Genomic DNA, 57671 nt, shown 5'->3' with positions numbered 1-57671 from the left:
TACCGCCAGAAGGACAATCGCATCCCGGTACGGAGCGGTTCCAGTGGTGAGGAACGGTTCTGAACCGACCTCCAGCGCCCCAAGCACAAAGCCGCCCAGCACGGCTCCCCGCAAAGAGCCCAGCCCACCGATGATCGCAGCGATGAAGGCCTTCAGGACCGGAGTAAAGCCCATGAGCGGATCTACCGAGCCACGCTGCGAAATCCACAATACCGCGGCAATACCGGCAAGAAGGCCCGATATCGCGAAGGACGTCGCAATGACTGTGTTTGCCCGCAGACCAAGCAAGCTGACCATGACGAAGTCTTCGGATGCGGCGCGCATCGCGACGCCCAAGGTGGTTTTGCGCAAGAAAATGTCGAGCCCGATTAGCGCTAGTGCCGTCAGGACGATGGATGTCAGCGGAACCATCCCGATTTGAAAGCCTCCGAAAGTAAGAGTTCCTGACATCCATTCCGGCAGAGCGACCGCTCTTCCGCGAGCGGAAACTCCGTTTTGAAAAAGAACCTTGCAAATGGTGCTTACGCCAAAGCTCGTGATCATGAGCGTCGTCACGGATGCGGACCGCATAGGACGGAAGGCTATTCGATCCATCAGCACCGCAGAGAGCGCCGCCCCCAAACAAGCCACTAGAAGAACGACAGGCAGCGGCAAGCCAAACGAAAGCGATAGCACGATGAGGTACCCTGCAATCGTCATGAGTTCGCCATGTGCGAAATTGATGAGCCCAACGATCGAAAAGACAATCGCCAGCCCGAGCGCCAGGAGAGCGTATATTCCACCCAGGCTAAGAATATTAACCAGGTACTGGACGAATTCCATAACGACCTCCTAGATTGCCAGATACGCTTGCCGGACAAGGTCAGAGTTGGCGAGTTCAAATGCCGTACCACTTAGGGCAATACGGCCATTGGCTACCACGTAGCCCCGATCGGCCACCGACAGCGCCAACTCCACATTTTGTTCAACAAGCAGAATGGTAAGCCCTTCCTTGCGCAGGTCATCGATCAACTCATAGACCTTGTCGATCGTCTGGGGCGCTAGGCCTAACGAAGGTTCGTCGAGCAGCAGAAGGTTGGGCTGACTCATTAAAGATCGGGCGATCGCCAGCATCTGCTGTTCACCGCCTGACAGGCTCCCAGCCTTTTGATCGATGCGCTCGGCAAGGATGGGAAAGCGGGAGAGCATGCTATCGCGGCGAGCCCGAAGCTCCTCACCTTTCGCGAACGCCGCTCCTCCCAGATGCAGGTTTTCGCCTACTGTAAGATGAGCGAAAACGCGGCGGCCTTCCGGCGTTAGCGCTATTCCCTTTCGGCTGATGACGTCAGCGGGCAGGCCGGTGAGTGGCTGACCTTCGAGCAAAACCTGGCCCTCGGCAGGTGGGATAGAGCCGGCGATGCCGGCAAGAATCGAACTCTTGCCGGCGCCATTAGCGCCAATGAGCGTGACAATTTCTCCATTTCCAACGTTTAGATCGACGCCATGGACAGCCTGGACGGCGCCGTAGCGTATTTTCATTCCCTCGACACGAAGCATTGGCGTTCCTACCAGCTTAAGGATTGGGGATTTCATCCTTAGTCGGTCGATACAGCTTCACAAAGGTCGGCTTCCCGCCTTCGATGCGGATCATTGCAACGTCCCGCAGAGCAACACGCTCAGTCCCAGCATACGTCACTTTGCCGAGAACGGTCTGCACATCTTCCAGGCTAGCCAACGCGTCTCTGATCTTTGCCGGCTCGAGCGATCCCGCTTTCCGGGCTGCGGCGTCGAGCAATTGTGCCCATTCGTATCCCGCGGCCTCGTATGAGGTTTCCGCGTCATGTCCGGTCTCCTCCTTGAAGTGCTTGTTGAACGCTTCCATGCCGCTGCCTGGGGTTGGAAACCCGGCTGAGGACTGGACGACGCCATCGACCACCGAACCGAGCCCATACACCGTCGGAGTGCCGATGGCATCCGATTCGATGACCGGAACCTTAACACCAGCACCGCGCAATTGTTTGATGAAGGCTGGGAAATCCGGCTCATACGCCGTCGTCATGATGACGTCAGGCTGCGGTGTTAAGCCCTTGATTTGAGAAACCACAGCAGAAAAATCTGGCTGCCCCATCGAGTAGGATGCTTCACCGACAACGCTGCCACCCTTTTTCTTAAACGTTTCGCCAAAATAGTCCGGGAATTTGGACGTATAGGCGGAGTCTGGCGACTTCAGAAGAAATGCCGTCTTATAGCCGGTCTCCGCGGCGTAGCTGGCCAGCGCAGCCGATTGAACCGTGTCGGACGGGTACGAAATAAACATATAGTCGCCGACAGCAGGTGTCAGGCTGGGCGAACCCGCCAGGTTAAGCATCGGAATGCCCGCTGCCTGTCCGATCTGGCCCGCTGCGATGGAAGGGTCCGCATCGCCCGGGGTAATGAGAAACTGAACTCCGTCATCGATCAATTTCTGGGCTGCGTTCACGGTAGCTGCGGTGTCCGAGCGGGTATCGATGACTTTGAGGGTGACTGTCGCCATGCCCCCGATACCGCCCTTGGCATTCAAATCCTTGATGCCCAACTTGAAGCCGGCCAGACCAGGTTGATCATAAGGTGCCAGGGCTCCAGTCAGGGCCATTGCAGCACCGATCTTGTATTCAGCCGCCGACGAGTATCCCACGGTTGACGAGAGCGCGATCGCGGCGACACCAGCGAGCGCAGTTGCATATCTTAGCTTTTTCATTTTTGAGTTCCCATGTGAGGTTTGAGAATGCTTCGTTTTCCGAAGTCTTATTTACTTGTTCTGGCTGAAACTCCTTCTTCCTTCTGTAACCATTCAATATCCATCATACGAGTAAATCTACGAGTAAATCAGAGATACGATCTCTAGGACGCGTTGGCCCCAACGACCTGCGCCACAGAGCCTGGTTCGACCTGAGCTTTTTTCTCGCCCATCCTTTTGCTTCCGAGATAGGCCGAGATCACGGCAGGGTCAGTTCTGACGGCATCCGCCGTGCCCACGGCGATGCGCTTGCCCCTGTCGATAACGACAATGGTGTCACTCAGCGACATTATAAGGTGCAGGTCGTGCTCAACCACGAGAATGCCGACGCCTGTGTCCTTACGCAGTGCGGCCAACCTGCCCATCAGCTCTTTCGTCTCCGCCGGATTCATCCCCGCCGCAGGCTCGTCAAGAAGGAGGAACCGGGGACCTGTCGCAAGCGCGCGGCCGATTTCCACGAGACGCCTTTGTCCGTACGGAAGGCTGCCGGCAAGCCGGTCCCCTAATGTTTCCAGCCCAAAACGCGCCAGGGCGTCATTGGTGCGCCACACAGCTAGAGCCGTGTCGGCCGCACATGCCTCAGCGGCAACAAGAACATTCTCCCGAACGGTCATGTCAGCAAACACACGAAGGTTTTGGAACGTTCGCGCCAAACCTGCGCGGGCAATCAAGTGAGGCTGCTTATTTTCGATCAGGTCCGAGCCAAGCGCCACATGACCTGCACTGGGTCGTAGCTGGCCAGTCAACAGATTGATCAAGGTGCTCTTGCCGGCGCCATTCGGACCGATCAACCCGGTGATAAGGCCGGCTTCCGCTTTAAAAGACACTCCGTCGACGGCCCTCACACCGCCGAAATGACGAGACAGCTGATTTGCCTCCAGGGCGTGTGCACCCTTTGGTGCCTGAAAATCCTGCGCTCCTGGAATGAGCTTGCTAGCTCGCCCCTCCAAAGGGTCCCATGAGTTTGCAAGCTCGAGTTCCCGGCCACCAACCAGACCAGTCGGCCTGAAAAACAGAACGAGGATCATGGCCAGGGAGGCACCAACGAGGGGCAGTCCGTACAAGGCCGGGACAGCGAATCCCAGGATATTACCCCCGCCCTCTAGCGCCCTCAAAAGCTCCGTGACTCCGGTGATTACGATCACGCCCACCAGAGCACCCGAAACGGACCCAAGCCCGCCGACGATCAGCATCGAAATCAGCAGAAAACACGACTCAAAGTAGAAATCCTTGGGGCCGAAGGCACCTAAAAACTGAGCCATCAACGCCCCGGCAATCGACAGAATCGTGCCGCTCAACAACCATGCCTTGAGTCGTGCCTGGCGAACGTCAACGCCCACTGCCGCCGCTGCTACTTCATCTTCTCGCGTGGCTCGGACCGCGCGCCCGGTCCTTGTATCCCTGAATGTTCGGGCAACCGCGATCGACAGCGCCGCCACGCATAGAGCAACCACAAGGGTGGTATTGCGCGGCACGCCGTAGAATGTTTGGCTTCCGCGCGTGATATCCTTTGTCGCTACCAGAACCGTGTAGACGATAATCTGCAATGCCAGAGTGGCGATGGATGCTGCCGAACCAGACAGGCGCCGCATAACGAGGCCGCTCACTCCCGCCAAAATCAACCCGGCGACGGCAGCTACAATCAACGACGGCCAGACCGAGAGACCATATCCCGCCATCCAGGCCGGGAGGTGAGGAAGTGCGGTCCGCTGAATAGCAGGGCTCATCGTGAGGATGCCTGCAGTGTAGGCACCTATCCCCATGAAGGCTGCAGGACCGAATGACACGATACCTGTATTGCCGGAAAAAACCTGCAGCCCAACGCAGGCAGTGACCACGATCGACATCGATGTCGCGATGCGGGTCCCATTCGCACCAAACAAAACACCAGCCAAGATCCCTGCCGCTACTAGGATCGCGGCCAGAGCCAGCGAATCCATCGACACAGCCTTGATGCGGGAATTGACCATTCCGTCTGCTCCTCTGCGGAATTGCGACTATTGGACAGCTCAACCGTCATGTCAATATCATTACATCATCCTGTCATATGAAAAATTGTGCAGAAGGCGCTACAGCCGTCTGGTTGCGGGTCTAAAGATTGCGGATCGCTATACCAGGGGTTGGAGAATTTGATGTCCCGGGTGTTCAACTCAGCCGAGCTTAGCAATGCCATCGATGCAGATCGGCGCGCGCTGCCAGCAGTTCTGTCTGCCCATCACTCATCCTGAGATTGCCGACCGTCTACTTTTTTTGCATCAGAGCTTACCTTTGAAGAGATATTGACACGTCCCCAGCCCGCGGCTACCCTCGTGTAAGCTTTGAGTATCATGCCGGTTGGATCCCTTCCTCCCGCCCACAATTTGCATTTCGGAACGAGCCTTCAGCAATCGGCTAGTTCCGCCACGCCCGCTCATCATTCATGAACAGTAAAGGTATTCCGATGCGGTCTTCTGTTCCAACTTACGAAAATCGCGTGCTCAGCGCTTATGAGGGAGAAATCTTGGGGGAAGAATTTTTTAGCGTTCTTGCCCAGAAGGCTGACAGCGATCAATCTCGTATAAAATTGCGCAATTTGGCCGCCATTGAGCGGCTCGTTGGAGAGGCGCTGTTGCCGGTCATTACGCGTTACAAACTTCAACCAAACAGCAAAGTATCGCTTGCCGAGAAGGGACGCGATGAAACTGTTGAGTACGCCGAGCTTGGATGGACTGAGTTTGCGGTAAAGCTCAAGAGGCTATTGGAGCCATTTGTTCGTGACTTTGAGGCTCTGCTTGCAGAGTCGCCGGTTGAAGACCGGCCCTATATCCAGTTACTCCTTGACCACGAAATCGCGCTTTTCGCGTTCGCCCAGGCGGAAAGTGAATACTCAAGCGATGGTCAGATTTATCTGGACAACTTTCTGCAACGGCATAAAGCTCTTTTGCGCGATGGAAACTAAGAAAATCTGTCTTCATACCAGCTCCTGCTGTATCTGAACATCACCGAGTTCGCCGGCGGCGGCTTGGTCTGAGTCACGCCGCCTTGATCGGTTCTCCCTGGAGTTGGCCAGTGGCATGTCTCCGCTCCGCTGTCCGCGGTTGCTGACGGTACACAAGCCAAGTTTCGAATAAGCCGAACCCGTTTGATCTGGGACCAGGATCCTCTGGAACGAACCAAAGCCTTCGCGTTACATCTCCTGCATCGCCCTGCGATGCCTTAAGGGCTCACCCCTTCCAGACAGCTTGGGGGATCTGGTCGACTTGGTGATGGATTGGCGAGCGGCGTGACCCTGCAGGTTGGCTCAAGGCGATAGCCGCAATCCAAGCGTAGCGGGCGCGGCGCCGACTTTGGTGGCTCGCCATCGTGCATTATTGGGACAGCCCCCTAACATATTTTCACAATGAGAACTTTTGTAATATTCTCTTCAGCAATGCCAGTTGGAGGACACGATGAACGTTAGAGACATGCTGCTACACGGGGCCATTTCGTTGACACCATCAGAGGAGCGGATCGTTCAGGTGCTCCTCACCGACTATCCTGCAGCCGGGCTAGGCACTGCTACGAGCCTCGCAAAGCGCGCCGGCGTCAGTGACCCTACCGTCGTTCGCCTTGCCATGAAGCTCGGTTTCGAAGGGTTCCCTGCCCTCCAACGGCGGCTACTTGCAGATGTTGAAGCAAGATTGCATTCGCCCTTGCTTATGATGGAAGCCAAACGGCCCGACATGGGGACGGATGGGGAACAAGGAGCTGCGATCGCCTACATGCATTCGGTGGCCAGCAACCTCAACAAAGCGCTGACATCGACGCCGCTGGCGTCATATCAACGCGCCGCTCGCCTGGTAATGGATACAAAGGGCAAGGTCGTCCTGCTCGGCGGGCGCTACAGCCGTTTTATCGCAGGCATGCTGGCAGCGTACTTGTTGCAATTTCGGCCAGACATCATGCATATCGACGCCCTATCGGCGCAAAAGACGGACGTGTTAGTCGACTTGGGAAAGCGCGATCTCTTGATCGTGTTCGACTATCGCCGATATCAGCTGGACGTTGTTGCGTTCGCTCAATTGGCTGCGGCCCGCCGCGTTCGCATTCTTCTGTTTACCGACCCTTGGTTATCGCCCATTTCCGAGTTTTCGGAACTAACGCTGACCTGCCCAATTGAGGTTAATTCGCCCTACGATACGATGGCGTCATCCGTGGCGCAGATCGAAGCCGTTATCGCTCAGATCCTTGCTTCCATGGAGAAGCGGACGCGCGAACGTATCGAGGAATTGGAGGAGATCCGCCTCCAGGCGAGTGCATCACTGGATAACGCACGTCTTCTCGAAGAAGAAAAGCCCGCTCTGGCATCCACGGCGAGCAAGTAGACCCACCATGGATGCAGATGCGTTGAGGACGTTACGAGAAGCGATGCAGCGAGAACTTCCTGAGTAGTTCTTGCCGTTGACCCAACGCCCATTTTGCGACGACTTCGCCCATGGCAGGCCCCAGCTTGAAGCCATGCCCGCTCGAGCCGGTGATCACGAAAGTTCCTTTTGCACCGGGAATCTCGTCGACGATAGGAAGGTGGTCAGGGCTCATATCGTACTGACAGGCATAGCCGGGACGGATGCCCAATTCGGCAATCTCAGGAGAACGGGACATGATATGTTCAATCGCCCAGACCGATTCCTCTTGCGTGATCGTTCGGTCCAATTGGCCCGCGATATCGAGGCGATAGTTCATGCGAGAGTGCGCTTCTTTAAGCTCATCGTTCTCGACGCCTGTGCCACCGCCACCCCAGGTGCCGACCAAAATTGTATTTTCGCCTTCGGGTCGAGCATAGCAGTTCGTGGTTTCATCGACCCAGCAATGCGGAAGTAGCTTCCTTGCGACACCAGGCGCATCCATCACTGCCATGAAGTGACGTTCGATAAATGTCGGCAGGTCAACTCCAAGCTTAGCCACGAGCGCTTTAGACCAGACACCAGTCGCAAGAATTATGCGACCGGTAGAGATGACGGTCCCATCACTTAGCGTCGCTCCAGTCGTGTTTCCATTTGTTACTTGAATTTCAGTTACCGAGCGGCCGCCCATAAACTTAACGCCATTCGCGCGAGCTCGATTGACCAATTCGTTAGTTGCGCCGTAAGGGTCGCAGTGTCCCGATTCGTCTTCCCATGCGGCAAAAGTGATCCCCTCCATATTGAAGTGGGGGAGAATTGCTTGCGCCTGTTCTCCGGTTAGCCCCTCGATTCGGCTTCCTTCATCGTCGCGGATCCGCTTAACAATCTCGCGATTTGCGGGTTCGTGCTGAGGGCCACAAACCCACAGGCAGCCAGACTGATGAAAAGCGCCGGGGAGGTCCTTTAGGATCTCGATCCCGCGTTTTGCGAGCAAAGATAGCTCGCGATCACCATAGAACGCGTGGCACACGGCGGACGACGAACCGGTCGGCCCGGAAGCCGGATGGTCGGCCTCGACTTGGGTAACGTTCAGATTCTGGTTCGACAGATAATAGGCTGCCCCCGCACCCGCAATTCCCGCTCCCGCAACGAGTACGTCACAGCTGTATCTTTCGCTCATTTGATGCTCCGTGTTACAAGAAACAGCCCAACCGGCTATCCTTATCGATGCAGCCACTTCCGGTACGGCGAGTCGTGGAGGGCCAGGACGACGATTGCACCGGCTCGCGGTCAACTTCCTCCGAGCACGCCCGCTGCACAAGGTTCGCCCTCCCGCCCTTGGCCAAGCCTCCCGCTTATAGGCTGACTGAGCAGCGAAATTAATGTGGAATTTTTTTCCTGTCTACAGCTAATTGCAATCTTTGAAGAAATTCTTTCAGTCTGCAGCGCTCAACCTTCTCGCCCACCTTCGACCTTCCGGCACGCTCAAGAAACCAAGCCTCACCCGATCTATCGCGAACCTGAGGCCATGGTTGAACCCAATGTCAAGCCGGAAGAACTTTTTTCATGACGCCGAATGGACGCGTCATTGACAAATAATTTTCAGCAACTCATGCTTCAGGAGATAGCATGTTCGTAGCACGCGGTAGGGACGCCCGGATCGAGACATGCTGCCAGCATACGAAATCGAGTGGGGTCCCGTCCCGGAAACGGTGCCAATGTCGCCTGTCGGCCGACAAAGATAGCCAATTATAAAGTTTGGAGGATAACATGGAAAAAAGAACGGCGTATCATTCAATATACGAGAATCTCGGGGCCCCCATGATCGACTTTGGAGGTTGGAAGGTCGCCTCACACATAACTTCTACTAACGAAGAATACATGATGATCCGAAACAGTGTCGGCTTTGCTGAGTATGACTTCCAGAGCTGTTTTGGGGTGTGCGGACCGGAAGCGTTTCAATTCATACAGAAAATTATCGTAAACGACTTGGGAAAGATCACCCCGGGCGGCGCTCTTTACTCAAGTATACTGGATGACAACGCTAGTCTAATCGACGACGTTATCGTTTTTTGGATTAGCGATGATCGGTTTATCATACACGGTGGAATTACTCGCGACGCCTCGCGCAAGTGGATCATGGAAAAGTCCGATGGTCGAAAGGCCTGGGTTACTGAATTGTCGAACACGTTCCTTTCCCTACAGGGTCCAAATTCAATCCATGTGCTTCAACAGGCAGTGGACATTGCAGATCTTGAGCACAACCGCTTGATACAGGTTGATTTCGAGGGCGTTCCAACCACGATTGCACGGGTGGGTTTTTCCGGTGAACTGGGTTACGAGGTCCATTTCGGGCCTGAGTATGCTCACGGCATGTGGGAAAAATTCACTGCCTATTGCGCGAAGTACGGTGGTGGCCCGGCCGGACTGATGGCCGCCTTCCCGATCGCGGTTGATAAAGGCTTTCTGTTCGGTGCCGACTTTTATGCGGGTGGTTCCCCTCTTGAATACGGCCTTGGATGGTCCGTAGCTTTTGACAAGGGCTTCTTCCATGGCAGAGATGAGATGTTGCGCCGCAAGCAGGCAGGACTCCGGACCAAACTCGTAGGAATTGAGGCCGACGTAAAGGAGCCTCAGATAGCGGGAGGTTTGAAACTGACCAGCGGCTCCAAGAAGAACGCAGGTGAAACGACGATCGGCTGGGTCAGCCCACTGCTCGATCGCAATATTGGGCGAGCATGGGTCAATAGCGAATTCGCCGAGCCTGGCACGGAGTTAGAGGTTCAATCCAACGGCGGTCCCAAGAAGGTGAAAGTCACCGCCAGCTACCGATTCTTCGATCCCAAAGGCGAGCGCGTCAGGGTAAATCCCCGCGAGATGCTCAACGTCTGATCGAGCACAGATAGGCAGCTCGCCGCCGTCCGAGCGTGGGGCCGGGCAAAGCAACGATGCTTGCCGGCCCCAGCGGCGCTCTTGCCCTGTGGGCCTCTCGCGAGAATCGCACCCAGCGGCACCCCTACCGTAATCGGCGTCCATAGCCAGCCCATCCCGAGATCGAGGTCGAGTCATTCGACCAGAGTCTTCGGTCGACTCGCCCTCGTAGGTAAGCCGGTTTTGTGCCCGCTATTCGCCGGCCTGATTCAAAGCTGTGGAACGGACCGAGCGCTTGCCTTTCTTGCTCGATCTGGGTTGCCGATCGATTAAGAATCTGACATGTTGACGCACTTCAAGATGATTTGTAATTTCCTCTTCATGAGGTTGAGGGGGAACTGATTGATGCAGTTTCGAGATATGCTGCTTCAAGGCGGCGTTTCGCTCACCCCGTCGGAGGAGCGCATTGTTCAGGTGCTGCTCACGGATTATCCGACGGCCGGCCTGGGCACTGCAACAAGCCTGGCGAAGCGTGCCGGGGTCAGCGACCCCACTGTGGTTCGTCTGGCCATAAAGCTCGGCTTTGAGGGTTTTCCCGACTTTCAGCAGCGGTTGCTTGCCGACATCGAAGCGCGATTGCATTCCCCACTGCTTATGATGGGAGCGAAGCGGCCAGAGTTGGGCACCGACAGCGAACAAGGTGCGGCTATAGCCTACATGCATTCGGTTGCCGGGAGCCTCGACAAGGCGTTGACGACCACTCCGCTGGCTACATATGAGCGCGCAGCCCGACTTGTCATGGATTCCAAAGGTAAGGTGGTTCTGCTCGGAGGACGCTACAGTCGGCACGTCGCCGGAATGTTGGCGAGCTACTTATCGCAGTTTCGAGCCAACGTTGCCTACATTGAGACCCTGTCCGCCCAGCAGCTGGATCTGTTGGTCGACTTAGGAAAGAGAGACGTTCTGATCGTCTTTGACTACCGCCGCTACCAACGCGACGTCGTCGCATTTGCCCAACAAGCCGCCGCCCGCCACGTTCGCATTCTTCTGTTTACCGATCCATGGGCGTCGCCGATCTCCGATGTCGCAGAAGTTACCCTTTCCTGCCCGATCGAAGTCAGTTCGCCCTATGACACAATGGCACCGGCGGTGGCGCAGATCGAAGCCCTCGTCGCCCAGATTTTTGCAGCCACCGGTGAGCGGACACGCCGCCGGATTGAGGAACTCGAACAAATCCGTCACGAGAGCAATGTGACACCTAATGAGGCCCGCGCGCACAAAAATCAGAGCAACGGGGCTTCTCGTCAAAAACTCCAATAACCGGCCCGACGAGCATCTTCTTAGCTTTTCTTGAGCTATGACTCCCTTACTGGTTCTCTCTGATGCGAGACCGAAGTCCTCAACGAGTCCCATTTCTTTATCCGCTGGCTTGCCTGGGGCCAGTTCGCCTCTGCGACCCGGGTTAGGAGCGCCTCGACCAACGCGAACGCCGCAACGTTGCTGTCAAATGCAGTCTCGTTCTCAATGTGCAGCGCTATCACTTCTGATGCATATTTCGAGATTGGTGACATCCATCGATCCGTTATCAGGATGATCTTCAGCCCACTGTGTTTTGAAGCTCTTTCGGCGAACTGTTCAAGGGAACGTTGGTACCTTCGAAAATCGACAAGGACTAATACGTCCCTTTGCCGCATGCGCAGTATATACTCAGGCCACCAGTCGTCCTCAGACGATACCTGGTGAACACCAGCGCGGATCTGTTTCAAATGCCTAGACAAATACTGCGCGACGAGATCGCTGATGCGACCGCCCAATGTGAATATATCCGATTTGGGGTCGGAAAGAAGTGACCCCACTCTTTCAAACTGGGCGGCCGTGATCGCTCCGGCGGATGCCTTTAGCAACTCTGTAGATTTTTGGATGAAATTCTCGAAAAACTCGTCCGTTATTCCACCTGTTGTTGTTCGCAAATCGAGCGGAGACTTCTGTCCTTGCCTCAGCTCCTTGATAAGCTGTTGTTGGAATTCCTGCAGGCCCTGATAGCCGAGTTTACTCACGAAGCGCGAGATTGAGGGAGCAGAGACGTTTGAGGAGGTGGCAATGACCTGGATTGGCTCAAGCCCGGCAAACGGATAATTCGACAGAATTAGCGCAGACAGGCGCCGCTCCGTGGCGGTCAAAGAATCTGCTGCTTTCCTTATCTGCTCCCTTACGGTTTCGCCGGCAATTGTGCTATCGGTCATAATCTCTCCAAAGCCGGCCACCCCGCAAACCCTTAAGCACTGCTGTTTTTAGTATGCGGGAGTGACACCTAGCTAGCAAGCTCAAGCGCTCCGCCACGACAATGAGGTGCGGCTAACCAGCACTGGGCGTTAGCCCCCTGGGGCGTGTTCCACGCCTTGTATTTCGGCAATGAGCTCTCGGGTCGTGACCTGACGACAATACCCCTGAATCGCCCGTAGCGAACTATCATGGCGCTCCTGGGTATAAGTCAGGCATGCATCTGTAACCTGTGTGACGAGGTAGCCCAGGTCACAGGCATCCCTGATCGCGCCCTCAACACACTGGTCCGTAACCAACCCTGCGAGCACGAGCTGTTTAACACCGAGATTGCGCAGGATGTAATCGATATTCGTGGAAATGAAGACGGAAGATGACGTCTTGGGCAGAACTATCTCATCACCCTGAACAGCTATCTGATCGATTACCTTGCCGTCCCATGACCCCTTCGGGACATGGAATCCAGTTATCTTGTAGTCGAGAGATCGGTCTCGACCATCAGATGTTAAGCTTTCGATCGTTGTGTACATTACTTCAATACGAGACTTCCTGAAGGCGGCTTGCAAAGCCTGCATGTTCGGAATGACCCGAGTCTCAAGCTCGCTGAAAAACCAGCCGTACTTTGCTGCAAAATCGGCTTTCGGAAGCCCCGCAAATTCGGCTCCATCACGGTGAGCACTGAAGTTTTGGACATCGATAAAAAGTAAGGCGGATTGCTCCGGCACCAAGGGCACATTGCGAGTAAGGCTCATTTCAGTTCCCATTCAAATAGTCTTCGATAGATGATGTGACGATATCGGCCCAGCGCTTCTGACCTTCGGCCGTCCGGAGATGATCATTTCGGATCTCAATCAGGCTGTTGTTCAAGCCACGTGTCTCGCAATGCCGCGGCACAAACCAATCAGTCGAGTCGTTGACCTGATAGGGCTCATTCATACCCACGCTCAAAAGCGGATACCTGCGTGTAACAGAGTCTCTCAGTCGCGCTGACGTGTCCGTGTCAAGACGGTACAGGAAACCAATATCCCACGGGCGCCACACGTTGTTCATGCGAGGGGTGAAACTGTGAACCGATATCGCCACTGTGTGTCGACCCTCATCCAGACGTCGACTAATCTCTGCGTGAAAAGGCTCGAAGATCTCGGCCACGCGAGCGGTGCGGTCGGCAATGTCGACTTCCTGATTGCCGGGTATTCTGATCCCATCGCTTATTGCAGGAATAGCGTCGAATGCCTCCGGCGGCCTATTGCAGTCTATGACCAGGCGACTATACGGCTGAAAGACAGCAACTGCATCTAGCCGCCGCGCCAAAAGCCGTGCCACTTCGGCTGCCCCGATATCCCAGCCGACATGATCGTGGAGCACCTCGAGAGAAACGCCCAGATTTCCGAGCGCAGCGGGGATCGCCTGGCCCGCATGCTCACACACCAAGAGCACAGAACTTGAACCGTCGGGATTTATGACCTCAAACGGAGCCGGATCGCCCTGCCCCAGCAAGCCTAGCGTATCATAACCCTGCTTCATGCTATTATCTGTCCTTCGAGAGATCGACGGGCTTGGTGACGCCTGAGCCACCAAGGCATTGAGATTTCAAATGACCCCTGGGGGCCAACTCTCTGAGGAATCCCCCGCCGCACGCTCCCACCGTTCGCTGCAAATGAGGACGAGATTTCATTTTCAATGTCAACTCAGAATTTGTGATTGACAAAAAAATTTCATTCAGGTTTTCTGCGCTGAAGGCAAAATGGTCGTTTCGAGACAGGCTATTGCAGTGGTGAGGTTGCATATGGCTGCGGAGCACTGGCGTAAGCTATGGATTGTCTCGACCAACTTGAACCTCACGATCTCATCCTGCTGGGCCTAACGTTTTGAAGGACGCCAATGATTTCGAACCCGCTCGTCTTCGCAGCTACGTCCGATATCGCTGGGAGAACACGTGGTAAAGCGTTTCCAGTTTCGGAACTGGATAAGCGCCTGAAGCGTGGAATCGGCTGGACGCCGACGAATGTGATGATTACCTGTTTCGACGCGATCGCTCCAAGCCCCTTTGGCTCGCTCGGCGATCTGCTTTTGATCCCTGATCCTGAGGCGCGCGTTGAGGTCGACTTCACAGACGGCGGCCTGGTTGAGCGCTTCATGTTGGGGGACATCACCGATCTCGACGGCCGCCCATGGGATTGTTGCACTCGCTCGATTCTCAAAGCGGCACTTGAGCGGCTCCGATTCTGCGGAGGTATCCAACTCGTGAGCGCTTTCGAGCATGAATTCCAGATGCTCGACGCCGGCGAGGTTCTTCCCGACGCCTATAGCCTGCGCGGGTTTACTCGGCGGCGCCAGTTCGGTGAGACTTTAATGTCGGCTCTCGCTCAGGCCGGCCTGACGCCCGATACCTTCATGAAGGAATTTGGGCCAGATCAGTACGAGGTTACCAATGGCCCTGCTCAAGGTCATCGCTCTGCCGATCATGCGGTAATTCTTCGGGAGTTGACTCGAATGGTGGCGCAACGCTGCGGTGAGCAGGTGACGTTCGCACCCATTTTAGACCCCGCCAGCGTCGGTAACGGCGTTCACATCCATATGAGCTTCCTGGATGAGAATGGGTCCCCGGCAACGTACGACGAGAACGACCCGTTCGGCATGTCACAAATTACCGGGTCCTTCATTGCCGGCGTACTCAAATATCTCGACTCCATCGTTGCGCTGACCGCGCCGTCTGACATTTCCTATCTGCGATTGACGCCAAACCGCTGGAGCGCGGCATATAACAATCTTGGCTTCCGCGATCGCGAGGCTTCAGTCCGAATTTGTCCCACTACCTCCGCAGATCCCGAGAAGATCGCCAGGCAATATAACTTTGAGTACCGTGCGGCCGATGCCGCCGCCTCACCCCATCTGGCCCTGGCATCGATTCTCCATGCAGGTGCCCAGGGCATCGAAGACGGTCTCCCCGCACCTCAGGTAACTCAGGAGAACTTGTCGGTGCTGTCCGAGGCCCAGCTGTCTGATCGCGGCTACAAGCGGCTACCACAATCCCTGGAAGAGGCTTTGCAGCGTTTTGAGCAGAACGACGTTGCAACGCGTTGGTTTCCGACCGGCTTTGCCTCGATATATACCGCGCACAAGCGTGCCGAAATCGCGCATCTGGGGGATCGTGCCGTCAAAGAGCGCTGTTCCGCTTATTCAAAAGTGTACTGATAACAAGACGGCACTTCGCGAGAGGCGTAGACATGCTGAAGATGAAGGCAGCAGAACGTCTGTTCAGTCTGTATCTAGAGCCTGGATTTTCACTGCAGGCTTTTTCTTCTGCAGTCGAGGCCTTACGGCTTGCCAATGAAGTGCTCGAATCGGAGAGTTACGCTTGGCGAGTTGTGTCTGACGACGGACACCCTGTGAGATCGAGTTGTGGACCTACGATCTCGGTTGATACGTCGCTCAAGGAGGAACGCAGCCTCCTTGGCAAATCGGGCTGGTCCCCCTCAGTCGCCGTAATTTGCGGAGGTAGCCACCCTCTTACCGCAAATCGGGCCCTGCATGGCTGGTTGCGAGAATGCCGGGCCAGGAAACTATGTCTGGTCGGGATCGCGAGCGGGGTCTTCAGCATCGCCCAGACGGGTCTGGCGGATGGACGAAGATGTGCAGTGCACTGGGAACAATTCCCCTCGTTCGTTGAACAATTTCCAAGTGTCACTGCTGTTCAAGCTGCTTATGAGATCGACGGAGATACGTACTCCTGCTCGGGTGGAGATGCTGCTTTCGACATGTTCGTCCAGTTTGTCAAAGAAGATTATGAACCCCTTATTGCCAACCGGGTGTGCGAAAAGGCGACCGCTATGAGGGTCCGTCAACCTGGAGATCGTCAGAGACTACCTCTGCATGCAGGCGCGGCCATTCACCATGACGGTCTGTTGAAGATCATTGAGCAGATGGAGAGGCATCTCGACGAGCCGGTAGCGCTCGAAGACATGGCTGCCTCCAGCTGCTTGTCTCGGCGCCAAGTCGAGCGCATTTTTTCGAAACAAATAGGACGTTCGCCTGCGCGATATTATTTTGAGATGAGACTTGAGCGCGCGCACTTGTTGATCTTGAACTCGCAACTTCCAATCGTCGAGATCGCGATGGCTTGTGGTTTCATCTCGGCCTCGCACTTTTCGAGGGCATATCGCGAGAATTATGGCCTTGCTCCACGTGAGGCTCGCTCGGAAGCCATAGAACGCCGACGGAGCGGGCACGAAACGTTCGCCGCGGCCGCTCCCGCACTATCGCCATCGGCGAGGTCATCAATCGGGGAAATGGTGCATCCAAAGTGATTCACGTTCCGGAAACTCCCCCGGAGGCTGCAGCTAGTGTCCGACAGCGGCTGGTTTCCAGCCTCGACCTGGTCGAGTTGAACCCGTTCCTCGACGAGCGCGGCCTTACCGCGACCCTGATGGTCGACCTCACCGCCAGCCTGATGGGCCGCCGCATCATGGACCGCCCGACCCGCAGCCATTCAGGAAGCATTTGATCATGACCCACCCTTCCCGCCTTGCCATCGTCCCCTTCGTCAGCGTCGACCGTATGATGAAGCTGGTGCTCGCCATCGGCGTCGAGCGGTTCCTCACCGAACTCGCCGCCTATATCGAAGAGGATTTCCGCCGCTGGGAGCTGTTCGACAAGACGCCGCGCATCGCCTCACACAGCCATGACGGCGTCATCGAGCTGATGCCGACCAGCGACGGCCGTCTTTACGGCTTCAAATATGTCAACGGCCATCCGAAGAACATGCGCGAAGGCCGCCAGACGGTCACCGCCTTCGGCGTGCTCGCCGATGTCGGCTCCGGCTATCCGATGCTCCTGACCGAAATGACGATCCTGACGGCGCTACGCACGGCGGCCACCTCCGCCGTCGCGGCCAAATATCTGGCGCCGAAGGGCTCGCGCGCCATGGCCATCATCGGCAACGGCGCCCAGTCGGAATTCCAGGCCATCGCCTTCAAGGCGCTTCTCGGCATCGACCGGCTGCGGCTCTACGACATCGACCGCTCGGCCTCGGAGAAATGCGCGCGCAACCTTGCCAGCAAGGGTTTCGACATCACCATCTGCGCGACCGGGCAAGATGCGGTGGAAGCCGTCGACATCATCACCACCGCGACCGCCGACCAGCAATGCGCCACCATCCTAACCGACAACATGGTCGGTTCCGGCGTTCACATCAACGCGGTCGGCGGCGACTGCCCCGGCAAGACCGAGCTGCATCGCGACATCCTTCTGCGCTCCGACATCTTCGTCGAGTTTCCACCGCAGACGCGTATCGAAGGCGAGATCCAGCAGCTCGCCTCCGACCACCCGGTGACGGAGCTGTGGCAGGTGATGACCGGCAAGGCGCTAGGCCGCAAGGCACCCGAACAGATCACACTGTTCGATTCCGTCGGCTTCGCCACCGAGGATTTTTCCGCCTTGCGCTATGTCCGCGACCAGCTCCAGGCCACCGGCCTCTATGAGGAGCTCGACCTGCTCGCCGACCCCGACGAACCGCGCGACCTGTTCGGCATGCTGCTCAGGGCCGCCATGCATCCGGGGGCTTGAGGGAACCCGCCCAAAGCATCTGGTCTTACTGTCCCCGGCCAGTCGGCAGGACACCTTCAATCAAGCATTCTCTATCAAACAATCCACAAGGCGTTGTTGGTCAATACTGGGTCGCGCTAATTGTTTATAACCTCGGGCTTGAAGCGGATCTAAAGCAAGGTCTGCACTTTGATCGCCCCTCTCAAACTACAAACTTGTGGCAGACTGGCCTCACGACCCGATCGCGGTAGTAGGAAAAAGTGGACGGTGATGACTGCTGCGAAACTCGACGCGATCGACCTCAAAATCGTAGACGCCATACAGCGCGACGGGCGTATCACCAAGCTGGCGCTGGCCGACAAGGTCGGCCTGTCGCCGACCCCTTGCTGGATGCGGCTGCGCAAGCTGGAAAAGGCCGGTATCATTTCGGGCTATCACGCCAGGATCGCCATGCGTTTGATCGCCCCGATTGCCACCGTGCTGATGGAGGTGAGCCTGGCGAGCCACCGGCAGGCCGATTTCGACCGCTTCGAGCGAACCATCCGCGACTTATCCGAGATCGTCGCCTGCTGGTCGGTGGGCGGCGGCGTCGACTATGTGCTCAAGGTGATGGCGCACGATATCGACGCCTATCAGCGGCTGGTCGACGCCTTGCTCGAGCGCGAGATCGGCATCGACCGCTACTTCACCTACATCGTCACCAAGACGGTGAAGGACGAGACCGTTTTGCCGCTGGCCGACCTGTTGCCGCCGCAATTGTAAGGGGACCCTTGCAGAATCCTCTTTCCCGGGGGCGCGCAATAAAGAGACTGTCTCTGCGGCTGCCATCCAAACAGGCTCTCCGTCTGCCTATTGCGAATAGTTCCCGTATCAGTTCGATCCGGAGCCTCGACTATGTCCGCGCACCTGGGCCGCCCGCACCGCCATGAGGAGCTCGACCGCCTCGCCGCCGACCGTCGATTGCTGCGCGAGCTTGCCTATGTCGACGGCCATTCGACGGCGAACGAGGCTGCCGAAAGCTTCGAGGTCACCGATCCGGCGACCGGCGTCACGGTTGCCTTCGTCGCCGCGCTCGACGCCGGTCCGACGACGAAAGCGATTGAACGAGGCGGCTTCGCGCGCCTTTCCGGCCTGGCGAGCCCTGCTGCCGCAGGAGCGCTCCAGGATATTGCGAAAATGGTTCGAGCTGGTCCTCGCCGCCAAGGACGATCTGGCGCTGCTGATGACGCTGGAACAGGGCAGGCCGCTAAAGGAATCGCTTGGCGAGATCGACTACGCCGCTTCCTTTGTCGAATGGTACGGAGGACGCAAAGCGCCTCAACGCCGAGAGCGTCACCAGCCATCTGCCTGGCGCCGAGATGATTGTGCGGCGCGAGACGCTCGGCGTCGTCGGCGTCGTCACGCCGTGGAATTTTCCTGCCGCGATGCTCACCCGCAAGGCCGCCGCAGCGCTTGTCGCCGGCTGCACCATCGTCGCGCACCCGTCGTCGGAGAATGCTGTCGGCGGTGGCGCTGGCCGAGCTTGGCGAGTGCGCTGGCCTGCCCGCGGGCGTCTTCAACGTCGTCACTGGCATGCCCGCGCCATGTCGACGAATGTGCGAGGACCCCGCGTTCGCGCCATGAGCTTCACCGGCTCGACCGAAATCGGCCGGCTGGTCGCCGCGCAGAGCGCGCGGATGATGAAGCGGCTGGTGATGGAGCTCGGCTGCCACGCGCCGCTGATCGTGTTCGACGATGCCGATGTCGACAAAGCGGTGAGCATCGCCATCGATGCCAAGTTCGCCATCTCCGGCCAGGACTGCCTTGCCGCCAACCGCATCTATGTCCAGCAGCCGATCTACGATCGCTTCTGCGCCGCCTTCGCCCGGCGCACCCAGGCGCTACGGACCGGCAATGGGCTTGCCGACGCAACCGACATCGGCCCGCTGATGCATGAGCGCGCCGTCAGCAAGGTCGAGGAGCAGGTCGCAGAGGCGCTGGCTCGCGGTGCGCGCTGCCTGGCGAGCAATCCGCCATACGGCCGGGCCGCTGTTCTACCAGCCGACGCTACTTGTGGAGGTGCCCGACGAGGCACTGATCATGCGCGAAGAGACTTTTGGCCCGGTCGGGGCAGTGACGCCGATCTCGTTCGGTGGCGTCAAGCAGTCCGGCATCGGCCGCGAGGGCTCGCGCCACGGGCTCGAAGCCTTCACAGACCTCAAATACCCTTGTCTCGAACTGGGCTTCCTCAAGGACTAGAAAACATGCTCGCCCAGTCAAACGAACTCGCCGCCTGGGATCACGACCTCGTGACGATCCAGCCGCAGGTCGTTGAGTTACTCGTTAAAGGCATTTGGGCGCTACGCCCTAGGGATCTACCGCACGCGGCTTCGATTGCGCCTGGCAGTATAGCCCCTGCTCTACTGAGCATCGGCTCGAGGCGTGAGGTGCACGCCGGCGATGGTGCATCGCACGGAACCGCCAGCCCGCTCTATCGTAGGAATTGCTAGCGGCAGCAGCCGCACGCTCTCGCCGATGACGTCAATCTGTTCCTTCGTCAATGCCACGAGTGCGGTCGTCGACAGGGCCAAGATACGCCCGTTCCCGCCCAAGAGCTCAATCGCGTTGCCTGCAAACTTCTCAATCTGTGCGTTGGTCAGCCCGATCACCCGACGGCCGGCGCGTTCGAAACGATTGACGATTTCGCGCCGCCTCCCCGAGTCAGTGATCATCTCGAGGCCGATCATGGCGAAATCGGTCGCGACGCACATCAGCACGTTCGTATGATAGATGTCGAACCCACTGGGGTCCTTTGCAGAGAACAGCAGCGGCTCAAAACTGAACTGGGCACAGAACCTTTCAAGTGCGATTGGATCGGTGCGCTCAGATTTTACCGCATAGGCGACCCGATCGATGTGATCGAGTGCCATCGAACCGGTACCTTCCAAGAAAAGCCCGTCCGGCTCAAGGCCAGAATAGTCGATCACCTCCTGCACCCTGTATCGGCTCTTCAGCATGTTAATAATATCGGTCCGGCGCTCACGCCGGCGGCTTAAGGCCTTCATCGGATAGATCGCCACGTAACCCCCTGCATCGAAGCAGCGCAGCGGCGCGGGTGATCTCCGCATAGGCGAGCGGCGACAGATCACCAGCATCAACATTCGATATTTGAAAGCGATTGTCGGCCGCAGTCTCAGCATTGACCCTGAAATGATGCGGGCGGACCATGACCACCGCAGAAGGGGCCTGAACCGAAAACGCAGGGCGCACTACCATGGGCAAAGACTCCGATCGGGTTAGCGAATGCGTTGGAGGATGCCCCAGGGACCGCGCGGGTCATTTGGATGAGCGATCATGTTGAGGCGGAAATCGCCGAGATAGCGATGGTCTTGTTGTCCTTGGCGGCTCGATAGCAAAGTGCCTTTGGTCAGATTGGATCGCGCACCAGGGGGCAAGTCATGCAGTGTGCGCCGCCACGGCCACGGCTGAGTTCTGCGCCCTCGACGGTTATCACTTCCACGCCGGCGCGCCTCCAACAACGTATTTGTGTATACGTTGCGTTCGTAGGCAATCACGACGCCCGGCTCGACGGCGATCACATTATTAGCGGCATCCATTGCTCCCGCTCGGCCGCGAAGCTGTCACCGCCGGTCTCGACAGTGCGAAGAGCCTTCAATTCCAGCGCCTCGGCCACGACCGATGAAAAGGGCCTAGTCTCCTTGGTGACATCGAGCACACCCTGAGCATTGTTGGGTCGTAACGAAAACGTCTCGAGTAGCTCAACGACCTGCGGGTAGATCGTCACGAGGTCGCGGTTACAGAAGGTGAAGATCGTGTCAAGATGTATTGAGTGGCGATTCCGCGGCATCAGCGTTGCGATGACGCGGGGGTCACATCCGTCGTCGTGAACAAGCGGCGCGCCAGTGCCTCGACTGCCTGGGGTGTGGTTCGCTCACCCATTCCAATCAGCACGACACCTCCGCCGACCGGCATCACATCACCACCCTCGAGACTTGACGCGGGATCTGCTCCATCGGGCACCAAGTAGGTGAAGCTGGCCTCCCGAAACCGCGGATGGAACCGGTAGACCGCCTCGACATTCGCAGCTTCTGGCTGTCTTGCGGGCCAATACATTGTGTTGACTGAGACACCACCATAGATCCAACAGGAGCTATCACGTGTGAAAACCTGGTTCGGCAATGGCGGGAGGACGAAATCCTCCGGCTCCAACGTTTGCCCCTTCAGGCTGCGCGGTTCGAACGGCAGTTCCGTAGCCAAAATCCCGCTGACCAGACAGTTCGCGAGTTGATCTGGGGAAATTTCGCCGAGCCAGCCTCTCAATTCATCGACCATGTCTTGTCCGGCAGCGGAAGCATTGACCCGACGGTCGAGAAGCCAACGGCGCGCTTCCGGCAATGCCATCGTTGCAGAAAGCAGTTCGTCGAAGGAATGAACCAACACGCCACGATCACGTAGGGCCTCCACGAACATGTCGTGCTCCTTTCCGGCGCGTTCCATCCAAGGCACGTCGTCAAAAAGAAGGCCCTTGCAGTTCCGCGGCGTGAGGCGGTGGAGGCTAAGGCCTGGCCGGTGCACCAGTACTTCTCGCAGCCGGGCAACCTCGGAATGCACACCCAAGCTCCTCATGGGAGTTGCGTCGCCCTCAGAGTGGATGTGGGCGCAGGCCCTGTCTCGTTGACCGCAAGGCAATCGCGCCAGGTGGGCGGTCATGGGATCGGCCGGAACGAAGGCGCTCCCCCCGCTCGCGTCCCCGCCCAAAGTTGCAAGAAGGATGCATCGGGGATTGAGGACATCCCACATTGGGACGTAAGCAAAACGCACATGGTCCGGCGTCGCCGACGAGCCGCAGAATAAAGACCCGCAGGCATCGGATTTAGCAGTCGCCTGCAACTGTGGAAGCATTTCGTGGCGGCGAGGCCCTCAGGCCAATCATCGGTACAGACATCGAACGGGCCCTCCTCTTGGCCAAACGTCACCGTCTAAACAGCAAGAGCGATGCCAAGCGAAAAAGCGATGGAATTTCAATATTTCCGCCTGTCCGTTACGCCCAAAATTTTGTCAGGCTTTTGACAATCCAATTGAGTTGCCAGAGGCACGATGTCTTCGCACAGAGGTGTCATCCGCCAGAATTTGATGCGGACGTTCCGCTCCGCCGCCCGTGGGGCGACCAGGGCTTGCTCGGCGGCTGTCGGCGCGGGCAGTCGGAAGCGTAGCTCGCCGTTGCCCGACTGGATCGGCTCCCATGTGCGCATGTTCCGCAACCTGACCAGCAACTCGCCAAGTCTAAGTTTGCGACAAAACCTTCAAACTCATTTAACAGAACCTTTACGGCCGGAAATCACTGACAATGGTACTTTCGCCACCAAGTCTGAGGTTAGTTACGGCCAAAACTGATTACCGTTTACGCTCGGACCGTCGCACAGCACGCAGCAGGGGGTCACAAGAGCCAATGGCAAGACGAGCGCTTATCTTGGTTGAAGGCCATGCGATGGATACCGGGCTGCTGTACGTCCAAGCGGCCCAGCGTCTTGGCCTTCATCCAATTGTCGTATCGGCTGAATCAACTCAGTGCGATTATCTCGCGACTGAAGGGATTGAGGCGATCCGCGTCGATACAAAAGATCTGGGGGCGCTGATCCGCGAATGTTCCCGGTTAAGTACGACCTATGACATTGCTGGCATTACGAGCGCCGAGGAGTCTTTGTATGCGACAGTTGGGAAGCTTTGTCGGTATTTCGATCTGTCAGGACCGAATCCCGCATCGATTGAACAATGCTGCGACAAGTTCGCTCAGCGTCAACTCCTCGCGCGCGCTGGCGTTTCTGTGCCTGCTTATCGCTTAGCAGAGAATGCGAGGGACGTGGAAACCGCTGCCCTAAATATCGGCCTGCCGGTGATTCTTAAGCCAGCCGTCGGCACTTGCAGCATTGGTGTTCGATTGTGCCGCGACGACGATGAGTTGGCCGAACATATGACCTATTTGTTGGGTGGCGACCACATATGGCATTCCTCGCCGAGGATGCTGGTCGAGGAATTCGCAATAGGCCCCCAATATACCGCTCACATAATGGGAAATGAGGTCATTGGAAGTACCGCCGCTGACTTCGGCCCGCCACCGCATTTTTTCTATCGTGAGTTTGCGTTTCCGGCCTTGCTGACTGACGACGAGCATGAGCGTATCGTTGACGTTTCGCTGAGATGTTTGCGAGCTCTCGGACTTGGCTGGGGGCCAACGAATATTGAACTCCGTTGGACGGAACGTGGCCCGGTCGTTATTGAAGTCAATCCGCGTCTTGCTGGCGCGCCGGATCCTCAACTGGTCCAACTGGCTTACGGTGTCGATCTCGTCACCGAGCATGTCAAGCTTGTCATCGGCGACCAATGGAATTTGCGCAAAAGGCAGTCGCAGACTGCGGCCGTCCGGTTCCTAGTTCCTGATAGTGATGGCATCCTCGATTGGATCGATGGCCACAGTCGGGCGGCGGCCCTATCAGGCGTCGCCGAAGTCAAATTGTATGTTGAATCCAAGACACCGATCGTCAGGAAAGGCGATTATCGAGATACGATCGCACATGTCATTGCGGCTTCACAGGGGCTTGCTCAAACCGAGGCGATACTTCAGCGTGCGGTCGACTTGATCGATTGGTCGATCACACCATTCCCGAACCGACCTTCGTAGAATAAGAACAGCTGCTTGCAGCAACCGCACGATCGCGACCCCACCGCCTGAGCAACCCGGACGCACACGTCCGCGGAACCGGTAGCCGTTCAAACGTGGCCATAGTGCTCGCGATGAACGACGACTGAAAAGGCGTAGTCGAGTAGGGTACTCCAAGAGAAGATAGGCAACCTCACTTCATGTTGCACAGAGCGTGCGAACGGCTGGAGACCTGTGCAACTGAAAATCAGTGCGCCCAGGTCGGGGTTCTTGGAGACGAAGTCTTTACACGCACTAACGAACTCGGCTTCGGCGCGTTCGAAACTGGCGGTCGTGACCGCCGACCGCTTGCCTGCGCTCCACAAATTCTCGAATTCCGAGCACGAATAGTCCTCGCATGCGCCCATGAACGCAAGGCTTGACTCTGGATCGATTCCGACACTGAGGAGATGGTGCTCGGTCAACTGACGAACAAAGGCACAAACGACCCCAACTCGTTTCGTGCTTCCGATTAGCCGCTGCGCCAGAGGCACCTGCAAAAGGCTCGACATAAATACGGGCACCGATACTTCGGCCGCCACTTCTTTCTGGAAAACGCGAAGTTACCGCATTCAGCAGAGATGGCTCGGCACCCCATACGTTCGAGCCGACGTGCGGCCTGCAGTATGGGCTTTAGGCACGCGGACTTATCTGCCTGAAAAACGAGTCGGTCGATATCAACACCTTCGACTACGTCATATTGGATCGGAAATGGATACGCACTTGCGTTCCGCACATCACCGGGAAAGCCAGGGTATACCTCATCGAGAAGCATGATCCCAAGACCCATACCACAAGCGTATGTGCCCGGTTGGGCACGAATGACGTCGATCCCAAAGTCGCGGTTTCCAAACATGATAACTCCCAAGCTGAGACTGTACTGGCCATCCTAAGCAGAACTAGCGCACCGTCGGTCGCCATTGCTGGAAGAAGCGACAGTAGCTTCGAGCGACCGATTCCATGTCCTACTTAAGGGCTAGCTCGCCAGGGGAGCTTCGGAGTCGAACTCAGTCGGTTTATCCGACAGTTGAAACAGGCATACCGCATATCGCTTGTAAGAATCGGTCCAATGCTGCACCGCGTGGAAGCCATACTCAATGAACATGTCATGAAACGAGTGCAGCTCAACTTTTCGCATGATCTCCGTCCTGATCATCTCGCCTTTTTCTAGCTGAAAGGAAAAATTCAGTTTTTGGAGATTGATTGATTGGGCCTGCATAGCCTCCAGGTGGGCTTCGACGCGCTGGAGCGATTTGTTGTGAAATGCCACGTGTCGAAACTGAAAAAGGTCAAAGTTTCCACTGAATCGCCAATTCAGATGTTGTAGGACGCAGAGATTTCCTAGGATAGCCATTTGATTATTGTAGGCTGCTTCCAGGATCTTAGTCTCTTTGTCTAAATCTATCCCGACCAGAAAATAGTCGCCAGGAGACAAGGCCGCGCGCGCCGATACGAGGAGAGAATACAATTCGTCGTCGTATAAGTTCCCAATCGCGCTGCCAAAGGAAACCAATAGCTTTCGACCGCTTAGCTCTTTGATCTGTACGAGTCCTGTTTGGTAGGTCCCGACGATCCCTAAGAATGTCAAATCCGATGTTGATGAAAGGGTGTTTTCAGCCGCTTTCTCTAAGATCGAGTGATTGATGTCGATGGCAGTGTAAGACGTCGGGCCATAAGTCTCCACATAAGCCTTGACCAAAAGAGCTGTTTTTTCCGCGTTTCCAGATCCCAGCTCAATAAGAGAAACAGGGCCCGTCAGGCCCGCAATCGCCTTTGCGTTCTTGTTGAGTATCTCTTTTTCCGTTATAAACAAATAGTAAGTATTCTCCGAGCAAAGGCGCTCAAATAATTCTGAACCGGTGTCATCATAGTAATACACACTTTTTATGAGGCGGGGTGTTTCTGAAAGGGACGACACCAATGCGTCTCCGTCGAATAAAACGGTGTCAGGAACGTCTTCGCCGATGATGTGATACTTCCTTGAAGCAGTATCCTCGCTTGGAGTATGTCGGGCCATGATATGTCTCCATCAAGACGAGACCAAATCGGAGATGTCCCTGCCACCCACAATATGAATCTCGATCCGCAACTCCTGCGGCTTTGCGACATGGGAGCATCAAAAGGCGTGCCAACTCTGTAGAAACGGATTTTCAGCCTGATATTCAAATCTTTAAATGAGAGTACACTGGGAGCGACACCGAACACGACCGTGTCTCGGACGCGACAAACTCGACAGTAGGTGTCCATTGCTGACGTCAGCGCGAGCTGTGCAATTTCGAGCAAACCCAGACCTGAATCGCCAGCGATGATCGTCCCGGAGCAGCCCGTCGGAGCGGTGATCGCACCCTCGGTCGCTGCCACCTATGACGATGATTCCCGCTTCCGCCGCTCCTCCAGGGCCGGCCTTCCGGGCGAACGGAGGGTGTAGCTGACTGTCGGTATGGATATCGCTACTGACTGTCGCCAAGTCACTCGTCTCGAGATTGTTGACACTGGCCGCGGGCGCCGCTGGTCGGAGGGGGAGAAGCTGCGGATCATCGAGGAGAGCTATTCGGCTCCGCGGCAGGCATCCGCGACAGCGCGGCGTCACGGGATTTCCACCCCACTGCTGTTTGCCTGGCGCAAGGCGCATCACGAGGCAGCCCTCCTCGGACGCGTACGAACCACCAATGGTGCGACCTGCCTGGGCGAGCTTGTGCAGATCAAGTCACGCCGGCCGCGCGGCTGATTAGCTGGCGGGTGCGACCACGGTGCGAAATCCAGGTTTCCGGCATGACCATCCGTTGGGCACGTCTCGGCGCCGATGGCGACCTGGTCCCGTTCAAGCACTTTCTCGCGGGCAAGTGTCGGGTCAAATCCCGGTAGTGATCGCGCAGTAGGTCGAGCGCAGTGTTCCGGAATTCATCGTCATGCCGCAGATATTCGGCCGGCCGCGCTTTTTCGACCGCGACCGGCAAGCGCAATCGAGCGTTTGTATCTTTGTATCCGCAGGCGGGGCAGATCCGGCCATCCGGCCACACCATGCTTTCCAGCAACCGACGGCAATGCTGCTCATCCCGGAAGGCCGCGATCATTTCTTCAACAGTCCGAATGCTGGAAAGCGCTGCAAGCATTTCAGGCATTCTCACCTCCTTCAGATCAGCAGAAAGAATCGCATGAAAAGCCATCACAAGGACATTGTGGCCTTTGGTTGATAAAGGCCACGTACGATTTCGAACTGCTCTTGTTCCGACCCCATGGTGGCGATGTCATCGCCGGGAACATCGGACAGGATGGGCGACAGCACCCGGGCTTTCCCGGCGAGGCGGGCCATTTGACCACCCTTGAGACGGGAGAAAATCGGCCTGACGGCGTTGATCTCGCTAATATCTGCGCCGGAGCGGATCAGCGCATCGTTGAGGGCGATCTTGTCGACGAGCTCAATGCCTGACGGCGGAGCACACAGTAGAGCCGAGCCGCCGCCGCTCACCAAAACGAGAACCAGATCGCCGTATTGCGCGCGCGAAACCGCGCGTTCGATCGCGGCTGCGCCCGCAATGCTGCCTTTATGAGGTATCGGATGTCCGCCGGCAATAAACACCATCGACCGGTTCAACATTCTCGTGGTTCGTCAGCGCAATGGCTGTCATCAGCCTGTCCCGGGCAAAGCGCATGGCGGCCCGCGCCATCGGACAGGCTGCCTTGCCAAATGCGACCAGAATGATCCGCGGCGCCTGCTCGGCGTGGCACTGCGTTCGACAAGTGCCGCCGCCACCGCTTGCTCTGGATTGGCCGCGGCCACGCCCTCGCGAAACAGCGCCACCGCTTCCTGCCGAAGAGACTTGAGCAGGCTGGCGGATTGGGTGATCACTTCAGGCTACCTTGTCCGGCGTCGGACGGCCCTCCATAAAGGCGGTCAGGTTCTCCACCGCCTTCATCCCCATCGCTACGCGTGTTTCTTCGGTAGCGGAGCCGAGATGCGGAAGCAGCACTGCATTTTCCAGCCGCATCAGCCTTTCGGGAACCAAAGGCTCTTCGGCGAAGACATCCAGCCCCGCGCCCGCAATGGAGCGGTTTTCGAGCGCATCGATGAGCGCATCCTGATCGACCACGTCGCCACGCGCCGTATTGATCAGGAACCCGTTGCGCTTCATTGCGCCGATGCGCCTGGCGTCGATCAGGTGGCGATTTTCAGCCCCGCCGGGGCAATGCAGCGACACGAAGTCCGATTCCGCCAGAACGTCCTCGATGGTCGGCAACTGGGTTGCTCCCATCGTCCGGACCTCGTCGTCATCGACCGGTGAGCGGTTGAAGAAGATGATGTTCATGTCGAAGCCGAAATGGGCGCGCTTTGCCATCGCCTTGCCGATGCGGCCCATGCCGATAATGCCGAGCATCTTTCCCGAAACCTGGGTTCCGGTCATGTAGGTCGGGCACCATCCCGTCCATTCGCCCGCCCGCAGCTGTCGCTCGCCCTCGCCCGTGCGACGGGCAACGGCAAGCAACAGGCTGATGGCGATGTCGGCCGTGCAGTCGGTCAGCACGCCCGGCGTGTTGGTCACGACGATGCCGCGCTGCCGCGACGCTTCCAGATCGATATGGCTGAAGCCGACGCCGAAATTGGCAATCAACTTGGTGCGCACGTCCCCATCGGGAAAGACCGAGACGGTAAGCTTGTCGCTGACGGTCGGCAGGATGGCGTCGAAATTCAGGAAAGCTGCCTTGAGTTGCGTTGGTGTCAACGGGATGTCGCCGGCGTTCAAAGTGGTGTCGAACCGCTCCGCAAGGATTCGCTCGACGACGGCCGGCCAACGCCGGGTCACAATTATGCGCGGCTTCATGAGATTCCCTGCTGATTGAAGGCGGGTCAGCGGCCAGCGCTGACCCCGATTGTGCGACCCCGACGGTTAGGCGGCTTTCTTATGTTCGGCGAGCACACTGGCGACCGTCGATCCAAACTGGGCCGGCGTCGGCACGATGGCGACGCCGGCGCCGCGCAGGATCTCGACCTTCTCTTGGGCCGACTCACCAAAGGCGGAGATGATCGCGCCGGCATGGCCCATCCGCTTGCCCTTCGGCGCCGAAAGACCGGCAATGTAGGCGATCAGCGGCTTCTTCGTGTTCCACTTGGCCCACTCGGCGGCTTCAGCTTCCTGCGGTCCGCCGATTTCGCCGATCATCACCACCGCATCCGTGTCTTCGTCCCGCTCGAACAGTTCCAGCATGTCCTTGAAGGACGAACCGTTGATTGGATCGCCACCAATGCCGACACTGGTCGACACGCCGATGCCAAGCGCCTTCATCTGCGAGGCAGCCTCATAGCCGAGCGTGCCAGAACGTCCGACGATGCCGACCCGGCCGGGCAGATAGATGTTGCCCGGCATGATGCCCATCAACGCTTGCCCCGGCGTGATGATGCCGGCGCAATTGGGTCCGATCAGCCGCAGCCGGTCTTCGTAGCGGTAGCGGCGCATGTAGCGCTTCACCCGCATCATGTCCTGCGAGGGAATGCCGTCGGTGATGCAGACGCAGAACTTGATGCCGGCATCCGCCGCCTCCATGATCGAGTCAGCGGCAAAGGGCGGCGGCACGAAGACGATGCTCGCATCGGCTCCGGTTTCGCGCACCGCGCCCTTCATGGTGTTGAACACCGGGACGCCCAGATGGGTCTGTCCGCCCTTGCCCGGGGTGACGCCTCCGACCACCTTGGTGCCGTAGCGTTTCATGTCCTCGGCATGGAAACTACCGATCTTGCCGGTAAAGCCCTGCACGAGGACGCGGGTGTTCCGATTGAGCAGAATTGCCATATTTTCCTCCCGTCAGCCTGCTTTTTTCATCGTGACCGCTTGCCACGCGGCAACCACCTTTTCGGCCGCCTCGGCCAGCGTGTCGGCGACGATCACATCCTCACCGGAATCGGCCAGGATGCGCTTGCCCTCTTCGACATTGGTGCCGGCCAGCCGCACGACGAGCGGAACGTTGACGCCGACCTCGCGGATCGCCTTGATGACGCCTTCGGCCACCCAGTCACAGCGGTTGATGCCGGCGAAGATGTTGACGAGGATGGTCTCGACATTCTTGTCGCCCAAAACCGCGCGGAACGATTTCGCAACCCGCTCGGGCGAGGCGCCGCCACCGATGTCGAGGAAGTTGGCCGGTTCGCCGCCGGCAATCTTGATCATGTCCATCGTTGCCATGGCCAGCCCGGCGCCGTTGATGATGCAGCCGATGTTGCCGTCGAGGCCGACATAGGAAAGGCCGCGGTCGCTGGCGAAGGTTTCGCGCGGATCTTCCTGCGACTTGTCGCGCAATTCGGAGATTTCGGGACGACGAAACAGCGCGTTCTCGTCGAATGACATCTTGGCGTCCAGCGCCATCAGATTACCGTCACGCGTGACGACCAGTGGATTGATCTCCAGCATCGAGGCATCGTAGTCGCGAAACACCCGGTAGCAGCCGAGCAGGGTCTCGGTCGCCTTACCAATCAGGACGTTCTCGAGACCAAGGCCGAAGGCGATCTCGCGCGCCTGATACTGCTGCATGCCCGCCCCGGGGTCGACGGTCGCGCGAATTATTGAATCAGGCTGCTTTTCGGCGATCTCTTCGATCTCCATGCCGCCGGACGCAGAGGCGACGATCATTACCCGCTCGGCCTTACGATCGAGGACAAAAGCGAGATAGATTTCCTGGCGGATGTCGACGGTCTCTTCGACATAGAGCCGCGACACAAGCTTGCCGCGCGGCCCGGTCTGATGCGTCACCAGCTTTCTGCCCAGCATCGCCTCGGCGGCATCGCACACTTCCTGGTCGGACGTACAGATGCGGATACCACCGGCCTTGCCGCGAGCACCGGAATGGATCTGCGCCTTGACCACCCATTTGCCGCCACCGATCTCGCTGGCACGGTATGTCGCCTGCTCGGGGCTATATGCCAGACCGCCGCGGGGAATGTGGACGGAATAGCGCGAGAGCAGTTCTTTCGCCTGATATTCGTGAATGTCCATGTCGAGTTCCTCCTCAGACGTGTGCGACAGGGCGCGGCTGCACCGACCGCTCGATGGCCTCGTGCGTCACCAGGACGTTGCGCGCCATCCGTTCCGACGCAGCGTCGATCATCTTGCCGTCCAGGGCAGCGGCGCCCTTGCCCTGCTCTTCGGCTTCCTTGAGCACCTCGATGATCCGGCGCGCGCGTGCGACTTCTTTCTCGGGCGGCGAGAACACCGTGTTGGCAAGTTCGATCTGTGACGGATGGATCGCCCACTTGCCTTCCATGCCCAGGGCTGCAGCGCGCCGGGCGGCCGCCATATAGCCGTCGGGATCGGAGAAATCACCGAACGGACCGTCGATAGCGCGCAGGCCATAGGCCCGGCAGGCGACCGTCATGCGCGACAAGGCCGCGTGCCACTGGTCGCCGGGATAATCTGGGTTAAGGCCGCCGATGTTGACGGTGCGTGCCTTGCAGCTGGCTGCATAATCGGCAACCCCGAAATGCATCGCCTCCAGCCGTCCCGGGAAGGCTGCGATCGCCTCCACATTGGCCATGCCGAGCGCCGTCTCGATCAATGCCTCAAGACCGACACGCGTCCGAAAGCCTTTGGCCATCTCGATCTGGTTGACCATGGCCTCGACCATGTACAGATCGGCTGGGACGCCGACTTTCGGTACCAGGATCGTGTCCAGCCGGTCGCCGGCCTGTTCAATCACGTCGACCACGTCGCGATACATGTAATGCGTGTCGAGGCCGTTGATGCGCACCGAGACGGTCTTGCCCTTGGCGCGCCAGTCGATGTCGTTCAGTGCCTGGATGATGTTCTTGCGCGCGCGCTCCTTGTCGGGCGGGGCGACGGCGTCCTCGATATCGAGAAAGATAAAGTCAGCGGCGCTGTTGGCCGCCTTGTCGATCATTTCAGGGCTCGATCCAGGAACCGCGAGTTCGCTACGCTGGAGGCGCAGCTTGCGAAGATGGTTGATGGTATGGCTCATGATCTTTTCCTCCCGATTGACCGATCATGCCGCTTTGGCGCGCATGGTTTTCTCCGACAGGCGGAAATGCTCGATCGCCGCGCCGACACCTGAGCCCGGCGCGAGCTTTACCTCGCAGTCGAGCAAGGCCATTTCGGCGGCCGACAGCGCGCCGCAGACCATCACTTCGTTCAGCCAGCCGAGATGGCCGATGCGGAAGACCTTTCCGGCGACCTTGTTGAGGCCACCGCCGAGCGACGTGTTGTAGGCCTGGTGGGCCCGCCGAACGACAGCGGCGCTGTCGATGCCTTCAGGGACCAGGACGGCGCTGACCGTGTCGGAATGCCACTTCGGCTCCTTGGCGCAGAGGCGCAGGCCCCAGGCATCGACGGCCTTGCGCACGCCCCCGGCCAGCCGGTGATGGCGGGCGAAGATGTTTTCGAGGCCTTCCTGGGCGATCAGGTCGAGCGAGGCGCGCAGGCCGCGCAGCAACTGGGTTGCCGGCGTGTAGGGAAAGTAGCCGGTGTCGTTGGCCTTGATCATGTCGTCGAAGGAGAAATAGCAGCGATGGTGCTTGGTGGACTTGGCTGCCGCAAGCGCCTTCTGGCTGACGGACAGGAAGCCCAGTCCGGCGGGGAGCATGAAACCCTTCTGCGAGCCGCTGACGGCGCAGTCGACACCCCACTCTTCCTGACGGAAATCGATCGAGCCTATCGACGACACGCCGTCGACGAACAGCAGCGCGGGGTGACCGGCAGCGTCGAGCGCCGCGCGGATGGCGGCGACATCGCTGGTGACGCCGGTCGCGGTCTCGTTATGCGTGCAGAACACCGCCTTGATCTGGTGCGCCTTGTCGGCCTGCAGCCGCTCCGCGTAAATCTCGACCGGAACCCCGGTTCCCCATTCGCAATCGATGGCGTCAACGTCCGTGCCGAAGCGTTCAGCCATGTCGATCCACAGATGCGAGAACTGGCCGAAGCGGGACATCAGCACCTTGTCGCCCGGACTGAGCACGTTGGTCATCGCCGATTCCCAGCCGCCGGTTCCCGACGAGGGAAAGATGAAGACACGGCCGGTCTCGTTCTTGAAGACCTTCTTCATGTCCTCGAACAGCGGCAGGGTAAATGAAGGGAAGGTCGGTGAACGCATGTCCTCCATGGACACGTTCATTGCCTGCCGGACCGATTCCGGAACATTGGTCGGTCCTGGGACGAAAAGTTGATTGTATCCGGCCATGACTGCTTCTCCTCAGCTCGGCTTGGCAAAGACCCGGATCGGGCCCCGGATCGGGCCAATGTCCATTTTCTCACGAGGAACACTATTTTCTTGGTGCGGCCAGAAAAACACCTGCCCGGATAGAAAATGTCACCGCCCGGCATTGAAAAAAAACCGCTTGGGGAGGCCGAAAAAGATCGAACGGATAGGCTGGACCTACCCGGCGGACCAGGCTTACGCGCAAGCGTTGCCGGCGCCGGCCATGGCGATGGCGATGGTCAGACACGATATTTGTGCAGATTTGCGGCAATCGGGATTGCGTTCCGGGCAACAGGTCAATGGCGTGGCACCAGATGGATTCCGGCTACAGCCGACCCCATCGCAATGGCAGCGGCATCCGCTGCATTTCCAGACCAACGCCAGCTCCGCCGTTTCGGTTAGGCGGCTATTGATTGGTATTCTAAATGGAAATGCGAAGCACTGCGGGTCTCGGCGCGCGCCAGCCATAACCCTGTTTCGGACCGACATGCTGTCAAGTAAAGGCTGTGCTGCGGCGCACCAATGCCTCTGCTGCGCTGCGGAAGACAGGTGCCCTCGCGAAAACTGTTGTCGCAAGGTGAGATGTTTTCTGCCCGATACGCGAGCGCGTCGTGGCAAAACAAAGCAGCGGAGCGAAGGGGCGTCTCGAGCAGCCTATTGGGAATTCATCTGCGCACCGGGGTTCTTCTCGCTGGCATGAAGCGCCACGGCCATGGCGCGGTTGCGCACGTCAAGTTTGTCGTAGAGGTTCTTCAGATGATACTTGACGGTGTTTTCGGAAATGCCGGTCCGGGTGGCAATCTGCAGATTGGTCCAGCCATCAGCCAGGACTGCAAGCAATTCTCGCTCCCGCGGGGTAAGCTTCGAAAGCGGCGTATCGTTTATTTTCGAGACATCGATGTAGGGGATGCAGATGCGGCCATGTGCGACGACGAGCAGGGTGTCGAACAGGATGCAGGGATCTTCGCACTGGTAGCAGAAGCCTTGCGCACCGAGACGCACGCATTGTTTCAGGATCGCAAGGTCGTGCTCGTTTGAAAAGATCACGATGCGCGGATTAAGCTGGCGCTTCCGCAACTCGGCCAGGACCTCGCCGCCATTCATATCGGACAGTTTCCAGCCGATGACAGCGACATCGAAAGCGGGTGTGGCGGCAGATACCGCCTCCAGGAACGCCTCGCCGGTCTGGACGCCCAGGACTAGTTCGAAACGGTCATCCCGTTTGATCATATCGCCAAGCGCAGCCAGGACCAGCGGATTCCGCTCCGCGGTCATAACTCTGAATCTGTTCACTTCAGCCATGGTCGTATCATCAATCCCGGCACGTCGAGGCTCACCATACTACATGCCCCACGCAATCACTTGCGGCTTCTACGCGACCCAAATCAGTCGTATATCGGGAATCTGCGCACCAGCGCGCCGCCCTCCTCGCGAACCTCCCGCTCGATCGCCGCGTTGCCGTCTTCTCCGTTGACCGACAGCCCGTCGACGACCTTCATCGTCAGTTGGCCCACCAGGCGGAAATCCTCGGCAAGAAAGCCGCGTGTTGTGCAGGCGGGCGTCCCGAGCCTGACGCCCGACGTGATAGCGGGGCTTTGCGGATCGAAGGGAATGCCGTTTTTGTTGCAGGTGATGTGAGCGCGGCCAGGGGCTGCCTCCACGGCCTTTCCGGTAAGCTGCTTGCGGCGCAGGTCAACAAGCATCAGATGCGTGTCGGTTCCACCCGAGACGATGTCGACGCCGCTCGCCGCGATGGTTGCGGCCAGCGTTTGGCGTTGGCGACGACGTTTGCCGCATAGCTCTTGAACGCAGGCGTCAGCGCCTCGCCAAATGAAACCGCCTTGGCGGCGATGACATGCATCAGCGGTCCGCCCTGCAGGCCGGGGAACACCGATGAGTTGATCTTCTTACCGATCTCCTCGCCGTTGGACAGCACCATGCCGCCGCGCGGCCCCCGCAGCGTCTTGTGCGTGGTGGTGGTCACGACATGCGCATGCTGGAGCGGATTGGGATGGACGCCGCCGGCGACGAGACCGGCAAAATGCGCCATGTCGACGAACAGCTTGGCGCCGACCTCGTCGCAGATGCCGCGAAACACCTGAAGTCGATCATGCGGATAGGCCGAGCCGCCGGCAAGTATGACTTTCGGGCGGTTCTTGAGTGCAAGGTCGCGGACCTCGTCATAGTCGATCCGCTGGTCTTGCGGCCTCACGCCGTAGGAGACGACATTGAACCATTTGCCGGACTGGTTGACCGGAGAGCCATGGGTCAGGTTCCCGCCGGCGGCGAGATTAAGCCCCATGAAGGTGTCGCCCGGCTGCATCAGCGCCATGAACACCGACTGGTTCGCCTGGCTGCCGGAATTGGGCTGGACGTTGGCATAGGAACAGTTGAACAGCGCCTTGCCGCGATCGCGTGTAGGTCTTCGACCTCGTCGACGTACTGGCAGCCGCCGTAGTAGCGCCGGCCGGGATAGCCCTCGGCATACTTGTTCGTCAGCACCGAGCCTTGTGTCGCTTGGCAGTTAATTGTGAGAATGCGGTCGTTTCGGTTAGCCGCTGGGTCAGTCTTTCGGAAACAAGACGGTTTGTATTCGCAGCGATGTTACCGAAACGCGTTCCAGCAGATCTGAACAAAGCAGCCCGTCGACAAAAAAGGCCGGGCTCGATTGCGGCCCGGCCAAAGGAAGGTCAAAGCCTTCAGAGGGGAACACCGTTTAGCGGAATGGGAGGAAAACCGCCGAACGATTTTGCCTTTCTGAGCTCATTTAACGGCTTTGGCGACGAATGACATTCCAAAGAAAGCGCGAAACGGCAAAGATTCGTGCCACAAGATGTCACTGCAGGGTTCCATTCTTCTTGGCTGTCCAAGTCGCCAAGTAGTCCATCAACGCCGGCGAAAGACAGTCATAAGGCTCAAGTCCAACATCCTTGAACTTGTTACGGATGCCATCCATCTCCGAGGGATCGACACCGCCTTCGATTACCGAAGACACGAAAGCGGCAAAACCCGGCTCAGGCCAATTGCCGTTGTCGAACAGCTCCGGGTGGATGAAGGACAGACCCTTAAAGGCATGATCCCGTTCTACCGGACCGTACATATGCGTGCCGCATTCCTTGCATGCGTGGCGCTGTATAAGGGCAGATGGATCGACGACAGCGAGCTTGTCGCCGTTTTCGACGACCGAAACGCTTTCGCTTGGGGCCACGGCCACGACGGAGAACGTCGCGCCATCTGGCTTCCAGCACTTTGTGCAGCCGCAAGCATGGTTGTGGGCGATCCCAGTTGAGACTTTCACCTTAACAGGTCGATCTGTGCATGTGCAGGCAAGAATGCCGCCGGCATGATTGCTGTCGCCCTTGTGAAGCCCGTTCTGGATCAAAGGATGAAGAATTCGAACGCTCATGATTTCCTCCTGGTTTTACCGCAACATACGGTCTCTTGTCAGCGATCAATAGACGATCACCGAACGGATCGACTTGCCTTCGTGCATCAGATCGAATGCCGTGTTGATCTCATCAAGCGGCATCTTGTGCGTGATCAGGTCATCGATGTTGATCTTACCTTCCATGTACCAGTCGACGATCTTCGGCACATCCGTACGACCACGGGCGCCGCCGAAGGCCGTGCCTTTCCAGACGCGGCCGGTAACAAGTTGGAACGGACGGGTGCAAATTTCCTTGCCGGCTTCCGCCACTCCGATGATGATGGATTCTCCCCATCCGCGATGGCAGCATTCGAGTGCCTGGCGCATCACGTTGACGTTGCCAGTGGCGTCGAAAGAGTAATCGGCGCCGCCGTCGGTCAGTTCCTGGATAGCCTGGACAACCTTTTCATTGCCGGTTTCTATGGGATTGATGAAATCGGTCAGGCCGAACTTGCGTGCCATTTCGGCCTTGGCAGGATTGATATCGACGCCAATGATCTTGTCAGCGCCGATCATGCGCGCGCCCTGAATGACGTTGAGGCCAATCCCGCCGAGACCGAAGACAACGACGTTCGAGCCAGGGCGAACCTTCGCCGTGTAGATCACCGCGCCAATGCCCGTTGTGACGCCGCAGCCAATGTAGCAGATCTTGTCGAAAGGCGCGTCTTCGCGGACCTTGGCAAGCGCGATTTCCGGCAGGACTGTGAAGTTGGAGAAGGTCGAGCACCCCATATAGTGGAAGATCTCGCCACTATCGCAGGAAAAGCGTGTCGTTTTATCCGGCATAAGTCCAATCCCTTGCGTGGCCCGGATTGACGTGCAGAGATTGGAACGCTGCGAGAGGCAGGTTTTGCACTGGCGGCATTCCGGAGTGTAGAGAGGAATGACGTGGTCGCCCGGCCTCAGAATCGTGACGCCAGGGCCTACTTCACGAACGATGCCTGCACCCTCGTGACCGAGGATAGCGGGAAACTTGCCTTCGGAATCGAAACCGGCAAGGGTGTAGGCATCGGTATGGCAGACGCCTGTCGCCATGACCTCCACCAGCACTTCGCCGGCCTTCGGGCCGCCTATTTCGATGGTCTCGATGGATAGGGGTTTATTCGCCTCCCAGGCGACTGCAGCTCTGGTTTTCATGTTGGCACCTTCTTGAATTACTGCTGAGGTGGGCGGCTGCTTTCGCTGCCGCGCAAACAGCCGATTGATCTCTGGCCTGCCGTTACGATGCCAATCGTGATCGCGTTGGCCGGGTCAAAAGGTGCGGATCGGCGGTGTTCGCGATTAGATCCTCCGAAAGGTCCGGCTGCTCGGCCAGGACTTCGCGGATGGTTTTTCCGGAGGCCAAGACCTCCTTTGCAAGCTCTGCCGCCCGCTCGTAGCCGATCGCAGGCGTCAGTGCTGTTGCGACGGCGGTACTGGCTTCGAGATGCTTGCGACAAGTTTCTGCATTGGCGGTAATGCCGACGACGCATTTCGTGCGCAGCACATCGACGGCATTGGTCAAAAGCTCCAGCGAGTGCAGTATGTTGTAGGCGATGACCGGCTCCATCACGTTCAACTGCAACTGCCCCGCTTCGGAGGCGAGAGTGATTGTGAGATCGTAACCAATGATCTGGAAGGCGACCTGGTTGACCACCTCCGGCACTACAGGATTGACCTTTCCGGGCATAATCGAGGAGCCGGGCTGAAGCGCAGGCAAATTGATTTCGTTCAGGCCGCCACGAGGGCCGCTGGACAGCAGCCGCAGATCGTTGCAGATCTTCGAGAGCTTCGTCGCCGTCCGCTTCAGCATTCCAGAGAAGAGCACGAAGGCGCCGGTATCCCAGCAGGCTTCGATCAGATTTCCGGCCGAGACGACGGGCACGCCGGAAATCGCGCGCAGCTGCGCTACAGCTGCCGCCTGATAGTCGGGGTTCGTATTGATGCCCGTGCCAATCGCCGTGCCACCCAGGTTTATTTCATGGAAGAATGCGGCGATCTCACCGAGACGGGCTACATCTTCGCGCAGCGTCGTCGCGAAAGCCTGAAACTCTTGGCCCAACGTCATCGGAACAGCGTCCTGCAACTGCGTCCGGCCAAGCTTGATCACCTCCGAAAAGCTTTCGGCCTTGGCCTCCAACTCGTCCGAGAGCTGTTCCAAAGCTCGCTGCAACGCCCCACGAGAGAGAAGGATCGCAAGGCGGATCGCCGTCGGATAAACGTCGTTTGTCGACTGAGCGAAGTTCACGTCGTTGTTGGGATGTAGCTCGTGGTATTTTCCCCGTGGCAGTCCCATGATCTCCAAGCCTCGGTTGGCGATGACCTCATTGATGTTCATGTTGGTCGAGGTCCCGGCGCCGCCCTGAAAGACATCGAGAGGGAATTCGCCAAGGTGCCTGCCGGCCACGATTTCCTCGCAGACTTGGCAGATGACATCGGCCTTTTGTTTATCGAGATCGCCGAGCGCGGCGTTGGCGCGTGCCGCTGCCATTTTCACGTAGGCGAGCGCCTTGATGAAGTTGGGAAAATGGCTAATCCTTATACCCGAAATAGGAAAGTTGGCGATGGCCCGTGCCGTCTGAGGACCGTAGTAGGCATCGACCGGGATGCTTACAGGGCCTAGCGGGTCTTTCTCTATGCGCTCGGTTTCTAGAGCCTTCGTCACAATAATACCTCGCGTGATTTACTGAAACCGGCACTGTTGCAAAGCGCTGGTCTTTCAGTGGATGGTTTGCTTCAGGAATTCGCAGGCCGGTCGCTCTTCGGGGTGGAAAGAAAGTATCCCTGTTGTGAAGGATCGGACCCGCAGGAGCGGTGGCGACCGAAAAGGTAATGAGGCTGTTGCGGACAGAAGTACATGCAGTTTAGGCGTAGGGCTGGTTTACGATCATGACTGTATTCTTGGTTCACGTCGGAGCCGCGCAATGATTGCCGCGCGGCCAGTGAGGCATCAGGCAGCCTTTGAGGAGCGGCCGGCCGCATTGCCTCGTTCCTTTATGACGTCCAGGACGCGATCGATGTCGGACGCGGTGTTGAACATGGCAAGCGACATGCGAACGCCATCGCGCTCGGGCGAAACGCGCACATCCTTGGAGGCAAAGTAGTCGATCCATTCATCGGCTGACAGCGCGGCAACGTAGATATGCGGAGCACGGTTGGAGCGGTCGCGGGGGCCAACAAGCTTGATGTTGAGTGCATCAAGCCCCGCTATGAGCCTGTCGCCCAAATCAAAGCAATGAGCCTCAATCTTCTCAATGCCGATGTAGTTAATCAGATCGAGAGCCGCGCCGAGCCCCTGAATTGCTGGCAGGTTGAAGTTGCCGAGTTCGAACCGGCCAGCAGTGGGAGCCGGTGCCATGTCGTCAGGGCGGGCGATGAAATCCGCTGGCGGATTTTCAAGGCTGATTGCCGCCAGATACGCCGGCTCCAATTCTGTGCGGGTGCGATCCCAATAGAGCAGGCCCAAGCCTTGGGGAACGAGGAGCCCCTTGTGCGTTCCCGAGCCGATGAATGTGGCGCCGATTTTCTTTGCATCGATCGGCACAACCCCGACCGCCTGCATGACGTCGACGACGAAATAAAGGTTCTTTTCCTTGCACAGCGCGCCTATGCTTTCGATATCGAAACGGTGGCCTGCATGGAAGGCCACATACGATATCGAGATCGCCTTGGTATTGGCGTCGATCTGTCCAAGGAAGCTGTCCGCGTTGACGACTTCCGTCATGGGAATGAAGCGGACCTCGACGCCCTTCTTCTTCAGGTTCAGGAATGCGTAGGTATTGTTAGGATGGTCGCCATGGATCATCAGAACATTGTCGCCCGCCTTCAGCGGGAGAGCGTTCGCGGCAATGTTCATCGCCTCGGACGTGTTTTTCGTGAATGCGATTTCTTCGGTGGCTGCGTTCAATAAAGCCGCCACCTTGCCCCGAGTTTTCTCCATGCGGTCAATCCACACGGATTTCGGACCAGCTGTCTCGTAGCTTTCCTTTATGAATGCTTCAAAGGCGTGCTTGACGGGCGTTGACATCGGCGTCTGGAAGCCGGAGTCGAGATAGGTCATTTTCGCCACGACTGGAAATAGCTTCCTCACCGCCTCAACGTCATAATACTGCGCCATCTATCTCTCCGATTCGGCTAGCCGCATTTGTTCGCCGCGGGGTAAGCCATGTCCTTGTCGTCCGGCACATATGCGAAGTTTTCTGCACGCACCTTGTTCGTTTGCGCGCACAATTTTGTTTGCGCTCCGCGATGGCAAAGCATATGTAAAAAGCGCTATGGGTCCACCATTATATCGTTTAGCGGACTTGTTTATTCCGAAAAATGATAATAGATTGTCATTACCCTCTGGAAAGCGCTCTGACGGCGCATCTAGCACACATTGAGGATTGGGGTAGCGAGTCATAGCAAGCTGCATGCCGCCTCGCCAGCAGCCAGTAAATTAAAACACAGGATCGAATGTTGCCCCATCCGCGCTCTGTAATCGCCCGAAGAGGGATTGGAGTGCGGAGATGTCTAACCCCATTCACCAGCACACGCCGAAAGGGCGACGGTCAAAAATTGAGGTCTGGCGTCGAGCAAAGCGAGCTGGCCCTGCAGCATTAACGGGGCAAAGCGCCGCCGCAGTGTGCTCCACGAGCCCATGAGCGCATCAACTGACAACTCACCAAGACAATCGGGCCTCTAAACCTGCAGCGAAATTCGAGGATCAGGCGGGATTAAGAGGCTCGGTAGCGGACGTGTTTCTAATTGCTGTCAGAAATTTTCAAAATCGAGAGTCGATGCTACAATCAAATTTCGGGAATTTTTTTCTCATATTGTGAACCCCCTCTCTCCAGCGAGTCAGTAATGAGCTTAAACGTCAATTCAGATGGTCCCTTGGATCGAGCGTTTGCAATCCTTGACTTTGTGGCCACTCAACTCAAAGCAGTTACTGCGGCAGACATTGCCAAGAATCTCGACCTGCCCTTGCCAACAGCCCACAGATTGGTCAGCAATCTCGAGTCCCGCGGACTTCTCCAGCGCGCGGCGGGCACAAAACGATTCGTTGTCGGCAACAATCTAGTCGTGCTTGCGGGCAAGACGATTGGCTCAGCCTTTCGAACGGCACGTCGCCACGCACTTCTACAGAACGTCTCGGCAGAAATCGGCGAGCAATGCGAGATTGGTATCGTGCGGAACAATGCTGTGGTCTACGTCGACAGCGTACGAGTAAAGCCCCCTCAAGGGCTACAATTTGATCCTGGGCACAGTGCGCCGCTCTATTGTACGTCCACTGGCAAAATTTACATGAGCATGCTGCCTGTGAAGCCGCGTGAAAAGCTGGTTCGGTGTCTGAAGATGGAGCAGCATACTGACAGGACTATAACCGATCCTGATTCCCTTCTCGCTGTTCTAGAGGAAACTCGCAGGGAAGGATGGGCTCGGAGCAACGAAGAATTCGTCCAAGGTGTAGTTGGTTGCGCTGTTCCAATTCTCGCCCCGGGCGGAACCTTGATTGCTTGTCTTGGTGTGTCCGTTCCAGTGGCCCGCGTCAGCTTTGAAGGGCTTCAGAGCTTCCGTGAGCCCTTGGGCCGAGCAGCGAAGTTGCTATCAGAGACGATACTGCAGACTAGCAGCGACTTTGCCGACGACGACCCCGGATAAGCCAAAGCTGCAACAATCGTTCATGACAGTAGCTTGAACCGCCCCGGGTTGATCGGAGGTATGTGTGGATGCCCCGTTTCATGCAAGTGCCATTTGCGTCTTCGAACATGTGATCGGGTGCGGTCATGTGTCAGGCCTGTGATGCGGCGTCGAGGTGCCGCTGGCCGTCATGGAGATACGCGGATCAGGCGCAAATCAACTCGACGAGCTTTTCGCTCTTGGAGCCTCGGTGCATTTCCTGATCCCGATCAGACCGATCATTTGCCCTTGACGTTCACGACCTCCTCACATTCCGCCCATCATGGCGTCGCAGTCGCCGAGTAAATGCTCAGGCTACTGCGCTGCCATGATCCTGGTAATCCTCTTTCTTCGTCAACATTGCCCACACCGAGCGAGCCATCTTGTTGGCCAATGCCATGGCAACCAGCATCAGCGGTTTGCGATCCAGCATTCGGGCGAGCCATGAGCCGGGTCGGGCGCCGCGGCGGGAGGCCCACTGTATGACGGCCATGGCACCGATGATCAGCAGCCGTCGGATGTCCCGCTGGCCCATTTTCGACGTGCGGCCGAGCCGCTGCTTTCCGCCTGTCGAATGTTGAACCGGCACCAGCCCCAGCCAGGCGGCGAAGTCGCGACCGCGCTTGAAGGTCGCCATTGGGGGCGCGAACGCTTCCACCGCCATGGCCGTGATCGGGCCAATTCCCGGCATGGTCTGAAGGCGGCGTGTATCCTCCCCACACTGAGCTTCGCGGCGAAGGATCTTCTCAAGCTCTGCAATCTCGCAGCTCAACCGGTCGACCTGCTCCAAGTACACGCGACCAACGTCGAGGACCAGTTGGGGCATCGTTGGCTCGGCCGCACCCATCACGGCAGCCAAAGTCTTCAGATGAGCCGGACCTTGCGGTGCGATGACACCGTGTTCGGCAAGATGCCCGCGCAATGCGTTGATCAGCTGCGTGCGCTGGCGCACCAGCAAATCGCGCGTTTGGAAGACCATCGACCTCGCTTGCTGCTCTTCCGTCTTCACCGCCACGAACCTCATCGTCGGTCGTGATCCTGCTTCAGCTATGGCCTCGGCATCAGCGGTGTCGTTTTTCTGGCGCTTTACATATGGCTTGACGTAGTTGGGCGGAATGAGCCTCACCTCGTGGCCCAGCTCCTGTATGGTCCGGCCCCATTCGTGGGCGCTCGCGCAGACCTCCATGGCGACCACACAAGTCGGCTGTCGGGCCAAAAACGGGACGACCTGAGAGCGAGCCATTCTCTTCCGGAATGCAACGCTGCCGTCGGCGTGCGCGCCATGAGCGTGGAAGACGCGCTTCGCCAGATCGATGCCGATGATGGTGACGGTATTCATGTTGTTCCTCCTGATATCCGCAGCCCATTCTACGATCGCAACTCTGCCACGCCGTTGGCGGGAGGGGCATCCACTCCATCAACTCCTGAGAAGGTGGAGTCATGACAAGCAAGACGACCAACAAGTTCTCTCCCGAGGTCCGGACCCCGCGCGGTTCGGCTGGTTTTGGATCACGAACGCGAGCATACGTCGCGGCGGGCAGTTCGCCCAAAAGCATGTGTGGCGGGCGAAGATCATCTTGATGAGCGACGAGGGTCTGGGAACCGTCGCGAATCATGGAGGCGAGGGTCAAGTCGACTGCGTCTGGCGTTGGCAGGAACGCTTCATGGCCGAAGTGGTCTTTTGCGCGACAAGAGCCGGCCGGCCGGCACCGCGCCGCTTGAGGTTGACCTTGTCGACCGGATGGTCGCTCTGACTCTGGAAAGGACAACAGGAGGCTATTGTTCGTGCGATGGGCAGGGCCGTGCGTCAAGATCTGGCATGAGCACGGACTTCCGCCGCACCGCTGGCGCAGCTTTTCAACCTATCGAATGACAAGGCTTCTGCCGAGAAACTACACGATGTCGTCGGGCTACATGTCTCGTGACCTGATGTGGTGGACGGCCTCCGCTCCCGGCATCGAGGTGCCATAGTGTGGCTGTCGAAGCCGTCCATGGAAAGGATTACCACAATTGGTCTGGATATCGCGAAGCATCTGTTTCAGGTCCACGGAGTCGATGGTGTCGGCGCGGTCGTCCGCCGCAAGCTTCGCCGCGATGATGTCGTTGGATACTTCAAAGCATTGCCGCCGTGCCTGATCGGCGTCGAGGCATGCGCGACTGGACACCACTGGGCTCGGGTTCTTATGGCGCTGGGCCACGAGGTTCGGCTAATGCCGGCGTCCTACGTCAAGCCATACGTGAAGAGACAGAAGAATGATGCGACCGATGCCGAGGCGATCTGCGAAGCGGTGACGCGACCGACGATGCGCTTCGTTCCGGTGAAGAGCGAGGAGCAGCAAAGTGTGCTGATGCTGCATCGGGTCCGTGAGCTGTTGATCCGCCAGCGGACGATGCTGGTGAACGCCCTGCGCGGCCACCTGGCGGAGTTCGGTGTCGTGACGCGCCAAGGCATTGCGGGTGTGGGCACGCTAATCGCGCTCGTCGAAGACCAGGGTGACGAACTCATTCCTCCGCTTGCGCAGGCCGCGCTCCTTCCCCTGATCGGTCAGTTGCGGGAGGTACATGAGAAGATCAGCGAGCTGGACCGCAAGATTCATGCGTGGCATCGCTCGAATGAACTGAGCCGACGCCTTGAGACAATCCCTGGCATCGGCCCAATCACTGCAAGCGCGATCGCCGCGACCGTAACGGACGCGACGCTCTTCAAATCCGGCCGGCAGTTGGCGGCATGGATAGGCTTGGTGCCGCGGCAGAACTCATCGGGTGGCAAGGACCGCCTCGGCAGGATCAGCAAACAAGGTGATCCTTCTCTACGCCGCCTTCTCGTGGTCGGCGCCCATGCTGTGCTCCGGTTCAGCGGAAAGGCAAAGCGGCGTCTACCCGCTGGGCTGCAGAGCTGCTGGCGAAGAAGCCATACAACGTCGTCGCCGTCGCCTTGGCGAACAAGATGGCGAGGATCGTCTGGGCGCTGATGATGACCGGCCGCCGTTTTGAAGGCCCCGCCGCCCGTTGAGGCGGCCGCGGAGGGTGCAGAGATTGGTGAGGTGCTGATGGTGTGATGGCGAACGGTCGAGCCGGGGTCGAACAAACCCGCTCAGTGGGTGCCGCTTGAAAGCGCGTTGACCTGTCTGGGATCCGATCAGCGGACTACATCAGGGCCAGCGGCATGAACGCGCCAGAATCAAAGGCCGTATACATGCCTGCACCCGACCAACCGCCAGAAGCGCCGAAAAAGCCCTTGCCACGCGGAGGTTGAGAATTTCCTCGATCTGAGATTAGAGTCCGGGCCTTGATCGAAGGACGGACTGATGAAGAGAAAGCGGTTTAAGAGCAGATCATTACGGTTCTGCGCGAGCATGAGGCGGGCACGAAGGCGAGCGATCTTGCCCGCAAGCACGGGGCCTCGGAGGCGACGCTGTATAGCTGGAAGGCCAAGTATGGCGGGATGGATGTGTCCGACGCCAAACGGCTGAAAGCCTGGAAGACGAGAATGCCAAACTGAAGAAGCTGCTCGCCTACCAGATGCTCGAAGCCTCGGCATTGCGCGAGCTTCTGTCAAAAATGGTAGGGCCCGCCGCCAAGCGCGAAGCCGTAGCGCATCTGCAGGCCGTCATGGGCCTATCGGAGCGTCGGGCCTGCACGCATGCAGCCCAGAAAGGCCTCCCTGTTTTCCTCCGAAATGGATTCGACTTTGACAGCGATCGCTTCTAGGCTTGAGATCGAGTGCCAGTTCCGGAGCGTGAAAATCTGAATTTTCTTGATCCAATTCCTCCCACGGACGTATGGGCAACACAATTCCGATTGCTGCAACTAGCAATAGAGCCGCCGCGGCGCCTTCTAAAGACCAAGTCAGTGAGTAATTCTGAGCTACGGTGCCCCAAAGCCAGCTGCCGATTGCCATACCGCCATAGGCCAAGGCGTAGTAGATCGAGATCGTGCGGCCGACGACCCACCTTGGGCTCGACAACTGTACAGCCACGTCAAGGCCCGTCCATGCGATTACCCAACCCGCGCCGCCGAGTGCCAGCGAAATGGCCGCCACAGCGACCGACGATGTCAGCGCAAGAGAAAGGCAACATGCCGCACAGGCTGCCGATGCGAACGTGAACAGCCTGTCTTGAGACGTGATCCGCCTTAGTAAGCCGTTGCTCATGCCTGCGATAAAAGCCCCCATGCCGAAGCCAGCCAATAAAATGCCGAATACGACCGGACCGCTCGCCATCTGATCGCGAACGATGAGAGGGAGGAGCGCGATGATGGAGATGCTGGCCAAGCCGAATAGGGCTCCACGGGCGATTGCGGCTCTGATTTCGGAGGACAACGCTGTGAAGCGCACTCCATCATGAATCGCCGTCGTCATTCTTTCGCGAGGAAGCGTAGAAGAGCGAACTTTCCATTTCGTGCGCCAAATTGCACTGAGAGGTGCCAGATCACCCAGTGCCGCAAAGGCGAAAGCGATCAACGGTCCAAAGAAGGTTAGGATCACGCCACCCAAGACCGGGCCAGCGCTCCGCACGACGTTATAGCTGACAGACATAAGGGTCACTGCAGCCGGGATGTCGCGCTTGTCCAAGATATCGCCAATGGAAGCGTGCCAGGCCGGCTCATTCAAGGCCAAGCCGCAGCCGGCCAAGAAACCCAGGCCGAGTATTAGCCAAGGACTAACGCAACCCAGGCCGACTGAAATCGCCAGCGCTATGGATGCCAAGGCCATTAAGCAGTGGCCTGCAAACATCACCCCCCGACGGCTGTAATTGTCGGCAACAGCTCCTGCGAGAATTGAGAGGAAGAACGTTGGCAATGTGGAGGCAGCCTGTACAAGTGCGACTGTTAGGTCGGAAGCCGAAACCGTTGCCATCATCCAACCGATGGCAACGGTTTGCACCAACCGTCCTAGGTCGGCTATGCGTGTAGCCGTCCACACTGATCGAAATACTCGGTTCCGAAGGGGAGCGAGGATCGTTGAGGCGGGTGGAGAGGGACCTTCACTCTGCATGAGGCTGTGACTTCTCACACTGCATGGCGCGCCAAAGCATTCCGTTCCTGACATGCTGGCGCTTCCATCTCAATGCATGCATCTGGCGAGTAGTGTTTTCGAGTTCCGCCGAGCCGCAGTCTTGAGTAGCCCTCTCCTGGGGGCTCGATGCTGGCGCACCAGAAACCAAAATGACATTGGACCCCTGCGAACATTCGCGTCTTGGCTGCGTCGACCGTTTGCAGGGTTGCCATCCGCATTCGGCAAGCCTGAGCTCTTCCTTATTTTGGCCTGAAGCATCTGCCATCCGACGGCAGGCCAAGTTCCCGGCAGGATGTGGTTTGCGGCAGCATGTGTTTTCGTGAGTTTTCGACATTCTCCTGAGCTACGAGCAAATTGCGTACCAAAGAAAGCCGTCTCAGAACCACGGCCCGGGTCGAACCAGCCAAGTCGATGCCCGACAAAATCGTACAATGCCACGCGACATTTACTCGCGCCCGGAATTCCAGAATGGAAAGCTATGCAATCCGGCAGAGTGGCCAGGAGATGCCCTACGGCACCAGGTACACCTTTTAGGGGCGCGCATCGAGGCATTCCCGCAAGCGACGTTGCGGTCCGGTTCAATTGCCGAGTCCTACGCTTCGGCATTGGCACTGTCTCCACATGTCCTGTCGGGTTTGTCGCGCCCGCTACATAGTGGCGTGTGGCCCCGATTTCGTCGACGCTCTGGCTTAACTCTCTGATCTTAATATCGAAATTTCGCCCAGGGCTCATTCCTGCGAAGTTGGTACGATTTTTGATGCGCTCGTCGTGCGTCAACAAGTCGGATCCGCGCCGGTATAGCTAAAGCGATGCCGGGCATTCCGCAGACGGCGGCGGAGCAGGTAGAGAGAACATTTCGCTATTGAGAACACGCGACCACGGATGCCCCGCCTCACAGATGATCGGTGGCGCAAAACCTCAACAATAGGAATTTTTGATGATCGACGCCATCCCGCCGCCATCTCCCGGACTACCTGGGCAACGAAAACCACTTGGAGTGGTCGGCGGAATGGGAAGCTTTGCGACTGCTAAATTCCTGGAGGTCCTAGCTCGCAAAAGCCGAGTTGAAAGAGACCAGGACCACATCCCGTTTATTTGTTTATCGGTTCCCAATATCCCTGATCGTTCGCAGGCAATTTTAATCGGCAGCGACGCCCCCTTGCGGCAAATTTTGGAACGCGCGTATTGGCTAGAGAAAGCTGGATGCGGAGCAATCGTCATTCCCTGCAATACTGCACATCTCTGGGCCACAGAGATTAAAGAATCGCTGTCAGTAAAATTGATCGATATGGTAGAGATAACAAGAACTGCCATAGAGGCAACGCGTGTCAGCGAAGCACGAACCCTTCGCTTAATTTCCTTAGGAACGAGCGCGTCAATGGAAAACGGGCTTTACGCTGGGAAAAACGCGAACGACTTCGGCAAAGCGCTTTATAGGAGTCACAAGAAACTTGTAAATGACGCCATCAAGGTCATATCTGAGGTAAAGTCAGGAGAGATAATATATGCACAGGACAGTTTAAGGAGACTTGTTCAAGTTGCAAGGTCCTTTGGGCCTGACAAAATTATACTTGCTTGCAGTGAACTATCAGCGGTCCGCGGAGATCTCGCAGACGACAATGATATTGTCGACCCGATTAATATCCTTGCTGACGCTTGCATTGACTGGTGGCTAGCAGAAAGCCAATCACTTCCGGACATGTTGGACAACCGAACACGGGGTAGAAAAAGGTGATCGCTTTAGTACTAGGAAACGTCGGTTCCGACGCTATGGCCCCACCAGTTCACTTGTTGTCGGACAAGTATTTGCAGAATAATGCGGCGGAAGCCAAAAGGATGATCTGGGTTGCTAAAAACCACGACATACTTATCACCCCGACGCCTATATCACAGTCATTTCTAGATTATGTTAATACGCTAAAGGGCGGCAGCAACATCGTGCCGCTGACGACTTCAGTGACATCCACCAAGCGTCCGTTGCCGATCTCGAAAAACGACCTCGAGGCTGGCAGTCGTTTGTCCAACTCTCTGAGTTTGTTGTCTTCGGGCCGCGTTTCGTGTCTGGAGCCGTATATCGCCGACGAAGTATCTATCTGCATTGCAAGATCTATGGGGGATGTTCCCGTAACGTTTTCAAACCAGAACGCTAGGGCACGTCCTGAAGCGACATCTCGTTTTAACAATAAGGCAACATTTCGCGAATTTGCGCCCAACCTCGGCGTGCCGATTGCAAGTGGTAGTGTCTGCGTAACCGCCCAGGAAGTGATAGATGCTGTGTGCAGAGCCTTATCGGTTTCTGATAAGGTAATTTTGAAGGTGGCTCGTCACTCAGGTGGTGATGGCAACTTCGTCATCTCCAAGAGTATCGAAAAATCGTTCCAGGGCGCCACGCGTGCGGTGTGTATCCGTGAAGCTGATGCCAGTTCCATACGTGCAGGGGTTCACGAAATAGGTTTGATTGCGACAGAGAAACATCCTGTGATCGTTGAGGCATATAGCGAAAATGAGTCTTCGATAGGCGTACATTTCGACATTGGCAGAGACAAAGTAGAACTCGTAGGTGTCGCGACAATCCTGTTCAATCCAGGATACGGAGGTGCATATTGGGATAGATCGCTTGTTGATGAACTGCCAAAGGACGTTCTGGCTTGGTGCCGACGTCTTGGCAAATATGCCCGTGACGCTGGATTTTTAGGCCCCCTCAGCGTTGATATCGTTAACGCCAAAGAGGTCGGCTTTTTCGCATGTGAAGTAAACGGGCGACACGGAGGCTTCTCGTTGATCAGGGCTTTATCAAGCTCCTTAGGATTAGAAACCGATATAAAAAAAGGTGAGCGCGTGGTCTTGTCGCGAACCGCCATCCCTGTTGGCATTCGATTTCCTGATCTTCTCGACCTGCTTGAAAAACGACAATTGCACTACAATCCTTCCGTCAAACGTGGAGCAGTTGTGATGGTGGAGGGCTATGAAGATCGTGGTCCATATGACTTCGTAATCGTCGGAAGCGATCGGAGTGACGTCCAAGGCATAGAAGTCGCCCTCGTTGAATTGTTCGAGGGGATAAAGGTGGCGCACTTTTCATCATGAATTAGGGAGAAAGTCATAGTGGAGAAGGTTACCGCCTCGTCGGATAAGGAAGTATACAACCTTGTACAGATGGAAGAGCGCCGTCAGCTGTCCCAGATAAGTTTAGTCGCCTCCGAGAATTATTCGTCACCTGCCATAAGATCCTTTGAAGGAAGTATCTTTGCCGACAAAAATGCCGAGGGTTACCCGGGTAAACGGTGTGTCTCAGGTTGCGAATTTGCTGACAAGCTAGAAAATTTAGCGATAGATAGGGCAAAATCTGCTTTCGGCTGCGAACACGCGAATGTTCAGGCCATGAGCGCTACGATTGCCAATTTCGCAATAATGAATGAGCTTTTCCAGCCACTCGACGGACTAATGGCCATGCGGCTTCAGGACGGCGGTCACCTAAGCCACGGCGCCCCTTTTCATGCGAGCGGCCAAAATTTTCGATGGTGTTACTACGGAGTGTCAAAGGCCGACGAGCAGCTGGATTATGATGAGGTGCGGTCAATTGCACTGGAAAATCGACCTGCAGCAATCATCTGCGGAGGTTCATCATATCCGCGATTGATTGATTATGAGAAGATGCACCAGATCGCACGAGAAGTGGATGCGCTTCTTTGGGTGGATTTGGCGCATACCGCAGGCCTTGTGGCGGGGCGCGTGATCCCCTCTCCTTTGCCTCACGCCGACATAGTTACGACTTCCACACACAAAACCCTGCGGGGACCACGCGGCGGCGGATTGATATTATGTAAAAATAGCTTGGCTAAACAAATCGATAGGGCAATATTTCCTGGTCTGCAGGGTGCGCCAAAAATGGACTTGATTGCGGCCAGGGCATCTCTACTGGCCGAAGTACAGACCGTGCAGTTTCGGGAGTATGCGAAGGATGTATTGAAAAATGCGAAAGCGTTGGAGCGGGGCCTGATTTATGAAGGCGTTACGCTCGTTTCGGGCGGCACTTCCTCTCATCTACTGCTTATTAATTTGCTGAGCTGTGGGACGAACGGTAGTCAAATTGAAAAGGCGTTGCTTCAGGCTCAGGTCGTTACGAATAAAAATCCGATCCCGTTTGACACCCTTCCACCATCTAAGGCGGGCGGGCTGAGGATCGGTAGTGCCGCCATGACAACGCGAGGATTCAATGAAGAGCAGTTCTTTGAGGTCGGTGGAATGATCGGGAAAGTAGTTATGTCCGAGGGTAATCATGATAGAGTCGAAGAGTTGAGGTCTTTTGTTGAGCAAAACACTCAGGGACTTCCATTGTTTAATCGGAAGTGGGTGGCGTAGTGGGCGTAAAGCCGTCGAGTAGAATTGGATGACATAGCGCTTGCAAGGCTCTCGGCTGGGTCGGCGACGGCGCTGCGGTCCGGGCTATCGGGCTCACCTGCTTACTGGCATATGGAACTCCGGAGCGGCGCTCCTGACGGTGTGGCTGCACAGGGTTTCATCCCGTTGGCGATTTCGCAGCTGGTGGCACGGCCTAGTCAGGCGGCGTCGCAACCTCGGTCTGACGATGACATGCGGATGGAAGATTGGCTGTGAATGGCGGTAGCGAGTGCATGTTAGCAGGCGGCCCAATCGCACGCCCCGTTAGCTCTGCAGGTATTGCAGCCGGGTCTGCGCCTCTAATATTAGCATGAGGAAAGCAACGATGACTGACCGAAACGCACTAGATAGCGGAGAGGAGTTCGCGATCTTCAACCAACGCGAGTCCGAAGTGCGCAGCTATGCCCGAAGCTTTCCTGTAGTCTTCGGAACGGCACGAGGATCCCAACTGTTTGCGCGCGATGGGACAGGCTATCTCGACTTTCTCATGGGTTGCTCAAGCTTGAACTATGGGCACAACCCTCCGGAGCTGAAGTCTGCGCTCGTAGACTATATTGCGAGTGACGGCATCACCCATGGCTTGGATCTGTATAACGAAGCCAAGGAGTCCTTTCTGCGAGAATTCCACGAGACGATCCTTCGGCCGCGACAACTAGACTACGTCGTACAGTTTCCAGGTCCGACCGGCGCGAACGCGGTCGAGGCTGCTCTCAAGCTAGCGCGCAAGATCACTGGTCGGCCCAACATCATAGCCTTCACCAATGGCTTTCATGGTGTGAGCCTTGGCGCTCTCTCCTGCACCGGCAACCGATATCACCGCGCAGCCGCTGGCCAGCTGCTCGGCGGCGTGACGCGGCTACCCTATGACGGCTATCTTGGGTCCAGTGTAGACACCGCCGAGTACCTTGATCACCTGCTCTCCGATCCCTCCAGCGGCGTGGACGCCCCGGCGGCGGTGATTGTCGAGACAGTTCAGGGCGAAGGCGGCCTGAATGTCGCCGGGCCGGGATGGCTGCGCAAAGTAGCAGCCATTGCGCGCAGATACGGAGCTCTGCTGATCGTCGATGACATTCAGGCGGGTGTTGGCCGGACCGATGCATTTTTCAGCTTCGAAGCTTCGGGTGTCCGTCCGGACATCGTTACGATGGCGAAATCGATATCGGGCTATGGCCTGCCTATGGCCCTCGTTCTTATTGACCGACAACTCGACAAGTGGGAGCCCGGAGAGCACAACGGAACGTTCCGCGGCAACTGCCATGCTTTTGTCACCGCTCGCGCAGCCCTTGAGCACTTCTGGCGGACAGACAGCTTTGCGGCATCCGTCGAGGAGAAAAGCAATCTGCTGAAAAGCCGCCTTGAGCAGATCGCGCAGAAATACGACCCAAGCCGCGTGTCAGCCAAGGGTCGTGGCATGATGCGGGGCATAGATCTGAGGTTTGGTGAGACTGCCCGTCAGGTCGTCAGGACCGCCTTCCAGAAGGGCCTCATCGTCGAGACCGCCGGTCCCAAAGACGAGGTCGTGAAATGTCTGCCGCCCCTCGTCATTGGGGAGGATCAGCTTAACCAAGGCCTCGACATCCTCGAGCACGCCATTGAAAGGGTGATCGGTAGCGCAGTGAACACAGCAGCGTAAGAGGTGAATCATGATCGTCCGGAATCTCAATGAAGAGAAACTGACAGCCCGGCGTGTTGAGAGGTCGATCTGGGAAAGCGTGCGGTTGCTCCTGAAGAGCGATTCTTGTCAAGCGAAGTGAGGAATTGACCCCTCCTATTTGCGTATTCCGACGAAGCCGGCCATCGATTCCGATTTGAAGCCGGCCGGTCATTCTGATTTCAATCCGGCCGGTGTTCCGATTTGAAGCCGGCCATTTTTCGGACTGATCCTGGGTCTCGTTGATGTTTGGATTGGGTTTCGTTTCAGGTCAAGCTTGAGCTGTTTCAGACGCTCTTGGCGAGCGCTGTTTTCGCATGCTTTCACCGGTGAGATCGATGCGATAGGCGTTGTGAACGAGGCGGTCCAGGATGGCATCGGCCAGAGTTGGGTTTGCAATGATCTCGTACCAGCGATCCAGAGGCAGCTGACTGGTGACGATTGTCGATCGGCGTTCGTAGCGGTCTTCAATGATCTCAAGCACATCACGCCGCTGGTCATCATTGAGTTTTTCCGGTCCCCAGTCATCGAGAATGAGAAGGTCGGTTTTGGCAAGTTGCTTGAGGATCCGGCCATAACGTCCGTCGCCTCTGGCAAGGGCAAGAGTTGCAAACAGCCTGGGAACGCGGTGATAGGCGACGGAGAAGTCTTCGCGGCAGGCCTTGTGGCCGAGAGCGCAGGCCAGCCAGCTCTTGCCCACGCCCGCCGGCCCGGTGATGAGAAGACTGTGATGCTTTCTGATCCAGTCGCAGCCGGCGAGCGCCATGAACAGATTGCGGTCAAGACCGCGTGCGGCACGGAAGTCGGCATTCTCGATCTGTGCGTCATGGCGCAGCTTTGCAGCCCTGGCGCGGGCTTCGAAACGCTTCTGGCGGCGCATGGTAGCCTCGCGCTCAAGCAGCATGGCAAGCCATTCGCCATGCTCGAGGCCGCGTGCTTCGGATTGTGCGTCGAGCTCCTGGAAGGCGGTGGCCATGCCATGAAGGCCGAGTTCGCGCAGCATGTCGATGGTGGGATGGATAAGCATTGGTGTGTCTCCTCAATGAAAGTAATCAGGGCCACGCAGATTGGCGTGATCGACGATGGCGGTCGGTTCGGTGGAATGCCTTGCGGCCTTGTGATTGGCGATAAGCGAGGCAATGCTCTTGCAGTTCAGGCCACCGATCTCGACAGCGCGGGCTGACACAGCTTCGGCGCGATCGCGTGTGACATCGCGAAACAGGCGCAGGACACCCAGGCATGTTCGAAAGCCTTGTTCAGGATGTGGGCGGCTGGCGAGGATTGCGACAATCAAGCCTTCCGTCTCGGGGCCGACGGATGCGGCCCAGCGACGGAAGCGATCTGGCGTCCACTCGGCATAGCGCCGGTGGGAGCTGGGCATGTGATCCGGATCGGTTCCATGGCGAGGACCGCCATAGCGGCGCTGATGCACCGCGACGCGCTTGCCGCGGTGGAAGATCTCGATGGTGCGTGCCGTTGCTCTCAGATCGACCTGCTGGCGAATGAGGCTGTGCGGCACGGAATAAAAGAAGGTCTTGAACTCGACGTGGTAATCCGTCGAGACGCGGGCCAAACGCCATTCGGCAAACTCGTAATCCTCCAGTGGAAGACTGGCCAAAGCCGGGCGCTCGACACTCTCGAACAGCTGCCGGCGACTGACGCCCAGCCGGCGCATGACGTGATCATTGATGCGATCGAGTGCCTGGCGAATGGCGGCATTGGCCTCGGCCAGCGAGAAGAAGGTCTGATTGCGCATCCGCCCCAGAATGCATGATTGGGCGAAGCGGACGCCGTTCTCGACTTTGGATTTGTCCTTCGGCCGTCGCGGCCGTGCCGGCAGGACACCGACACCATAGTGGGATGCCATCATGCCGTAGCTGCGGTTGATCTCGGGATCGTAGAAACTGGCGCGGCTGACGCCAGACTTCAAATTGTCGGGAACGACCAACCGGGGAACGCCTCCGAAGAAACGAAACATCCGAACATGCGAGCCGATCCAGTCGGGAAGTGTTTGTGTCCATGTTGCTTCAGCATAGGTGAAGCTGGATGCGCCGAGCACTGCCACGAAGATCTCTGCCTCGCGGATCTCACCGGTCTTGCGATCAACAATCGGGATCTTCTTGCCGGAATAGTCGACGAAGACCTTGTCGCCGGCCGCATGCTCCTGGCGCATCGTCGCGAAAGCCGCTGCTCGAAACTGCGAAAGAGTTCGCAGAAGCGACTGTAGCCGTATCCTTCGGGATGCGACCCACGATACTCCTCCCAGAGGATGAGCAAGGTGACACCGGGCTTCTTGAGCTCGACGGCAAGATCGGCCCAGTTTGGTTCTGTGCGTCTTCTCGTGCCCTGTTTGACGCCGTTGCGAGTGAAGAGTTTGTTCTCGAGCGCATCGTCGGTCAGTTCGCCCGGCAAGGGCCAGCTCAATCCAACCGCCGCTGCGCGCTGCAGATTATCCTGCACCGTGCTGCGCGCTATTCCCAAGACGACGGCAATCTCGCGGGAGCTGGTCCCGCTTCCGGCAAGCCGCAGCATTTGTCGTAACTGTCTCATGGTCAGCCTTCTCTTTGCCGGCATCAAAATCTCCCCGTTCATCGCGGGGCATTTGATGCCAAAGTTGCTGACCCAGGAGGTAATGTTCAGTGCCGAAAACTGGCCGACTTTTGATTGGAATGGTGGCCGGCTTCAAATCGGAATGGTGGCCGGTCTTTGATCGGAATGGCGGCCGGCTTCACGTCGGAATCCGCATCCTATTGCCTCACCGAGGAATGTTACCGAACGCGATAGGGCCGACGTGGGCCCTTTCTCCATCCGTCGCGGCGGAGGGAGATAGCGGCCAGCTCTTCATCCAACCGCCATCGAGGATGATCAGCCCAGCCATTTCCATGCGCCAGACCTTCACAAGCCGTTGCACCATTCTCAGGTTATTTTCCTTGAAGCGCGAGGGGTCGATCTTTGTCAGGCGTTGCAACACACTTGCTGCCGAGAGCGCCGGCTCTTCCTCGAGCCATCCCTTGATCTGCGCCTCGAACGGCTCGTACATGCTGGGTCTCTTCGGATAGGGTTTGGTCCGCCGATACGGCCGCCGATGCGTTGGTCGGGTCTCGCCACTCTTCCAGGCCGTCTTCAGATTCGCGGCGAAGCGCTGGAGATCGATAACGGCCGGCTCCTCAATCTTCGTATTCAGGCCACGACGATCGACCCGCCGCCCAAGCTCCTCCTGCGCGGCGCGGATGCCAGCAAACAGCAGCACGGGATCGGCGGTTTCCATCATCGCCTGGAGCCGCTGCTTGTCGGCCTCGGCCACACCCGGATGTGCAAGGACACGGGCCGCAGGCGGAACTGGCGGATGATAGCGCTTGATCACACGAGCGCCGATCCGCGTCTTCTCCTGAAGCTTGAATGACGGTTGGAACAGATTGCCGTAAAGCCGCACGACAGCATAAAGTTTACCAAGCGCGGCCGTCGCCTCCGCGCCGACAAACCGACCATACCCCACCAGGCGACGCACGATGGCGCCATTCTTCTGCTCCACATGCGCCTGGTCATTCTTTCGATAGGCGCGCGAGCGCGTCACTTCCAGTTCCTCACTGCGGCACCAGGAGACGACGAACTCGTTCATGAAGGCGCTGTCGTTGTCGAAATCTACGCCGAGCAGGGGGAAGGGAAAGAACGAGCGGGCCTGCTTGATCGCCACAATCACATTGCCGCTGTCGCGCGTGCGGACCGGAACGCATTCAGTCCACCCCGTGGCAATATCGGTCAACACCATCGTCTGCACAAAGCTGCCGGACGAAGATGTGCCGGAATGCGCCACGAAATCGACCTCGACGTA

40 protein-coding genes and 12 pseudogenes (1 of these 52 running past the window's edge) are annotated in these 57671 nt (G+C 57.6%); 22 read left to right on the top strand and 30 right to left on the bottom strand.

Translation table 11 applies throughout. The features are described 5' to 3' along the window. From NKI08_RS26310 to NKI08_RS26295, 4 genes are all read right to left on the bottom strand, one after another. On the bottom strand, nt 1–822 hold the 5' portion of the coding sequence (locus NKI08_RS26310; RefSeq protein ID WP_352773382.1) for a branched-chain amino acid ABC transporter permease. The gene continues 63 nt to the left of window position 1, outside the view; only the first 822 of its 885 coding nucleotides appear in the window; the start codon lies at nt 820–822; its stop codon lies beyond the left edge, outside the window. A gap of 9 nt (nt 823–831) precedes the next feature. Next, entirely contained in the window at nt 832–1536 is a 705-nt protein-coding gene (locus NKI08_RS26305; RefSeq protein ID WP_352773379.1) for an ABC transporter ATP-binding protein, read from the bottom strand. Nucleotides 1537–1552: 16 nt separating this feature from the next. Continuing rightward, nucleotides 1553–2716, bottom strand: coding sequence for an ABC transporter substrate-binding protein (locus NKI08_RS26300; RefSeq protein ID WP_352773376.1), 1164 nt, complete (start codon nt 2714–2716; stop codon nt 1553–1555). Nucleotides 2717–2859: 143 nt separating this feature from the next. After that, on the bottom strand, nt 2860–4725 hold the full coding sequence (locus NKI08_RS26295) for a branched-chain amino acid ABC transporter ATP-binding protein/permease (RefSeq protein WP_352773373.1): 1866 nt from the start codon (nt 4723–4725) through the stop codon (nt 2860–2862). A gap of 449 nt (nt 4726–5174) precedes the next feature. On the opposite strand from NKI08_RS26295, the gene NKI08_RS26290 reads away from it, so the two are divergent. Both NKI08_RS26290 and NKI08_RS26285 read left to right on the top strand, forming a co-directional pair. Continuing rightward, on the top strand, nt 5175–5693 hold the full coding sequence (locus tag NKI08_RS26290) for a hypothetical protein (protein WP_352773370.1): 519 nt from the start codon (nt 5175–5177) through the stop codon (nt 5691–5693). Nucleotides 5694–6183: 490 nt separating this feature from the next. After that, nucleotides 6184–7098 carry a MurR/RpiR family transcriptional regulator gene (locus NKI08_RS26285; protein ID WP_352773368.1) on the top strand — a complete coding sequence of 305 codons (915 nt, stop codon included), beginning with the start codon at nt 6184–6186 and terminating at the stop codon, nt 7096–7098. 31 nt (nt 7099–7129) lie between these two features. On the opposite strand, the gene NKI08_RS26280 is transcribed toward NKI08_RS26285, so the two are convergent. Then, entirely contained in the window at nt 7130–8296 is a 1167-nt protein-coding gene (locus NKI08_RS26280) for an NAD(P)/FAD-dependent oxidoreductase (RefSeq protein WP_352773365.1), read from the bottom strand. Nucleotides 8297–8886: 590 nt separating this feature from the next. Between NKI08_RS26280 and NKI08_RS26275 the strand changes: the two genes are divergently transcribed. Both NKI08_RS26275 and NKI08_RS26270 read left to right on the top strand, forming a co-directional pair. Then, nucleotides 8887–10008: an aminomethyl transferase family protein gene (locus NKI08_RS26275; RefSeq protein ID WP_352773362.1), complete on the top strand. Its 1122-nt coding sequence runs from the start codon at nt 8887–8889 to the stop codon at nt 10006–10008. 384 nt (nt 10009–10392) lie between these two features. After that, entirely contained in the window at nt 10393–11307 is a 915-nt protein-coding gene (locus NKI08_RS26270; protein WP_352773359.1) for a MurR/RpiR family transcriptional regulator, read from the top strand. A 35-nt stretch (nt 11308–11342) separates the two neighbouring features. Here the strand turns inward: NKI08_RS26270 and NKI08_RS26265 are convergent, their stop codons facing one another. From NKI08_RS26265 to NKI08_RS26255, 3 genes are all read right to left on the bottom strand, one after another. Next, on the bottom strand, nt 11343–12230 hold the full coding sequence (locus NKI08_RS26265; protein ID WP_352773356.1) for a MurR/RpiR family transcriptional regulator: 888 nt from the start codon (nt 12228–12230) through the stop codon (nt 11343–11345). A gap of 129 nt (nt 12231–12359) precedes the next feature. After that, nucleotides 12360–13031 (bottom strand): cysteine hydrolase family protein, encoded by a 672-nt coding sequence (locus NKI08_RS26260; protein ID WP_502899671.1) that lies wholly within the window; start codon nt 13029–13031, stop codon nt 12360–12362. Then, a complete protein-coding gene (locus NKI08_RS26255) occupies nt 13021–13791 on the bottom strand; it encodes an N-formylglutamate amidohydrolase (protein WP_352773350.1) in 771 nt (256 codons plus the stop codon). The genes NKI08_RS26260 and NKI08_RS26255 overlap by 11 nt, the downstream gene beginning before the upstream one ends. A gap of 357 nt (nt 13792–14148) precedes the next feature. On the opposite strand from NKI08_RS26255, the gene NKI08_RS26250 reads away from it, so the two are divergent. The 5 genes and pseudogenes from NKI08_RS26250 to NKI08_RS26230 all read left to right on the top strand — a co-directional run bounded on the left by NKI08_RS26250 (nt 14149) and on the right by NKI08_RS26230 (nt 18573). Continuing rightward, nucleotides 14149–15462: a glutamine synthetase family protein gene (locus NKI08_RS26250; RefSeq protein ID WP_352773347.1), complete on the top strand. Its 1314-nt coding sequence runs from the start codon at nt 14149–14151 to the stop codon at nt 15460–15462. Nucleotides 15463–15494: 32 nt separating this feature from the next. Next, nucleotides 15495–16574 carry a GlxA family transcriptional regulator gene (locus tag NKI08_RS26245; protein WP_352773345.1) on the top strand — a complete coding sequence of 360 codons (1080 nt, stop codon included), beginning with the start codon at nt 15495–15497 and terminating at the stop codon, nt 16572–16574. A 39-nt stretch (nt 16575–16613) separates the two neighbouring features. After that, nucleotides 16614–16771, top strand: a pseudogene (locus tag NKI08_RS26240) (arginase family protein); the annotation flags it as partial. A gap of 2 nt (nt 16772–16773) precedes the next feature. Next, complete coding sequence (ocd, locus tag NKI08_RS26235) at nt 16774–17832, top strand: ornithine cyclodeaminase (protein ID WP_352773342.1); 1059 nt, start codon at nt 16774–16776, stop codon at nt 17830–17832. Between the two features lie 249 nt (nt 17833–18081). Beyond that, entirely contained in the window at nt 18082–18573 is a 492-nt protein-coding gene (locus NKI08_RS26230) for an Lrp/AsnC family transcriptional regulator (RefSeq protein ID WP_352773339.1), read from the top strand. Between the two features lie 108 nt (nt 18574–18681). Here NKI08_RS26230 and NKI08_RS26225 read toward each other — a convergent pair whose 3' ends face one another. After that, nucleotides 18682–19014, bottom strand: coding sequence for a hypothetical protein (locus NKI08_RS26225; protein ID WP_352773449.1), 333 nt, complete (start codon nt 19012–19014; stop codon nt 18682–18684). Between NKI08_RS26225 and NKI08_RS26220 the strand changes: the two are divergent. Beyond that, nucleotides 18911–19754, top strand: a pseudogene (locus tag NKI08_RS26220) (aldehyde dehydrogenase family protein); the annotation flags it as partial. The gene NKI08_RS26225 and the pseudogene NKI08_RS26220 sit on opposite strands and share 104 nt — an antisense overlap. A 43-nt stretch (nt 19755–19797) precedes the next feature. Further along, nucleotides 19798–20049 (top strand): aldehyde dehydrogenase family protein, encoded by a 252-nt coding sequence (locus NKI08_RS26215; protein ID WP_352773444.1) that lies wholly within the window; start codon nt 19798–19800, stop codon nt 20047–20049. 161 nt (nt 20050–20210) lie between these two features. Here NKI08_RS26215 and NKI08_RS26210 read toward each other — a convergent pair. Both NKI08_RS26210 and NKI08_RS26205 read right to left on the bottom strand, forming a co-directional pair. After that, a pseudogene (locus NKI08_RS26210) lies at nt 20211–21066 on the bottom strand (arginine deiminase-related protein). A gap of 151 nt (nt 21067–21217) precedes the next feature. After that, a pseudogene (locus NKI08_RS26205) lies at nt 21218–22437 on the bottom strand (arginine deiminase). A gap of 823 nt (nt 22438–23260) precedes the next feature. On the opposite strand from NKI08_RS26205, the gene NKI08_RS26200 reads away from it, so the two are divergent. Next, entirely contained in the window at nt 23261–24490 is a 1230-nt protein-coding gene (locus NKI08_RS26200; RefSeq protein ID WP_352773336.1) for an ATP-grasp domain-containing protein, read from the top strand. A 994-nt stretch (nt 24491–25484) separates the two neighbouring features. On the opposite strand, the gene NKI08_RS26195 is transcribed toward NKI08_RS26200, so the two are convergent. Continuing rightward, nucleotides 25485–26525, bottom strand: a complete 1041-nt coding sequence (locus NKI08_RS26195; protein ID WP_352773333.1) for an L-histidine N(alpha)-methyltransferase — start codon at nt 26523–26525, stop codon at nt 25485–25487. 423 nt (nt 26526–26948) lie between these two features. On the opposite strand from NKI08_RS26195, the gene NKI08_RS26190 reads away from it, so the two are divergent. After that, complete coding sequence (locus tag NKI08_RS26190) at nt 26949–27236, top strand: transposase (protein WP_352773330.1); 288 nt, start codon at nt 26949–26951, stop codon at nt 27234–27236. 190 nt (nt 27237–27426) lie between these two features. Here NKI08_RS26190 and NKI08_RS26185 read toward each other — a convergent pair. The 13 genes and pseudogenes from NKI08_RS26185 to NKI08_RS26125 all read right to left on the bottom strand — a co-directional run. Further along, nucleotides 27427–27630: pseudogene (locus tag NKI08_RS26185) on the bottom strand (transposase family protein); the annotation flags it as partial. Nucleotides 27631–27674: 44 nt separating this feature from the next. Then, a pseudogene (locus NKI08_RS26180) lies at nt 27675–28206 on the bottom strand (DUF4147 domain-containing protein). Between the two features lie 153 nt (nt 28207–28359). Beyond that, a complete protein-coding gene (locus NKI08_RS26175) occupies nt 28360–29328 on the bottom strand; it encodes a 2-hydroxyacid dehydrogenase (protein WP_352773327.1) in 969 nt (322 codons plus the stop codon). A gap of 66 nt (nt 29329–29394) precedes the next feature. Continuing rightward, nucleotides 29395–30294 (bottom strand): succinate--CoA ligase subunit alpha, encoded by a 900-nt coding sequence (gene sucD / locus NKI08_RS26170; RefSeq protein ID WP_352773324.1) that lies wholly within the window; start codon nt 30292–30294, stop codon nt 29395–29397. 12 nt (nt 30295–30306) lie between these two features. Beyond that, on the bottom strand, nt 30307–31491 hold the full coding sequence (locus NKI08_RS26165) for a malate--CoA ligase subunit beta (protein WP_352773321.1): 1185 nt from the start codon (nt 31489–31491) through the stop codon (nt 30307–30309). 13 nt (nt 31492–31504) lie between these two features. Further along, a complete protein-coding gene (locus NKI08_RS26160) occupies nt 31505–32470 on the bottom strand; it encodes an HpcH/HpaI aldolase/citrate lyase family protein (protein ID WP_352773318.1) in 966 nt (321 codons plus the stop codon). A 24-nt stretch (nt 32471–32494) separates the two neighbouring features. Beyond that, nucleotides 32495–33685, bottom strand: coding sequence for an aminotransferase class V-fold PLP-dependent enzyme (locus tag NKI08_RS26155; protein WP_352773315.1), 1191 nt, complete (start codon nt 33683–33685; stop codon nt 32495–32497). Nucleotides 33686–34357: 672 nt separating this feature from the next. Beyond that, entirely contained in the window at nt 34358–34978 is a 621-nt protein-coding gene (locus NKI08_RS26150) for a response regulator transcription factor (protein ID WP_352773312.1), read from the bottom strand. Nucleotides 34979–35088: 110 nt separating this feature from the next. Next, a pseudogene (glyA, locus tag NKI08_RS26145) lies at nt 35089–36214 on the bottom strand (serine hydroxymethyltransferase); the annotation flags it as partial. Between the two features lie 325 nt (nt 36215–36539). Then, nucleotides 36540–37109: an S-(hydroxymethyl)glutathione synthase gene (gene gfa / locus NKI08_RS26140; protein WP_352773309.1), complete on the bottom strand. Its 570-nt coding sequence runs from the start codon at nt 37107–37109 to the stop codon at nt 36540–36542. Between the two features lie 45 nt (nt 37110–37154). Continuing rightward, nucleotides 37155–38267 (bottom strand): S-(hydroxymethyl)glutathione dehydrogenase/class III alcohol dehydrogenase, encoded by a 1113-nt coding sequence (locus NKI08_RS26135; protein WP_352773306.1) that lies wholly within the window; start codon nt 38265–38267, stop codon nt 37155–37157. An 82-nt stretch (nt 38268–38349) separates the two neighbouring features. Continuing rightward, nucleotides 38350–39780, bottom strand: a complete 1431-nt coding sequence (locus tag NKI08_RS26130; protein ID WP_502899673.1) for an aspartate ammonia-lyase — start codon at nt 39778–39780, stop codon at nt 38350–38352. Between the two features lie 279 nt (nt 39781–40059). Continuing rightward, nucleotides 40060–41226 (bottom strand): aminotransferase class V-fold PLP-dependent enzyme, encoded by a 1167-nt coding sequence (locus tag NKI08_RS26125; protein WP_352773302.1) that lies wholly within the window; start codon nt 41224–41226, stop codon nt 40060–40062. A gap of 728 nt (nt 41227–41954) precedes the next feature. On the opposite strand from NKI08_RS26125, the gene NKI08_RS26120 reads away from it, so the two are divergent. Beyond that, nucleotides 41955–42752 (top strand): IclR family transcriptional regulator, encoded by a 798-nt coding sequence (locus NKI08_RS26120; RefSeq protein WP_352773299.1) that lies wholly within the window; start codon nt 41955–41957, stop codon nt 42750–42752. A 328-nt stretch (nt 42753–43080) separates the two neighbouring features. On the opposite strand, the gene NKI08_RS26115 is transcribed toward NKI08_RS26120, so the two are convergent. Beyond that, nucleotides 43081–44109, bottom strand: coding sequence for an IS110 family RNA-guided transposase (locus NKI08_RS26115; protein ID WP_352773297.1), 1029 nt, complete (start codon nt 44107–44109; stop codon nt 43081–43083). A gap of 205 nt (nt 44110–44314) precedes the next feature. Between NKI08_RS26115 and NKI08_RS26110 the strand changes: the two are divergent. The 3 pseudogenes from NKI08_RS26110 to NKI08_RS26100 all read left to right on the top strand — a co-directional run. Continuing rightward, nucleotides 44315–44692, top strand: a pseudogene (locus tag NKI08_RS26110) (transposase); the annotation flags it as partial. 69 nt (nt 44693–44761) lie between these two features. After that, a pseudogene (locus NKI08_RS26105) lies at nt 44762–45783 on the top strand (IS110 family RNA-guided transposase). A gap of 321 nt (nt 45784–46104) precedes the next feature. Then, a pseudogene (locus NKI08_RS26100) lies at nt 46105–46409 on the top strand (transposase); the annotation flags it as partial. On the opposite strand, the pseudogene NKI08_RS26095 reads toward NKI08_RS26100, so the two are convergent. Continuing rightward, nucleotides 46407–47766, bottom strand: a pseudogene (locus NKI08_RS26095) (MFS transporter); the annotation flags it as partial. The pseudogenes NKI08_RS26100 and NKI08_RS26095 sit on opposite strands and share 3 nt — an antisense overlap. Before the next feature lie 958 nt (nt 47767–48724). Between NKI08_RS26095 and NKI08_RS26090 the strand changes: the two are divergent. The 4 genes from NKI08_RS26090 to ectB all read left to right on the top strand — a co-directional run bounded on the left by NKI08_RS26090 (nt 48725) and on the right by ectB (nt 53821). Next, complete coding sequence (locus NKI08_RS26090) at nt 48725–49522, top strand: aspartate/glutamate racemase family protein (RefSeq protein ID WP_352773294.1); 798 nt, start codon at nt 48725–48727, stop codon at nt 49520–49522. A gap of 71 nt (nt 49523–49593) precedes the next feature. Beyond that, nucleotides 49594–50874 (top strand): preATP grasp domain-containing protein, encoded by a 1281-nt coding sequence (locus NKI08_RS26085; RefSeq protein WP_352773291.1) that lies wholly within the window; start codon nt 49594–49596, stop codon nt 50872–50874. A gap of 18 nt (nt 50875–50892) precedes the next feature. Next, nucleotides 50893–52149 carry a serine hydroxymethyltransferase gene (glyA, locus tag NKI08_RS26080; protein ID WP_352773288.1) on the top strand — a complete coding sequence of 419 codons (1257 nt, stop codon included), beginning with the start codon at nt 50893–50895 and terminating at the stop codon, nt 52147–52149. 364 nt (nt 52150–52513) lie between these two features. Continuing rightward, a complete protein-coding gene (gene ectB, locus NKI08_RS26075; protein WP_352773285.1) occupies nt 52514–53821 on the top strand; it encodes a diaminobutyrate--2-oxoglutarate transaminase in 1308 nt (435 codons plus the stop codon). A gap of 289 nt (nt 53822–54110) precedes the next feature. Here the strand turns inward: ectB and istB are convergent, their stop codons facing one another. Both istB and istA read right to left on the bottom strand, forming a co-directional pair. Then, entirely contained in the window at nt 54111–54866 is a 756-nt protein-coding gene (gene istB / locus NKI08_RS26070; protein ID WP_125007203.1) for an IS21-like element helper ATPase IstB, read from the bottom strand. Nucleotides 54867–54878: 12 nt separating this feature from the next. Beyond that, nucleotides 54879–56389 (bottom strand): annotated as a pseudogene (gene istA, locus NKI08_RS26065) (IS21 family transposase). Between istA and NKI08_RS34750 the strand changes: the two are divergent. Next, the gene (locus NKI08_RS34750) at nt 56388–56549 is read left to right on the top strand and encodes a hypothetical protein (RefSeq protein WP_189556919.1); all 162 of its coding nucleotides are present in this window, start codon (nt 56388–56390) and stop codon (nt 56547–56549) included. The pseudogene istA and the gene NKI08_RS34750 overlap by 2 nt on opposite strands. Before the next feature lie 45 nt (nt 56550–56594). Here the strand turns inward: NKI08_RS34750 and NKI08_RS26060 are convergent. Further along, a partial coding sequence (locus NKI08_RS26060; RefSeq protein ID WP_352773282.1) for an integrase catalytic domain-containing protein occupies nt 56595–57671 on the bottom strand: 1077 nt, incomplete at its 5' end.

Source organism: Mesorhizobium sp. M0768, from assembly GCF_040320195.1.
In the GTDB taxonomy this organism is placed as follows: Bacteria; Pseudomonadota; Alphaproteobacteria; order Rhizobiales; family Rhizobiaceae; genus Mesorhizobium.
The sequence above is the reverse complement of the archived record's forward strand: the minus strand, read 5'-3'. Positions and strand labels throughout refer to the sequence as shown.

Excerpts from the sequence above, each read along its gene's own strand:
- NKI08_RS26305 (WP_352773379.1), bottom strand. The coding sequence starts at position 1,536 with ATGCTTCGTGTCGAGGGAATGAAAATACGCTACGGCGCCGTCCAGGCT.
- NKI08_RS26300 (WP_352773376.1), bottom strand. The coding sequence starts at position 2,716 with ATGAAAAAGCTAAGATATGCAACTGCGCTCGCTGGTGTCGCCGCGATC.
- NKI08_RS26295 (WP_352773373.1), bottom strand. The coding sequence starts at position 4,725 with ATGGTCAATTCCCGCATCAAGGCTGTGTCGATGGATTCGCTGGCTCTG.
- NKI08_RS26290 (WP_352773370.1), top strand. The coding sequence starts at position 5,175 with ATGAACAGTAAAGGTATTCCGATGCGGTCTTCTGTTCCAACTTACGAA.
- NKI08_RS26285 (WP_352773368.1), top strand. The coding sequence starts at position 6,184 with ATGAACGTTAGAGACATGCTGCTACACGGGGCCATTTCGTTGACACCA.
- NKI08_RS26280 (WP_352773365.1), bottom strand. The coding sequence starts at position 8,296 with ATGAGCGAAAGATACAGCTGTGACGTACTCGTTGCGGGAGCGGGAATT.
- NKI08_RS26275 (WP_352773362.1), top strand. The coding sequence starts at position 8,887 with ATGGAAAAAAGAACGGCGTATCATTCAATATACGAGAATCTCGGGGCC.
- NKI08_RS26270 (WP_352773359.1), top strand. The coding sequence starts at position 10,393 with ATGCAGTTTCGAGATATGCTGCTTCAAGGCGGCGTTTCGCTCACCCCG.
- NKI08_RS26265 (WP_352773356.1), bottom strand. The coding sequence starts at position 12,230 with ATGACCGATAGCACAATTGCCGGCGAAACCGTAAGGGAGCAGATAAGG.
- NKI08_RS26260 (WP_502899671.1), bottom strand. The coding sequence starts at position 13,031 with ATGGGAACTGAAATGAGCCTTACTCGCAATGTGCCCTTGGTGCCGGAG.
- NKI08_RS26255 (WP_352773350.1), bottom strand. The coding sequence starts at position 13,791 with ATGAAGCAGGGTTATGATACGCTAGGCTTGCTGGGGCAGGGCGATCCG.
- NKI08_RS26250 (WP_352773347.1), top strand. The coding sequence starts at position 14,149 with ATGATTTCGAACCCGCTCGTCTTCGCAGCTACGTCCGATATCGCTGGG.
- NKI08_RS26245 (WP_352773345.1), top strand. The coding sequence starts at position 15,495 with ATGCTGAAGATGAAGGCAGCAGAACGTCTGTTCAGTCTGTATCTAGAG.
- ocd (WP_352773342.1), top strand. The coding sequence starts at position 16,774 with ATGACCCACCCTTCCCGCCTTGCCATCGTCCCCTTCGTCAGCGTCGAC.
- NKI08_RS26230 (WP_352773339.1), top strand. The coding sequence starts at position 18,082 with ATGACTGCTGCGAAACTCGACGCGATCGACCTCAAAATCGTAGACGCC.
- NKI08_RS26200 (WP_352773336.1), top strand. The coding sequence starts at position 23,261 with ATGGCAAGACGAGCGCTTATCTTGGTTGAAGGCCATGCGATGGATACC.
- NKI08_RS26195 (WP_352773333.1), bottom strand. The coding sequence starts at position 26,525 with ATGGCCCGACATACTCCAAGCGAGGATACTGCTTCAAGGAAGTATCAC.
- NKI08_RS26190 (WP_352773330.1), top strand. The coding sequence starts at position 26,949 with ATGGATATCGCTACTGACTGTCGCCAAGTCACTCGTCTCGAGATTGTT.
- NKI08_RS26175 (WP_352773327.1), bottom strand. The coding sequence starts at position 29,328 with ATGAAGCCGCGCATAATTGTGACCCGGCGTTGGCCGGCCGTCGTCGAG.
- sucD (WP_352773324.1), bottom strand. The coding sequence starts at position 30,294 with ATGGCAATTCTGCTCAATCGGAACACCCGCGTCCTCGTGCAGGGCTTT.
- NKI08_RS26165 (WP_352773321.1), bottom strand. The coding sequence starts at position 31,491 with ATGGACATTCACGAATATCAGGCGAAAGAACTGCTCTCGCGCTATTCC.
- NKI08_RS26160 (WP_352773318.1), bottom strand. The coding sequence starts at position 32,470 with ATGAGCCATACCATCAACCATCTTCGCAAGCTGCGCCTCCAGCGTAGC.
- NKI08_RS26155 (WP_352773315.1), bottom strand. The coding sequence starts at position 33,685 with ATGGCCGGATACAATCAACTTTTCGTCCCAGGACCGACCAATGTTCCG.
- NKI08_RS26150 (WP_352773312.1), bottom strand. The coding sequence starts at position 34,978 with ATGACCGCGGAGCGGAATCCGCTGGTCCTGGCTGCGCTTGGCGATATG.
- gfa (WP_352773309.1), bottom strand. The coding sequence starts at position 37,109 with ATGAGCGTTCGAATTCTTCATCCTTTGATCCAGAACGGGCTTCACAAG.
- NKI08_RS26135 (WP_352773306.1), bottom strand. The coding sequence starts at position 38,267 with ATGAAAACCAGAGCTGCAGTCGCCTGGGAGGCGAATAAACCCCTATCC.
- NKI08_RS26125 (WP_352773302.1), bottom strand. The coding sequence starts at position 41,226 with ATGGCGCAGTATTATGACGTTGAGGCGGTGAGGAAGCTATTTCCAGTC.
- NKI08_RS26120 (WP_352773299.1), top strand. The coding sequence starts at position 41,955 with ATGAGCTTAAACGTCAATTCAGATGGTCCCTTGGATCGAGCGTTTGCA.
- NKI08_RS26115 (WP_352773297.1), bottom strand. The coding sequence starts at position 44,109 with ATGAATACCGTCACCATCATCGGCATCGATCTGGCGAAGCGCGTCTTC.
- NKI08_RS26090 (WP_352773294.1), top strand. The coding sequence starts at position 48,725 with ATGATCGACGCCATCCCGCCGCCATCTCCCGGACTACCTGGGCAACGA.
- ectB (WP_352773285.1), top strand. The coding sequence starts at position 52,514 with ATGACTGACCGAAACGCACTAGATAGCGGAGAGGAGTTCGCGATCTTC.
- istB (WP_125007203.1), bottom strand. The coding sequence starts at position 54,866 with ATGCTTATCCATCCCACCATCGACATGCTGCGCGAACTCGGCCTTCAT.
- NKI08_RS34750 (WP_189556919.1), top strand. The coding sequence starts at position 56,388 with ATGGTCAGCCTTCTCTTTGCCGGCATCAAAATCTCCCCGTTCATCGCG.